Origin of the sequence: Mycobacterium palustre, from assembly GCF_002101785.1 — a bacterium.
Lineage (GTDB): Bacteria > Actinomycetota > Actinomycetes > Mycobacteriales > Mycobacteriaceae > Mycobacterium > Mycobacterium palustre.
Genome location: NZ_LQPJ01000147.1, coordinates 1 through 57,123 on the forward strand (window position 1 = coordinate 1; position 57,123 = coordinate 57,123).

Consider the following 57,123-nt stretch of genomic DNA (forward strand, 5'->3'; position numbering starts at 1 on the left):
GGCTGTGGGGCCAGCCGGGGCCTGCACGCCCATCATTTGCGGCACTGGGAAGACGGCGGCCCCACCGAGTTGGCCAACCTGGTGCTGCTGTGCCCCTATCACCACCGGTTACACCACCGCGGCGTCATCACCATCGGCGGGCACCCCGACGATCTGGTCGTCACCGACAACACCGGCGAGACGCTAAGCCCCGCATCGCTGGCGCGTCCCCCGAACTTCCCCCCGCCCGACGTGCCACCGTGCCGCGGGCCGCTCGGCGAGCGCGCCGACTGGTGGTGGTACCAGCCCTTCGAGCCAAAACCACCACCCACCAACTGACGGGCCAAACACGTTGGCGCACAACGGGTGGAGGATCGGGCGTCAGCCCGGTAATCCTCCACTACCGCTTCATCATTCGCGCCACGACGGGCAATACCAGCGGGGTGGGCAGGAACCGGGCCGACCCTAGTGCGAGCTTTACGTGCGGTCCCGGGACGACGGACCCGCGACCGTGGTCGGCCGCCTTGAGCGCGTCGGCGACAACCCGCTCGGCGGACACATGGGCGAACGACGGTATCCGGGTCACCACGCAGTCGGCATCGTTGGTGGCCTGGAACTCCGTCGGCGCCGGACCGGGGCAAACCGCGGTGACCGTCACGCCCGTGCCGGCGACCTCGGCGTTCACCGCCTCCGACAACCACGTACGCCTTGGCCGCGGCGTAGCCGGCGTTGTACGGCGCCGGCTGGAACCCCCGACACCGACGAGAGGTTGATGATCGCCCCGCGACCCCGCTCGACCATGCCGGGCAAGTAGCGCGGCATCAGGTCCGCCACCGCCTCGACATCGACGCGAAGCATTTGCAGTTCCTTGTCACGCCCCTCGGCGCCAAACTTCGTGTAGATGCCCAACCCGGCATTGTTCACCAGCAGATCGACCCGCGCGCCAAGCTCCTCGATGCGGGCCGCGAGCCGGGGCGGTCCTCAACGGGCTGTGCCGGGCGGCGCTTCCTGCAACCGCAGCCGCAGGCCGCTCGCCCGCACCGCGCGCCGCTCGATGGCGGCCCGCACCGACGCCTCGGTGCCCACCACGCGCACCTTGGCCTTCGCCCTGGTCACCGCCGTGTACAACAGCTCACGGGTCAGCAACCGCGAATCCTGCGGCGGGACAAGGACGGTGACCTCGTCGGCCTGGCTGCCCTGACTCTTGTGGATCGTCATGGCGTGCATGGTCTCGATGTCGGCCAGCCGGCTGGTCGCGAAGTCGAGCGGGCCGGCGGCGCCGGCGATGACCGCCCGCAAACCCTCGGGACCGGCGACCGCGACGCCGGTGTCCCCGTTGTAGACGCGCAGGCCGTAGTCGTTGGCGGTCACCAACAGCGGACGCCCGGGATACCACGGCGACCACGCCGGCTGACCCGTCTCCTCGGCCAGCCACCGCTGCGCCTGCCGGTTCCAGTACTGCACTCCGAACGGGCCGCGCCGGTGCGCGCACAGCAGCCGGTGCTCGTCGAGCGTCGCCAGCGCCGTCGGCACGTCGCCGGTGATCGCCGCCTCGCGCAGCCGCAAGGCGTGCGGCAGCAGGACCCCACGCAGCGGCGTCGAGGGGTCGGCGCATTCGACGAATTCGACATCGTCATCGCCCGAACGAAGCTGTGCCACTGCGCGATCCGCGTCCCCGGCCCGGATCGACTCGGCCAGGGCCCCGATGGTCTCGCCGAACCGGTGCGACGTGCGCAGCGCCGCCACCCGCACATCGCGGCGGGCGGACAGGCCGTCGACGAGATCGGCGAGCACCGCGCCGGCTTCCACCGAGGCCAACTGGTCGGCGTCACCGACCAGGATCAGCCGCGCGTCCGGGCGCACCGCCTCCAGCAGCCGGGCCATCATCGTCAACGACACCATGGACGTTTCGTCGACGACGATCACGTCGTGCGGCAGCCGATTGCCGCGGTGGTGCCGAAACCGCACCGAGGTGTCCGGGCGGCTGCCCAGCAGCCGATGCAGCGTCACCGCCTGCAGGCCGGAAAGCCGTTGGCGATCAACGTCTTCGAGCTTGCTTACCTCGGCCGCCACGGCTTCGGACAACCGGGCCGCGGCCTTGCCGGTGGGCGCGGCCATGGCGATCCGCAGGCGGGTGGCGCCCGAGGTCTCCGCCTGTTCGGCGAGCAGCGCCAACAGCCGTGCCACCGTGGTGGTCTTGCCGGTGCCGGGCCCGCCGGTCAGCACCGTGACCGCTTGGGTGACCGCGATTTCGGCCGCCGCCCGCTGTTCGGAGTACTTCGGCAGCGGGAACAGCCGATCCAGGCCGGACAGGTCGGGTTGCGCCGCGGGAACCGACAGCCTGAGCAGGTCGGCGCAGACCTGCTCCTCCTCGCGCCAATAGCGGTCGAGGTACAGCAGCCGGTCGTCGTACAGGCGCAGGACGGGCGGATCGCTCAGCAACCGGCTGGCCCGCAACGCCGCCAGCCAGCCAACCGGGTCCGGCCACGGCAGCCCGCCGACGCCGGCGTCGTCGGCCACCGTCGTCAGGTCGACGCACACCGAGCCGCCGCGCAGCGCCCTGGCGGCGAGCGCCACCGCCAGCGCCACGGCGTGATCGGTCTCCTCGGCCAGCGCCGTGATGCGTTGGGCCACATGCACGTCGGCGCACTCCAGCACCCCGGCCGCATTGAACGGCCGCAGGGCGGCGTCGGCGCCGAGCGCGATCCGCCAGTCCAGGGCATCGTCCAGGTCGCCGACGCTCATGCCCGGACCCCGTCCAGCAGATCCGACACCGCGGTCACCATCGCGGCCGGCGGTTGCCAGCCGAACACGCCGGTGGGGTGGCCGCCGACGGTCGGGGTGTGCGGCCCGCACATGCCCCGCACGAACAGGTACAAGACACCGCCCAGGTGCCGCTCGGGCCGGTAACCGGGTTGGCGCCAACGCAGAAAGCGATGCAACACAACGGTGTACAGCAACGCCTGCAACGGGTAGTCCGAATGCAGCATCGCCTCGGCCAGCCGGGGGTAGCCGTAGTCGGCCGCGGTGGCGCCCAGCATGTTCGTCTTGTAGTCGACCACCACGTAGCGCTGCCCGGGCAGGCGCAGCACCGCATCGATCGACCCGGACAGGTAGCCGCGCAGCGACTGGCCGCCGAGCGCGTCCGCCAGCAACCGGTCGCTGTAGCTCGCCAGCGGGTCGTCGAGCGCCAGGTGCTCACGAACCAGCGCGCCGAGGTCGGCGAGGCGAACCGGCGAAACCGCGTCGCGGCGGTCGCCGCCCGCCAACGGAATCTCGAAGTCCAACTCCCGCAACCGATCCCGCAGGCCGATCTGGCGCAGGGTCAGCCCCGCCGCCAGCGGGCCCAGCGGCGTGTCGTGCATGGGCAGCAGCGCCGCCGCCACGGCCGCGGGCTCGGCGTCCACGGGCCACCAGGCCGAGTGCTTGCGAACGTGGTCTTCGAGTTCGGCCGCGAGGTCGGCGGCGAAGGGATCCGCGGTTTCGAGCACCGCGTGCACGAGCGACCCGAACGTCGCGCCGGCGGGCAGCTCCGCCATGGGGGAGACGACGTCGGCGCCGGCGGCCGGCGCCTCGGGGGCGACGGCCAGGGCGGCGTCGTCGATCTCGTCGTCGCGCGGCGTCATTTCCGGTTCGCTGCCCACGCCGGGGTCGGGGGACTCCTCGGCGCCGCGCACCAGCGCCGAGTACGACGTCCGCCGCCACGTGGTGTCGATCGAGGCGTGAAAGTGCCGCACCGCAAGCTCGCCGGGCGGTGCCGGGCGATGCGCCGCCAGCGCGTCGAGGACCGACGACTCTTCGATCACCGGGCCGCCCGCGGCCTCCCACTCGCGAAGGCAGGCCAGGGCGTCCTCGTCCGAAATCGTCGGGGGCACACAGCTATCCGGGACCTCGGCCTCTCCCAGGCGTCGGCCCCGCAGCAGCCGCGACAGCCCGCCGTTCGGCTCGTCCTTGGCGGGCGCCCACCACGCCACCACCTGCGACTGCGCCCGCGTCAGCGCGACGTACGTGAGCCTGATGTCGTTGCGGGCCGCCTCGGCGCGGCTGAACGCCTCGATGCGTTTGCGGTCGGCACCGCCCGGGCCGCCGACGTACAGGCACCGGACGCCGTCGTCGTCGTGGTAGAGCGGAATGTCGTCGATGAAGACGTGCCGGTTGAACGCGAACGGCAGGTAGACGATGGGAAATTGTAATCCCTTGGCGCCCCACACCGTCAGGATCTGCACCGCCGCCGCGTCACTGTCGATCCGTCGGCTGCGTTCGGGCGCTCCCGCGCGCTCCTCGCACTGCCGGCGCAGCCAGTCGCGCAGAGCCGGCAGCGTCAGCCGGTCCCGGTGGGCCACGGCGTGCAGCAGCTCGGCGATGTGGGCCAAATCCGTCATGGTGCGCTCACCGCCCTGCTCGGCGAGCACCCTGCGGCCCATGCCGGCCAGCTGCGCGGCCTCGAACACCGCGGCGGGCCCGCGATTGCGCAACTCGTCGGACCAATCGCGCAGCGTGGCGGCGATCCGGTCGGTGAGGTCGTCCCCGCCGGCGGCCAGATCGCGGGCGGTCTTGCCGAAGAACACCGTCGCGGCCGCGGCCCGCACCAGCCCGGCGCGGTGGGTCTGGTCGAACGCGTCGAGCAGCAACAGCCAGTCCCTGGCCGCATCGGCGGCGAACACGTCGCCGTCGCCGGTGTAGACGGCGGGAATCCCGGCCTGCGTCAAGGCCGTTTGGCAGGCCCGGGCGTCCTTGCCCGATTCGACGATGACCGCGACGTCGCCGGCGCGGACCGGGTTGCCGTCGAAGGTGGCGCCGCTGGCCAGCAGGGCGGCGACGTCGGCGGCGAGATCGGCCGGGATGTGGCGACGCAGCCGGTCGATGGAAATGGTTCGGTCCTGCTCGCAACCGAAGGCCGCGCGTTTGACGACCCGCAGCCGAAACGGCGCGTTGTGCGGCGCGCCGCGCAACCGGTGCCCGCCGACGCGCGCCTCCACGTCATGAACCACGATGTTGGGGTCGCCCAGGGCGGCGCCGCGCAGCAGCGTCTGCAGGCTGTCGACGAGCGCCTTGTCGCTGCGCCAATTCACGCTGAGCGTGCGGCGCTCGCCAGCCGTTTCGGCGGCCCGCAAATAGGTGTAGATGTCGCCACCCCGGAAGCCGTAGATCGCCTGCTTGGGGTCGCCGATCAACACCAGCCGGGAATGGCCGTTGAAGGCGCGGTCGACGACCTCCCATTGAATCGGATCGGTGTCCTGGAACTCGTCGACCATGACGATCGACCAGCGGCGGCGCATCCGGTCGGCGGCGGCCGAATCGGCCGACCCGCCAGGGCTTTTCAGGGCGCCGGCCAGGCGACTGAGCAGGTCGTTGTAGCTGAAGATGCCGAGCCGGCGCTTGCGCAGTTCGAGCTGGTCCAGCACGTCGGTGGCGAAACGCAGCCGGACCGCGGCCACGGACTGCGGGTCGGGGTGCTGCGGTCGCAGCTGCGCGCAGGGGTCCTCGACGATCGTCCGGGCCAGCGCCAGCGCGTCGCGGCGACTCAGGGCCACCTCGTCGCGCTGCGATCCAAAGTGTGCGAGGTACAGGTCGTCGACGATCTGCGCGACCAGGTCGTCGAGGCTTTCCACCAGCGTCGCGTCGGTGTCCGTATCCCCGGCCACCCCAAGCGATTTGAGCACCAGATGACAGAACTGATGCGTCGTGCAAATCGTGGCGGCGTCGAAGTCCGAGAGCGCGTCACGCAGCCGCGCGCACCGCTCGCCGCGTTCGGCGTCGGTGCCCGCGGTCAGGTGGGCGAGCAGGTCGGTGAGCCGGCCGGGCATCGAACCCTCCAGTGCCGCGACGGCTTCGACGATCTGGCAACGGACACGTTCCCGCAGTTCCCGGCTGGCGGCCTTGCTGAAGGTGATGAGCAGCATTTCGTCGAGCTTGCCGACCCCTTCGGCGATGAAGCGGGTCACCAGCCCGGCGAGCGCGAAGGTCTTGCCGGTGCCCGCGCTGGCCTCCAGCACCGTCGTGGAGCCGCTGGCCGGCAGCGGGCCGAGCAGATCGAAGCGCTCCATCAGCCCAGCTCCCGCGCCGAGCGTTCCGAACGCAGCAGCGGCGCCCACAGCCGGGCGGCCAGGGCGCCGAGCCGCGTGGTCTCGCCGGGGACCTCCTCGCCGGGGCGCGGCGGCCCCAGCAGCGCGTCGAGCCGAGCCGTTGGGCCCCACACCCTAACGTGTGCGGGCTCGGCGTTCTCGCCGCGAAAGTTGTTCTGGGAGTTCCACCGGTATCCCGCGGCCCGCAGCGGGTCCCGGTCCGCATTGCGCGCCTCCGCCCAGGCGAACGACGTCCGCAACGGCAGGGGTAGCGGCTCGCAGCGGCCGGTGTCGTACAGCCGCACCAGCTCGCGCAGGGCAGCGAGGGAGTCCGGCGGCGGGCCCAGCAGCCGGCGCTCGATCCGATCGTCTCGCCGGCCGCGCCCGACGCACAGGGCGGTCCAGTCCCGCCGCGGGTCGCTCGCCTTCAAGGCCAGCAGCGGCACCCAGGATTCCAGCAGGTGCTTGCCGCCGAGCCTGGAGTAGGTGACCGACACCGTGCGGGTGCCGAACACCGTGCTCACCGTGCCGGTCAGCCGCCGCCCGCCGCCCAGCGGGAGGTCGACGTCGTGGGCGGCGGGCACCCCGACGCGATGCCGCAGCGCCTCGGCGGCCAGCTCGGCGGCCCGGCCGCGGATCTCTTTGGCTTTGCGCCACCCGAGCTGCCCGGGCGGCAGGGTGCCCCGGCGCCATTCGGCCTCGGCGGCCTTACCGGGATCCAAGCCGCGCAACATGTCTCGCAGCATGCGGTCGCCGACCGACCACTCCTCCAGGTTGTCGATCTCGACGGGCATCTCGTCTTTGATCTCGTCGACCTCCCAGGGCAACGCGTAATCCAGCGCGCGGAAGAAGCCCTTGACCGGATCGCGCAGAAAGGCGAGCAGGTCGGCCAGGACGACGTCGTCGGGCGCGGGCTGGGGGAGCGGATCGGTGAAGAAGCGCGGCCGTGGGTGTCGTTCGCCGGCGGCGGCCCGGGCCGCCACCAGGGCGGTCGGATCGAAGGTGAAGGGTTGGCCCGGCAGCAGCTCGCCGGGCGTGACGTTGCGAATGTCGAACGGCTGCAACGGATGTTCGGTCAGCACCCGGTCGCGCACCGGCGCCGGGGTGGTCCGGTCGAGCGCGTCGAGCAGCTCGGCCAGCGGCACCGACGGCGGCCGCGGGTGTCCGGTGTGCTCGTCGGCGCCGGTGTAGGTGATGACCAGCGTCTCGGTCGCCGCGCACACCGCGTCGAGCAGCAATTGCCGGTCCTCCGAACGGATGTCGCGCTCGCCGGTCATCGGCGCGCGGGCCAGCACGTCGTCGCCGTCGGGCAGCGCGGACCGCGGGAACACGCCGTCGTCGAGGCCCACCAGGCACACCACCCGGTGCGGCACCGAGCGCATCGGCACCATCGTGCAGACGGTCAGCGTCCCGGTCCGAAAGTTGGCGCGGGTGGGCCGCCCCGCGAGGCGCTCGGCCAGCAGGGCCCGAACGTCGGACAACCGCAGCCGGGCGTCGCCGCGGAAACCGGCTTGCGCCAATATCGTTGCGAACTCGCGGTGGAGCTGCCCCGACTGCCAGGCGTCGGCGGCGTTTACCCGGGTCAATTTCGCGACACCGTCGGCGAGCGCGTCGATCCACTCGGCCAGCGGGCGGGCGCCGTGCAGGGAGTCGACCGCCGACTGCAGCCGGTCGACGTATTCGGCGAGCCGCCCGGCGAGCTCGACCCGGTTGCTGCCGACGTCGTCGAGCGGAAGGGCGGTCGCCAGCCACGCCCGCGAGTCGTCGGACATCGCCACCCCGGTCAGGATCCGGTCGAGGCCGAAGCGCCAGGTGTTTCCCACGACGTGGTCGAGCCCGTACGGCTTGCGGTGCCGCGTGTCGAAGCTCCAGCGAACACCGGACTCGCGCACCCAGCCGGCGATCGTGTCGAGGTCGTCGTCGGTGAATTCGAATCGCGCCCGCACCGGCGCGGCCTGCGCCAGGTTGAGGACCTCGGTGGCGGTGGCGCGGCCGCCGGCGATGGTGAGCAGCTCGCCGGCCACCCCGAGGAGCGGGTTGGTCTGGGTGAGGGCGCGGTCGGCCAGCCGCACCCGCAGCCGGTGCGCGGGGTGGTTGGGGCCGGAAAGTTCGCCCAGGCCGAAGGCGGCGACGATCAGCGGCGCGCAGCTTTCGATGTCGGGGCACATCACGATGATGTCGCGCGGTTCCAGCGTGGGATCGTCCTGCAACAATCCGAGCAGCACCTCCCGCAACACGTCGATCTGCCGGGCGGTGCTGTGGCAGGCATGCACCTGGACCGAACGGTCGTCGGCGGCCAGCACCCGGCGCCCGGGCCGGACCGCGTTGGCCGCGATGTCGGACTGCAACCAGCCCAACAAGGTCTCGGGTTGCCTTGCGGGCCCGAGGTATTCGTCGGTCGCGCGCGCCGGCGGCAACACCGTTTGCAGCTCGCGAAGGTCGCGGCCCAGCGTCTGCAGCAGCGGGTGGTGGGCGCGGCGGCGGCTGGTGTCGCAGGTGCGGGGCATTGGGCCGGCGATGCCGGTGAGCGCGCGCCACAGCTCGTCGCTGGGGTGGGGCAGCCACAGGTGCAGGTCGTGGTGGGCCGACAGCGCGTCGAGCAGCTCGATGTCGGTGGCCGGCAGCCGCGTGTGACCGAACAGCGACAGCCGCGCCGGCAGGTCGCTCGGCCCGTCCCGCAGCCGCGCCACGGCCGCCCGGTGGCGGACGTGCGGGGGCTCGGCTGGGACGCGCTCGACCAGCGCGCGCCACAGTTCCGGCTGCCAGGCCAGGTCGGCGTCGAGCCCGGCGGTGTTGCCGTCCAACCAGTCGACGAGCAGTTGGGGACGCTGCCGGGCGTAGGAGGCGAACAGCCCGGCCAGCCGGCGCGCCACGGCGTAGCGGCGTCCCTTGCGCAGCTCGGCCTCCTCGCCGGTGTGGAAGTGCCCCAAATGCGTTGCAAGCGTTGCCAACCACGGCTCGTCGAGGTTGGCGTCGATGACCTCCAGCAACGGCCACGCCATCGCCTCGGGGGACCACGGGTCGACGTCGCCAGCGGTGCCGGTGATCGCCAAAATCTCCGCGATCAGCGAAGCCGGGCTGCGAAACGTCACCCCGGCGCACACGCCGTCGCCCTGCCCGGGCCGGCATCCCAGGACGTGCGAAAGCCGCTGGCTCAGCCAGCGTTCGACGCCGCGCGCCGGCACCAGCACCAGGTCCTCGGCGAAGGGGTCGGCCGGGGGACTGGCCAACAGGGCGCCGAGACCGTCGGCGAGCAGGTCGGTGCGTTCGGCACGGTGAAGATGAAGCGCCATCGAGCGCCACCCTAGAGCCTGGCACCGACGAAGCGGCGACCAATCGCGGACGACTAGCCTGAAAACCGGCAGGAAGGACTTAAGGGAACGACATGGAAGCTTGGGACGCGATCTGCGCGCGGCGCAACGTAAGGCAGTACAGGCAGGAGCCGGTCTCCGACGACGACCTGAACCGCATCGCCGAGGCGGGCTGGCGGGCCCCCTCGGCCAAGAACCGGCAGCCGTGGGACTTCGTCATCGTCACCGACCGGGCCCAGCTGCAGGAGCTGTCGACGGTCTGGCGCGGGGCGGGTCATATCGCCTCCGCCCCGGCCGCCATCGCGCTGGTGGTGCCCGTGCCGCCGGACGAGCGCCGGCTGGTCACCGACACCTACGACATCGGTCAGGCCACGATGGCGATGATGATCGCGGCCACCGACCTGGGGATCGGGACCGGGCATTCGTCGGTGGGGGATCAGGACAGGGCGCGGGCCATCCTGGGCGTTCCCGAAGACCACCAGGTCGCGTTCCTGCTCGGCATCGGCTATCCCGCCGACCGCCCGCTCACCCCGATTCGCAAGCCCGATCGGCGGCCCTTTGCCGAGGTCGTGCATCGCGGTCGTTGGTGATCGGCGCCGCGAAAAGCGTTCGGCGCCTGGGCGGGTCGTAAGGTGGTGATCGTGCCCGACCATCGGGGCGAGTACGGCATCGACGGGTCATTCAAGACCGTCTCGGCGCGCGGGCAGGCGATCGGTGTCGTCGCCCAAGCGGCCGCCCTGGCGGTGTGGGGCGGGATGAGCTTGGCGCGCGGCAGGCGGGTCGCGGGGGCGCTGGGCGGCGCGTTTGCCGCCGCGCTGATCTCGATGCTGACGTGGTACATCTACGCGACGCGCTCGGGCAAGTTCGTGGTGTGGGACCGGGTCCTTGACGACCTGCGGCTGCGCGGCGACGAAACGGTGCTCGACCTCGGGTGCGGACGGGGCGCGGTGTTGCTGGCGGCCGCCAAGCGGTTGCCGCGGGGCCACGCGATCGGCGTGGACCTGTGGCACGCCGACCAGACCGGCAACTCGCGGGACGCCACGCTGGCCAACGCCGCGTTGGAAGACGTCGCCGACCGGGTCGAGGTGCGCACCGCCGACATGACGGCCCTGCCGCTGCCCGACGAAAGCGTGGACGTCGTGGTCAGCAGCCTGGCCATCCACAACATCCCGGCCCGCGCCGGCCGCCGCCAGGCCTTGGACGAGGCGGTTCGCGTGCTGCGCCCGGGAGGCCGGCTGGCCATCGCCGACCTGTGGGAGACCCGTCAGCACGCCGATCATCTGCGCGCACTGGGTTGGCGAAATGTGAAGCGCCGCAACCTCGGATGGCGCATGTGGTATGGCGGTCCCTGGTTCTCCACGCGCCTGGTCACCGCCACCAAACCGGGCTAAGGCCTAGAGCCGGGCCAACGGTATAGAGGGGTCGTTTGTCGCAGACGTGGCTGCTCATCTGGTAACCCGAATCCACCACGGTGGGTAGCTGATATCGAGGACCGTGGTCTCGCGGTAGCCCGCCCAGGTGGGCACGCCGTGTGGCTGTCCCCGATACAACCCGCGGGCGGCAGCGACCACCCGGTCGCGTTGGGTCGGCCACTGGAGCTCCGCTGCGATGTCGTCGAGCACCTGACGATCGCGCGCGAGGACTCGGTCGACGATGTCGACGGCGGGCAGCAGGTTCCCTTTGTCGCCATTGCAGCGGCTACACGCAAGGACCAGATTGGCCGGGCCGTCGATGCCCACTAACGACCAAGGCAGAACGTGGTCGATCGGGTTGTTTGCGTGCAAATGCGAACCGCAATAGAAGCAGTGCGCGCCAAAGGCGTCTATAAATGGTCCGCGGACCGCAGCTAGCGCGATGCGTTCCCGTCCGAAGAGGTGGCCAGCGATATCCGGGACGTTCTCGTCGAGGAACTTGTTCATCCTTCGTACGTCCTCGACCCACATGATTTCCAGCGCCGGCTTCAACAGGCCCGCCAACCTTGCCAGCCCGTATGCGACGCCCGGTTTGAGCTCCACGGCGTCCCCGTGCGCGCGTAGCGTCCTACGTGAGATCTGGTCATGCAGGAATGAGTCGTCGTAGAGAAAGTCATCACTAGTTGTTTTGCCCGGCAATCGTTGTAGGCGGTGTAGCGGCTGCTGCGCCAAACAAAGGGTGATTTCGTCGATAGTTGCCTGGTAGACCGCAGGGTGTCGAAGCATTGCGACATCGATCGACGTGCCACCGCCCACAACGCCGCGGAATTCATTGACCGCAATAAGGATCCGCGCCCGGGGTTGCGTCGACTGCCTAAGCTCCCGCCCGTCGAACGGCCGGACCTGACGCCAATAAATTTCGAGGACTCGGCGCGCCAAATCTGGGATCGGCACACTTAACGTGTCGGCGGGGTCCTCGGGAAGGTGCTCGATGCAATGATCGAGCAAGGCCATCAATGTAGCGAGCTTGTACGTTGCGGTTCGCAGCCCGGTCTCCAGAATCGCCACCACGCGTTGACCTAACAGCAGCGGGTCGACCGGTTCAGCCATGTCGCCTCAGTTCGGGCGTGCTGGGTGGAATCGCATGAACCTTCAGTATGCCAAAGAAGATTCGCTGCGTCGGGCCAAATGCGGGTGCATGCTGATTCCCATGACGAGAAACGAACTTACCGAACAAATCGTGGTGTCGCGCCTGGCGAAGGGGCTCTCCTGGCAGGAGCTGGCCGACGCGATCGGCAGGCCGGTGGTGTGGACCACCTCGGCGCTGCTGGGCCAGCATCCGATACCCGCGGAGCTCGGCAAGGTCCTCGTGAAGATGCTCGACCTCGACGACTCGGCGGTGGCCGTGCTGGCCGCGCCCCCGATGCGCGGCGGCCTGCCCACCGCCGTGCCGACCGACCCGACCATCTACCGCTTCTACGAAGCCCTGCAGGTGTACGGCGGCGCCATCAAGGAAGTGATCCACGAGCAGTTCGGGGACGGCATCATGAGCGCGATCAACTTCAGCGTCGACCTGCAGAAGAAACCGCACCCGTCCGGCGACCGCGTCGTGGTCACGTTCGACGGGAAATGGCTTCCCTACCAATGGGTTTCGGCCAATGAATGAGCCATGCCGACGAAGCTCGGCGGCGGCCGAGGCGCCCCCCGGGCGGGGTGCGCCGCCCGGGGTGAAGTGACTGCGCGGCGCGCACGTGTCACACTTGCGTCGAGGAGGCGAGCAGCGCGGTGGTCAGGTCTTTTACCGGCCACCGCGTTCGCCATCTCTAGTTCATCAGCACCTGCGGTGAGAGCTCTTTGAGCATCGCGTTGGCCCAGCGCATTTGGCGCAGCGTCTCAGGGTGACAGCGCGACGCCAGGGTGAGCAGCTCGGAATCCTTGGCCGCCTGGGCGCCCTGGGCCAGCAGCTCCCAGTCCAGCGACACCCCCGCGGCCACGCGATGGAGCCGGCGCAGGTCGGCCAGCAGCAGCAGCCCCGGTTCGGGTCGGTGCCGCAGCACGCCGCTCACCCGCGACTGCAGAAAGCCCGTCAACGCGGTGGTGCGCGGCTCGGCGGACAGCCGCAGCCCGTAGTGGCGGCCGTGCCCGGCCAGCTCGCGCAGGTGCCGCCGCGACCAGCCGGCCAAGTCCTGCGCCAAATGACAGATGTCCTGGTCGCTGTGGTGGCGCGCGGCCATCACGTGGAGTTCGTGGGCCAGCTTGCGTTCGGAGCGGTGCAGCTCCCGGATCGCCAATGCGAGTTTCACCGCCCGGCTCCCGTCGGCAGCACCTCGGCCACGCCGGCCGCGGCCCCGCCCACGGTGGCGGGCACGGCGCCGTTGACCGGTGCGGACGCCGCGGTGGTCGGCGCCGCCGCGGCGCCGTTGGTCGCCGCGCGCCGATGCCGGCGCTTTGCCAACCGGGCGGCCGCCGTCTTGTAGATCGGCTGCTTGGACACCGGGTCCCAATCGGTCAGCGTGAGCTCGTTCCCGGCCCGCCGATGCCCCCGGTCGCCGACCCCGTCCCGCTCCAGATCCCAGTAGCCGTAGTGAAAGGGCACGAACAGCACGCCGTCCCGGATCCCGCAGATCCGCGCGGCGCACCTGACGGCGCCGCGCGGCGTGCTCACCTCGACGGCGTCGCCCTCCCCGATGCCGAGGCGGTCCGCGTCACGCTGCGAGACCTCGACCCACACGTCGGGCGCGGCCAGCTCGAGTTGCGGCGCCCGCGCCGTCTTCGTCCGGGTGTGAAAGTGGTACACGGTGCGGCCGGTGATCAGCACGAACGGGTAGTCGGGGCTCGGCCGCTCGTGTGGGGGCACGTATTCGGCCGCCTTGATGATGGCCTTGCCGAAGGGGTTCATCGAGCGGTACTCGTCCGGCTGCAGCGGCGCCCCGGTGATCAGATCCTTGCCGTAGGCCTCGCAGTAGTCCGGTGCCGCCCAGAATTTCGCGTCGCCGTACAGGCGCTCGGTCCCGTCGGGATGCTCTGCGTTGCAAGGCCATTGGATACCGCTGCCGCCCCTGAGCTTCTCGTAGCTGAGGCCGGTGTAGTCGCACGGCCCGCCCGCGCTGCACTTCTTCCACGCCTCGAATGCCGACTCCGGATCGGTCCAGGGTGGGAACGGCTGGCCGTCGGAATCGCGAAATTCCATCCGCCGCGCGTAGTTTAGGAAGATCTCGAGGTCCGAGCGCGCGGAACCCGGTGGCTCCACAGCCTTTTCGGACAGGTGCACGGTGCGGTCGGCGTTGGTGAACGTGCCGGTCTTTTCGCCCCAGGCCGCCGCGGGCAACACCACGTCGGCCAGCGCGGCGGTCTCGGTCATGAAGATGTCCTGCACCACCAAAAAGAGCCGCTCCTGCGACAGGATGTCGCGGATGCGGGGCAGCTCGGGCAGCGACACCGCCGGGTTGGTCGCGGTGACCCACAGCATCCGCAGGGTCCCCTCTTCGGCGAAGCGGAACATCTGCATCGCGTGCGTGGGCGGCGCGTAGTGCGGAATCTGTAGCGGCGCAAGGTTCCACAGCTTCGCCAGCTCTTGTATGTGCGCGTCGTTGGACCAGTTGCGGAAACCGGCCAGGTCCCCGTCCGCGCCGCACTCGCGGGTGTTCTCCGCGGTCGGCTGCCCGTTCATCTGCAACACGCCGCAGCCGGGCCTGCCGAGCATGCCGCGCACCAGGTGGATGTTGTTGACCTGCACAGCCGCAGCGGTTGCCTGGTGGGACTGGTAGAAGCCCTGCAGCACGGTCGACAGCAGCCGCTCCGCGGTGCCCAGCAGCCGCGCCGCGTCCCGGATGTCGTCGGCCGAAACGCCGCAGATCTCGGCGACCCGCCCGGGCGGAAACTCCTCGACCCGCCCGCGCAGCTCCTCGAAACCCACTGTGTGCGCGTCGATGTAGTCCCGGTCGATCCAGCCGTGGGCGATGATCTCGTGCAACAGGCCGTTCATCAACGCCACGTTGGTGCCGGGCAGCGGGGCCAGGTGCACGGTGGCGCGCCGGGCGACGGGCGTGAGCCGGGGGTCGACGCACACGATCGCCGGCGGTGCGTCGCCGGCCAACCGGTCCAGCATCCGCGCCCACAGCACCGTCTGCGTCTCGGCGACGTTGTGGCCGAACAGCGCGATGACGTCGGCATGATCGACGTCGGCATAGGACCCGGGCTGCCCGTCGCAGCCGAACGATTCCTTCAGCGCCTCGGCCGCGGTCGCGGTGCACAGTCGGGTGTTGCTGTCGACGTGGTTGGTGCCGATCGCGCCGTGCGCGATCGCCGCCTGGGTGTAATACGCCTCGAGGAACAACTGCCCCGAGGTGTAGAAGCCGATCGAGCTGGGGCCGAAGGTGTCCAAAAGCTCCCGGCTGCGCGCGACGATACGGCCCATCGCGGTGTCCCAGTCGCACGGCCGCAACTCGCCGCCGACGCGGATCAGCGGGGCCCGCAGCCGATCGTCGGACGCGTTGGCCTGCCAGCCGAACAAATCCTTGGGGTCGAGGCGGCCGTGGTTGACCCGGTCGACGGCGCGGCCTCGCACGCCCACGATCCGGCCGTCCTTCACGGCGATGTCCAGGCCGTCGCCGTTGGAGTGCAACACCGCCGCCGACTGCACCCACCGGTCCACCGCCTCGGGGGTGACCCCGTCGGCCAGGTAGGTGTCGACGCGATCCGGCCACCGGGTGCCGGGTTCGTACGGCGTACGTGTGCCCCAGGGTTCGGCGATCCGGTCTACAGCCACGCCCGAACGCGTACCCGGCCGGCGGCCCGCAAAACCTTGCTGACCAGGCAGCCCGCGGCCTCAGAGGCCGAACTCGGCTTCGATCCCGTCGATGCCGGCGCGGATGGCCGACAGCGCGTCGGCGCGGGCGCGCAGCTTGGTCGCGGCGTGGGCCTGCTGGTGCAGGCCGGCGAATTCGCGCGCGGCCTCCTCGGCGCGGCTGACCACCATCTCGGGTAGCACGATCTCGTCGACAAAGCCGGCGGCGAGGGCGGTTTCGCCGAAGAAGGTCTTGGCCAGGCCCGCGGCCTGCTGGTAGGCCGACCGGGTCAGCCGCAGCTTCATGATCTCCAGGGCGGCGTACGGGATGGTCATGCCGATCGCCACCTCGTTGGCCTGAATGTTGTACGCGTGGGCCGCGACCCGGTGATCGCCGGACGACAGCAGGAACGCGCCCATCGCGATGGCATGCCCGGTGCAGGCCATCACCACCGGCTTGGGGTAGGACAGCAGCCGATACGCCAGCTCGAAGCCGCCCCGCAGCATGTCGATCGCGGGCTGCACCTCACCGGAGGTCAGGATCTTCAGATCGAACCCGCCGCTGAACACGCGCTCGTTGCCGGTGATCACCAGCGCCCCGACGTCGTCGCCCTCGGCGCGGTCGATCGCCTCGCCCAGGGCCCGCTGCATCGTCGGGCCCAGCGCGTTGACCTTGCCGTCGTCCATCCTTATGACCGCGATGGAGTCCTGGTGGCTGTAGTAAACCGGGCCGCTCATGGGTGCTCCCTTTTTCGATGCTGGGTGCGTCAGACGTGCTGACCGCGGTGCTTGCCGAGGTCGGCTTCGGCGTTGCCCCAGCGCACGCTCACGTCGGTGGGCTCGTCGAGCAGCCGGGTGCGCCACCGCTCCTGCGTCTCCTGGACGGCGCCGTTGATGCGTTCGATCTCGCTGCGGAACACCTCGGGGCGCGTTTCCTTGCTGGCGTAGTGGAAGTAGGTGAGCAGGCCGCGCAGCAGCTCCAGCTTCTGCTTTTCCCGCTTGGCCAGGTCGTGCGTCGTCATCAGCTCGATGCGCTGCACCGGCGGGAGCGCGTCCCAGTCCAGCACGACGTCGGTCTGCAGCCGGGGCCGCTCGCGCCGCCAGAACCGCCAACCGCGCGGCGTCTCGGGGCGGTCGTAATAGATCACCGTGCCGGTGAAGCGAGACTCGATCCCGGTCCCGATTTCGGCTCGGTCGAGCGCCGAATCCCACACCATGCGCCATTCCTGTCCCGGAGCGAGCACCGGCAACTCGCGCGGCAACTGCAGTTCGACGACGTCGGCGTAACCGTCGGCGGCATTTTCGTATTCGGCCACCGTCGGCGGATTCGGAAATGAGAACCGGATGTCGTAGGCGGCGGTCTGCCCGAAATTCCGGACCACCAACTCGATCACGTGCCAGTCGGCGGGATGGGGCTCCATGAACATCGCGACGTGGGGCCGGACCTTCTCGGCGGCCAGCCGCCGATTCAGCTTGAGCTGCCGGTTGGCGAACAAAAGCGCCACGATAGCCAGCAGAATCGCCGCCCACGCCGCCCACGCAAGCCAGGTGCTGGACCCCACATTGGTGACCCCGTGCCAACCGTTCTGGACCCACCCCATGGAATCCACCCTTCCGCTTATATCACAGTGGCCGTGGCCGGATATTTCGCTGGACCGATAGTAGAGGCGTTCGCCGTGTATTGCCGACCGCGTAATCGCGGCGCACAAATTGGTTGCTGGTTGACCCGGTGCGCTAGCCGCCCATCAACATTCGCCACTGATCCAGATCGGTGGCCCGATACACGTAGTTGGAGCGCTTGACCTCCGATAGCGAGGCGCTCGGTTCCGCCGAATACCAGTGCCCGGGAAACACCGTAGGGTCCCCGGGCAGCGCGGCGAGCCGCTGCAGGCTGCGATACATCTCGTCGGAATCGCCGCCGGGAAAGTCGGTGCGCCCGCAGCCGTCCAGAAACAAAGTGTCGCCGGCGACCAGGCGGCCGTCGAGCAGAAAACACTGGCTGCCGGGCGTGTGGCCCGGGGTGTGCAGCAGCTCGATTTCGATGTCCCCGACGCTGACCTTGTCGTGGCTTTCGTGGGCGGTGAGGTCACCGAGCCCGATGCCGGTGACCCGCGAAACCCAAAGTGCCTCATGGGTATTGACGTGCACCGGCACGGGCGCCCGCTCCAGCAGCTCGGCCAGGCCCTTGAGCTCGAAGCCCATCATCGCCCCGCCCACGTGGTCGGGGTGGTGGTGTGTCACCAGCACGCCCGACAGGTGCATGCCGTCGGCCTCGAGCGCGTCGAGCAGGTCGCCGGCGGCGTACGCCGGGTCCACCATCACGCAGTCCCCGGTCGCACGGTCGCCGATCAGGTAGGCGAAGTTGCGCATCTGCGTGGCGAACACGTCGCCGGCCGCGAAATCGCGGCCCGAGAGCAGTTGGCGGAAGTACAGCCGATCGGTTGACACATGACCAGACTATTGACTCGTCGGGGCGACTTGGTATTCGGGCGGACTTTGCCGGAATTGGGCCGTCGGCCGTCGGTTGCCGTAATGGGCAATGGGTATTGTTGGCACATGAAGAAGAGGGTCGAGATCGAAATCGACAACGAGCTGGTCCAAGAGGCCATACGTCGGTTCCATCTGGCTGACGCGCGGGAGGCCGTGCACCTCGCGTTGCGGACCTTGCTCGGCGAAGCGGGCGCAGAGGATGCGCAAGAGGACGAGTACGACGAGTTCAGCGACCTCAGCGCGTGGCAACCCCGCCGCGGCGGCGATGGCGGGTGAACGTCAGCCGCCGCCGAATCTTTTTAAGACCCAATAACAGCCAACGGCTCTGGCCGCCGCCGGCCCAGAGGCGCTGGTTTGGTGCCGTTGCGCGCCAGGCTGTACCCTCTTTTAGGCCCGCGGCACGACTGTCGCTTGGGTGAACGGCCCCCTTAGCTCAGTCGGTAGAGCGTTTCCATGGTAAGGAAAAGGTCAACGGTTCGATTCCGTTAGGGGGCTCGGCGGACGCCGGGCAGGCTGGCGGCGCGTAGCAGAGGCGATGTAGCTCAGTCGGTTAGAGCGAACGACTCATAATCGTTAGGTCGCCGGTTCGAGTCCGGCCATCGCTACAACACAACAACGCAGCGCGGCCAGAGACCGCGAGCAGGATCCGGGAGAGAAACGTCATGGCTTCCAGTACCGACGTGCGGCCAAAGATCACGTTGGCGTGCGAGGTGTGCAAGCACCGCAACTACATCACCAAGAAGAACCGCCGCAACGACCCCGACCGGCTCGAGCTGAAGAAGTTCTGCCCGAACTGTGGCAAGCACCAGGCGCACCGCGAGACGCGCTAGCTTAGGTAGGTTCTAGACCCGTGCCGTTGACCACGAACATCGTCGGGATGCACTACCGCTATCCCGATCATTACGAGGTGGAGCGGGAAAAGATCCGCGAGTACGCGGTGGCCGTGCAAAACGACGATCCCGCGTATTTCGAGGAGGACGCTTCGGCCGAACTGGGGTACAAGGGACTGGTGGCGCCGCCGACGTTCATCAGCGTCTTCGGCTACAAGGCTCAGTCGGCGTTCTTCAAGTACGCGGGCATCACGGTCACCGACCAGCAGATCGTCCAGGTCGACCAGGTGCTCAGGTTCAAGCTGCCCATCGTCGACGGCGACAAGCTCTACTGCGACGTCTGGGTCGACTCGGTGCGTGAGGCGCACGGGACGCAGATCATCGTGACCAAGAACATCGTCACCAACGAGGCCGGTGACATCGTGCAGGAGACCTACACGACCCTGGCGGGCCGTGCCGGCGAGGATGGAGAAGAGGGATTTACTGATGGCGCTGCGTGAGTTCAGCTCGGTGAAAGTGGGTGACCAGCTTCCGGAGAAAACCTACCCCCTGACGCGCCAGGATCTGGTGAACTACGCCGGGGTCTCGGGCGACTTGAACCCGATCCACTGGGACGACGAGATCGCCAAGGTCGTCGGGCTGGACACCGCGATCGCCCACGGCATGCTCACCATGGGCATCGGCGGTGGCTACGTCACCTCGTGGGTCGGCGACCCGGGGGCGGTCACCGAGTACAACGTGCGGTTCACCGCCGTGGTCCCGGTGCCCAACGACGGCAAGGGCGCCGAGCTGGTCTTCAACGGCCGCGTGAAGTCGGTGGATCCGGAGAGCAAGTCGGTGACGATTGCGCTCACCGCCACCACCGGGGGCAAGAAGATCTTCGGCCGCGCCATCGCGTCGGCGAAACTGGCGTAACCCGATGGCCCTCAAGACCGATATCCGCGGAATGATCTGGCGGTACCCGGACTACTTCATCGTGGGCCGCGAACAACTCCGCCAGTTCGCGCAATCCATCAAAAACGACCACCCCGCGCACTATGAAGAGGCGGCGGCCGCCGAGCTCGGCTACGACGGCATCGTCGCCCCGATGACCTTCGTGACGATCTTCGCCAAGCTGGTGCAGCTGGACTTCTTCCGCCACGTGGACGTAGGCATGGAGACCATGCAGATCGTCCAGGTGGACCAGAGGTTTTTGTTCCACAAGCCGGTCCTGGCCGGCGACAAGCTGTGGGCGCGGATGGACATCCACTCGGTGGACGAGCGTTTCGGCGCTGACATCGTCGTCACCAAGAACATCTGCCATAACGACGAGGGCGAGCTGGTGCTGGAGGCCTACACCACGCTGATGGGGCAGCAGGGCGAAGAGTCCGCCAGGCTCAAGTGGGACAAGGAATCGGGACAGGTCGTCAGGACGGCGTAATCAGCAACGATTTCCTGCCCTAATGGGAATCGAGTACACTCGGACCTCGGGGTTTTCCCAGCGATCAGCGCGCTTTCCGTGAGTAGAACACTCGGGGGGCGCGCGTGTCATGTAAGCCCCGCTAGGTAAGCGCAGGTTGGCCTGCCAACCGCGAAGGGGCGTAGCTCAACTGGCAGAGCAGCGGTCTCCAAAACCGCAGGTTGCAGGTTCAAGTCCTGTCGCCCCTGCTGACGGCGGACCCCGCCATGGTGGACACTGGAAGAAGTGCCCACCAAGATGGGACGGTTCGCGGGACACTAGCAAACAAAGGAGCATGCGGTGAGCGACGAGGGCCCCGACATCGGTGCTGCCAACGACGCCGCACGCGACGGCGGCGACGCCGAGGACGGCGGCGCGCGCGGCGGCCGGACGGCGGTGGTGACCAAGCCTGTGGCGCGGCCACAGCGGCCTACCGGCAAACGGTCGCGGCAACGCCCCGCCAATGCCGACGTGCTCGGGACCGAGTCGACGGAGGAGGCCGAGGCCGGCGACGAAGCCAAGACCGGCAAGACCGACAAGACCAAGAAAGCCAAGGCGGCCAAGAAGCCGAAGAAAGCCGGGCAGCGCTCGGCCAACCCGTTCGTGTTCGTCTACAACTACCTCAAGCAGGTCGTTGCGGAGATGCGGAAGGTGATCTGGCCGAACCGCAAGCAGATGCTCACCTACACGTCGGTGGTGCTGGCGTTTCTGGCCTTCATGGTGGCGCTGGTCGGCCTCGCCGACTTCGGCCTGGCCAAGCTGGTGCTGCTGGTGTTCGGCTGAGCTTCGAAAGTGATAGAGAGGACTACAACCGTGACTACCTTCGACGGTGACACGTCCGCGGGTGAAGCGGTCGACCTGCAGGAGGCTGCCGAGCCCCAAGAGCCGGCCGAGGAGGTCGACCCGGCCGCCGCGCTGAAGGCGGAGCTGCGCAGCAAGCCCGGCGACTGGTACGTCATCCACTCCTACGCGGGCTACGAGAACAAGGTCAAAGCCAACCTGGAAACCCGCGTGCAAAACCTGGACGTCGGCGACTACATCTTCCAGGTGGAGGTGCCCACCGAAGAGGTCACCGAGATCAAGAATGGCCAGCGCAAGCAGGTCAACCGCAAGGTGCTGCCGGGCTACATCCTGGTGCGCATGGACCTGACCGACGACTCGTGGGCCGCCGTGCGCAACACCCCGGGAGTGACCGGGTTCGTCGGCGCGACGTCACGCCCGTCGGCCCTGGCGCTCGACGACGTGGTGAAGTTCCTGCTGCCGCGGGGCGCGACGAAGAAGGCCGCCAAGGGCGCGGCCAGCACCGCCGCGGTCGCCGAGGCGGGCGGGCTGGAACGTCCGGCCGTCGAAGTCGACTACGAAGTCGGCGAGTCGGTCACGGTCATGGACGGACCGTTCGCCACGCTGCCGGCCACCATCAGCGAGGTCAACGCCGAACAGCAGAAGCTCAAGGTGCTGGTGTCGATCTTCGGCCGTGAAACCCCAGTCGAATTGACGTTCGGCCAAGTCTCGAAGATTTAGACCCCACACAAGTCCGCAGGAAGGAAAACCGACATCTCATGGCCCCGAAGAAGAAAGTCGTTGGGCTGATCAAGCTGCAGATCCAGGCCGGGCAGGCCAACCCCGCCCCGCCGGTCGGGCCCGCGCTCGGCCAGCACGGCGTCAACATCATGGAGTTCTGCAAGGCCTACAACGCCGCGACGGAGAACCAGCGCGGTCAGGTCATCCCGGTGGAGATCACCGTCTACGAGGACCGCAGCTTCACCTTCGCGCTGAAGACCCCGCCGGCCGCCAAGCTGCTGCTCAAGGCCGCCGGCGTCGCCAAGGGCTCCGCCGAGCCGCACAAGGCCAAGGTGGCCAAGGTCAGCTGGGACCAGGTGCGCGAGATCGCCGAGACCAAGAAGGCCGACCTCAACGCCAACGACGTCGACGCCGCCGCCAAGATCATCGCCGGCACCGCCCGGTCGATGGGCATCACCGTCGAGTAGCAACCCGTCGGACGACGATGCGGGCCGGTGGCGGCCCGTGGAGAAGTCCGACAAAATCAACAGCGTGGGAGGGCCAGCTTCGGCCCGCCAACCACGACCCAACACCCGATTGGATGAATTAATGAGCAAGACCAGCAAGGCATATCGCGCCGCCGCCGAGAAGGTGGACCGCAACACCCTCTACACCCCGCTGCAGGCCGCCAAGCTCGCCAAGGAGACGTCGTCGGCCAAGCAGGACGCGACCGTCGAGGTGGCGGTCCGGCTCGGCGTGGACCCGCGCAAGGCCGACCAGATGGTCCGCGGCACGGTCAACCTGCCGCACGGCACCGGGAAGACGGCGCGGGTCGCGGTGTTCGCGGTCGGCGACAAGGCCGAGCAGGCGCAGGCCGCCGGCGCGGACATCGTCGGCAGCGACGACCTGATCGAAAAGATCCAGGGCGGGTTCTTGGACTTCGATGCCGCGATCGCCACCCCCGACCAGATGGCCAAGGTCGGTCGCATCGCGCGCATCCTGGGTCCGCGCGGCCTGATGCCGAACCCCAAGACCGGCACCGTCACCCCCGACGTCGCCAAGGCCGTCGCCGACATCAAGGGCGGAAAGATCAACTTCCGCGTCGACAAGCAGGCCAACCTGCACTTCGTCATCGGCAAGGCGTCCTTCGACGAGAAGGCCCTGGCCGAGAACTACGGCGCGGCGATCGACGAGGTGCTGCGGCTCAAGCCGTCGTCGTCGAAGGGCCGCTATCTGAAGAAGATCACCGTGTCGACGACAACGGGCCCCGGCATTCCGGTGGACCCGGCGATCACCCGCAACTTCGCCGAGGCGTAGCCCCACCGCCGACCGTCGATCCCGAGGCGTAACCCGTGAGGACCGGGCGCTAGCCCCCGCACTCGGCGATGCGCCGCCGCAGGAAGTCGCGGCCCGGCTCGGAACCGTTGGCGTCCAACGCAATTCGATACCACGTCAGGGCCTCCGCGGGCCGGCCCGCGCGCCGCAGCAGGTCGGCTCGCACGGTCGCGACCAGGTTGGAGCGGCTGAGCCGGGGATCGTGGGCCACCTCGTCCAGGGCGGCCAGCCCGGCGCCGGGGCCGTCGCGGAATCCGACGGCCAGCGCGCGGTTGGCGCGCACCACCGGGGAGTCGGTCAGCCCTACCAACCGGTCGTAGGCCGCGCAGATCGCGGGCCAATCCGTCTGCTCCCACGACGGCGCCGTCGCGTGCAGCGCGGCGATGACCGCCTGCGGCAGGTACGGGCCCGTCGACCCCTGGGCCCGCCGCAACCGGTCCAGGCCGCGGGCGATGCGGGCGCGGTCCCAACGCCGGCGGTCCTGCTCGTCGAGGGGCACCAGCGCCCCGGCGTCGTCGACCCGGGTGGCGCGCCGCGAATCGTGCAGCAGCATCAGGGCGGCCAGCGCGTGGGCCTCCGGCTCGTCGGGCATCAGCGCGCACAGCTCGCCGGCCAGCCGGACCCCCTCGTCGCACAGCTCGTCGCGAATCGCCGACGGGCCGGCCGTCGACCAATAGCCCTCGGTGAACACCGAGTAGATGCAGCCGAGCACGTGCGGTGTGCGCTCGCCCAGCAGCTCGGCGGGTGGCACCCGCAGCGGAATCTTGGCATGGCGAATCTTGTTCTTGGCGCGCGTGATTCGCTGGCCCACGGCCGCCTCGGTCTGCAGCAGCGCCCGGGCGATCTCGGCGACGGTCAACCCGGACACCAGCCGCAGGGTGAGCGCCAGCTGCGACTGCCGGTCGAGCGCCGGGTGCGCGCAGGTGAACATCATCCGCAGCTCGTCGTCGACGACCGGGTGCGGGTCGGCGCGATCGGTGCGGGCTCGGATCTGGTCAACCACGGCCGCCAATTCCTTTCCCGGGCGCGCCGATTCGCGGCGCAGCCGGTCCCGGGCGCGGTTGCGGGCCACGGTCAGCAGCCAGCCGCCTGGATGATCGGGGACCCCGTCGCCGGGCCAGGTGCGCAGCGCCTCGGCGCAGGCCTCCTGGACGGCGTCCTCGGCGACGGTAAGGTCACCGGACCACCGCGCGAGCGCGGCGACGGTCGGCCCCCACTCCCGCCGAAAGACGCCGTCCAGGTTGGTCATTGGCTCATCTAGAGCCCGGACACCCCGGCCAGCTGCCGCAGTTGCACGGTCGACGCGGGGATCATCGAAGCGAGCTTGACCGCCTCGTCGCGGTCCGCGGCGTCGAGGAGATAGATCCCGGTGGCGATCTCGGCGCCCTCCACGTAGGGGCCGTCGGTGATCAACACCTCGCCGTCGCGCACCCGCACGGTCGTCGCGGTGGACTTGTCGTGCAGCGCGGCGCCGCCGATGATGTGATCGCCCGCGGCGGCGTGCAGGTCGGCGTGCTTTGCCGCCACCGCCTCCCACTCCGGCGTGCCGGGCGTGTGTGCGGATGGCGCCGGTTCCAGCAGCAGCGCGAGCCAGTCATTCCCGGTGAGCTTGCGGGACAGGTCGACCGAGTGAACCGTGGGCCACACCTCCACGGCGCCGAACCGGGCGATCGGGACGTCGCGGGCCAGGGCCAGCGCCTCGTCGAGGTTTTCCGCCTCGAACATGTAGAAACCGCAGGCCACCTCCGCCGCCTCGGCGAAGGGCCCGTCGGTGACGACCGGGGAATCCGGGCCGCCGGTGATGACCGCCGCCGCGGCGGCGGGAGCCAGCGCATCTCCGGATTTGATCGCGGGGCCGGCCTGGGCGTGGAAGCTTTCCCATTCCGCCATCGCGGCGGCCGCATCGTCGGGCGTGCGCTCTTGTTCCCTGCTGATCAACAAGGCGAAGTACTGCATGTGTCGTCACCTTTCGGTAGTGAGCGAAACCCTGTGTTCCACTCTCTACCTACTCGACGAACGGCGCAGCCCCGATCCGACAGCTAGGCGGCGCCCGGCTTGAGGTAGGTCACCAGCCGGACGTCGAGCATCTCGTCGGTGAAGTAGTGCTCGCAGCCGCGCAGGTACTTCATGTAGCGGTTGTAGACCTCTTCGGAGGTGATCTCGATGGCCTTTTCCCGGTTGGCTTCCAGCGCGTCGCCCCAGATGTGCAGCGTCTTGATGTAGTGCGGACGCAGCGAAAGCGATTCCGGCACAACGAAACCGGCCTTCTCGCCGTGCTCGACCATCATCTCGGCCGACGGCAGCCGGCCACCCGGGAAGATCTCGGTGATGATGAACTTGATGAAGCGCGCCGTTTCGAAGCTCAGCTTCTTTCCGCGTGCCGCCATGTCGAACGGGTGATAGCCCACGCTGCTCTGGATCGTCATGCGGCCGTCGTCGGGCATGATGTCGTAGCAGCGCTTGAAGAAGTCGTCGTAGTTCTCGTGCCCGAAGTGCTCGAACGCCTCGATCGACACGATCCGGTCGACGGGGTCGTTGAAGTCCTCCCAGCCGTGCAGGCGCACCTCGCGGGAGCGGTCGGTGTCGAGCGCCCCCAGCACCTGCTCGCAGCGGGCGTGCTGGTTGTTCGACAGGGTCAACCCGATCACGTTGACGTCGAAACGCTCGACGGCGCGCTTCATCGTGGTGCCCCAGCCGCAGCCGACGTCCAGCAGCGTCATGCCCGGTTTGAGGTCGAGCCTGTCCAGGTTGAGGTCGATCTTGGCGTACTGCGCCTCCTCGAGCGTCAGGTCCGGCGGCTCGAAGTACGCGCAGCTGTAGGTCCGGGTCGGGTCCTGGAACAGGGCGAAGAAATCGTCGGAGACGTCGTAGTGCGCCTGAATGTCCTTGAATTGGCGCGTCCGCGTCTTCGTCGGGCTCGGTTGATCAGCCATTTTCCTTCTTGTTCTCCTGGATGAGGTCTAAGCCTAAGAACCTTACTTGAAGCTCACTTTTGCAAGGTGAACTGGTTGCAGTCGATGTAGCCCATCCGGAACGCCTTGGCCGACCCGATCAGGTACTTCATGTAGCGCTCGTAGACCTCTTCGGACTGGATCGCGATGGCCTCGTCCTTGCGCGCCTCGAGCGCCTCGGCCCAAAAGTCGAGGGTCTTGGCGAAGTCCAGCTGCAGCGACTGGCGGCGCGTCACGGTGAAACCGACCTTTTCCGAGTGTTCCTCGACGGTCTCGATCATCGGCAGCCGGCCGCCGGGGAAGATCTCGGTCACGATGAACCGGATGAACTTGGCCATCTCCATCGTCAGCGGGATGCCCCGCTCCATCACCTGCTTGACGTGCAGCCCCGTGATCGCGTGCAGCAGCATCACGCCGTCGGCCGGCAGGGCCTCGTAGGCGAACGTGAAGAAGTCGTCGTAGCGGTGAAACCCGAAGTGCTCCAACGCCTCGATGACGACTATGCGGTCCACCGGCTCGTCGAACTCGCCCCAGTCGCGCAGCAACACCCGCCGCGAGCGGTCGCTGTCCACCGAGTCGAGGACCTGCTGGCAGTAGGCGTGCTGGTTCTTCGACAGCGTCAGCCCCACGACGTTGACGTCGTAGCGCTCCACGGCGCGCTTCATCACCGAGCCCCAGCCGCAGCCCACGTCGAGCAACGTCATCCCCGGTTTCAGGCCCAGCTTGTCCAGCGTCAGGTCGATCTTGGCGACCTGCGCCTCGTGCAGGTTCATCCCCTCGCGCGGGAAGTACGCGCAGCTGTAGGTGCGGGTCGGGTCGACGAACAGGGCGAAGAACTCGTCCGACAGGTCGTAATGCGCCCTGACGTTGTCGGAGTTGGACCGCGTCCGCGTAGCGCCCACTCGATTTTCAGCCATAGGTCCTCCCGACTGCGGCCGTCCTCGGCACCCTACACGGGGTAGGGCGCAGCCCTTGCATTTAAAATCGCTTGCCCGTGACTTTCTCCAAGGTGAACTGGTTGACGTCGATGTAGCCGATGCGGAAGGCGTCGGCACATCCGGTCAGGTATTTGACGTAGCGCTCGTAGACCTCTTCGGACTGGATCGCGACGGCCTCGTCCCGGTGGGCCTGCAGCGCCTCGGCCCACAGGTCGAGGGTCCTGGCGTAGTGCGGCTGCAGCGACTGCCGGCGCGTCAGGGCGAAGCCCGCCTTCGCCGAGTGGTCGGCCACCATCTCGATCGACGGCAACCGTCCGCCCGGGAAGATCTCGGTGACGATGAACTTGATGAACCGGGCCATCTCGAAGGTCAGCGGGATGCCCCGCTCGACGCACTGCGGCCCCGTCAGCCCGGTGATCGTGTGCAGCAGCATCACGCCCGGATCGGGCGGGCCGGGCAGGACGTGGCGGGCCATCGCGAAGAAGTCGTCGTAGCGGTCGTGGCCGAAGTGCTCGAAGGCGCCGATCGAGACGATCCGGTCGACGGGCTCGTCGAACTGTTCCCAGCCGGCCAGCAGCACGCGGCGGGCGCGGGGGGTGTCCATCTGCTCGAAGACCTTCTGGACATGTTCGGCCTGGTTCTTCGACAGCGTCAGGCCCACGACGTTGACGTCGTACTTCTCGATGGCGCGCCGCATGGTGGCGCCCCAGCCGCAGCCGATGTCGAGCAGCGTCATCCCCGGCTGCAGCCCCAGCTTGCCCAGCGCCAGGTCGATCTTGGCGATCTGCGCCTCCTGCAGCGTCATGTCGTCGCGCTCGAAGTAGGCGCAGCTGTAGGTCTGGGTGGGGTCCAAAAACAGCCGGAAGAAGTCGTCGGAGAGGTCGTAGTGCGCCTGGACGTCGTCGAAATGCGGCGTCAGATCCTTGCCCATGGCGCCATGCCCCTCCCTGCGGCCGCGCCGGCCGCCGGTCACCTCACTTGACGAGGGTGAATTGCGCGACGTTGATCAGTCCGCGCCGGAACCGTTCCGCACAGCCGGTCAGGTAGTGCATAAAGTTGTCATACACCTCTTCGGACTGAATGGCGATGGCCCGCTCCCGATTGGCCTTCAAGTTGGCCGCCCAGGTGTCGAGGGTCTTCGCGTAGTGCGGCTGCAGCACCTGGGTTTCCTCGAGGGAGAACCCGGCGGCGGCGGCGTTGTCGACGATGTCGGGCTCCGAAGGCAGCTCGCCGCCCGGAAAGATCGACTCGCGCAAAAACTTTAGGAAGCGCAGGTCGCTCATCGTCAGCGCGATGCCCTGCTCGTGCAGCCACCGGCGGTCGTAGGTGAACAGGCTGTGCAGCAGCATCCGGCCGTCGCCGGGAAGGATGTCGTAGGAGCGTTCGAAGAACGCGCCGTAGCGCTCCTTGTGAAACGCGTCGAACGCCTCGAAGGACACGATCCGGTCGACCTTCTCGTCGAATTCTTCCCAGCCCTGCAGCCGAGCCTCCGCGTGCCGGTTGGTTTCAAGCTCGGCCAGCCGGGCCTTGCTGCGCTCGGCGTGGTTGTGGGACAAGGTAATTCCGATGACGTTGACGTCATACTTCTCCACCGCGCGCACCAGGGCGCCGCCCCACCCGCAACCGACGTCGAGCAGGGTCATCCCCGGCTCGAGGTTCAACTTGTCCAGCGCCAAATCCAATTTGGCGAGTTGGGCCTCCTGCAGCGTCATGTCGTCGCGCTCGAAATAGGCGCAGGTGTAGACCCACGTCGGGTCGAGGAACAGACCGAAAAACTCATCCGAAATGTCGTACGCCGCTTGCGAGTCTTCGTAATACGGTCTCAGCTCGGCCATTGTTAGACACCCTCCTAACGCCCAACCGTACAACCTGTGGGTGGATTTCTCCGACCGGCATGGCCCACGTCAGCCGGATCGCGCGAAGTTGCTAGTCAGCACTCCGATGACCTGATCCCACAGCTGCTGCGGCAGATCATGGCCCATGCCGTCGAATAACGCCAATCGGGCGTCGTCGATCGCCCGGGCCACCGCGCGGCCCCCGAAGGGCCGCATCAACTTGTCCGCCCTGCCGTGCAGAACGACGGTCGGCGCCGTGATCTTTCGGTCGTAGCGCACCAGGCTGCCGCTGCCCAGGACGGCATCGAAATGGCGGGCGATTCCCCACGGGTAGTAGCTGCGTTCGTAGCTTTCGATGGCCTCGGCCCGAAGTTGCTCCTCGGGCGGCAGGTAGCGCGGGCTTCCGATGATCTTGCTCACCCGGATGGCGTTGTCGACGATCACGTCGCGTGGCGAGTTCGGCGGCGGGCCCTTGATGAGGGCCAGCAGCTGGCGAGGACCGGGCGGCGGCAGGAACGCCGCGTTGTTGCTGGAGAAGATGACCGCAAGGGTCTTCGTCCGCTCGGCAAAGCGTGCGGCGAAGATCTGGGCGATCATGCCGCCCATCGACGCCCCGACGATGTGGGCGCGCTCGATGCCGAGGTGGTCCAGCACCGCGGCGGCGTCGTCGGCCATGTCCTCCAGCGCGTACGGCGCCTTGCTGCGCAGGCCGAGCCACGAGCGGACCAGCCGCGTCACCAACGGCTGCCCCGCGCCGCGGCGCTCGGTCTTGCTGGAGAGCCCCACGTCGCGGTTGTCGTAGCGGATGACGCGCAGGCCCTTGCCGACCAGCCTCTCGCAGAATTCGGTGCGCCACAGCAGCAGCTGGGCGCCCAGCCCCATGATCAGCAGGACGGGCGGGTCGTCGACGTCGCCCATGTCCTCGTAGTAGAGCTTCAGGTCACCCGAGGTGGCGGTCCCGGTGCGTATCTCCATCGGGCCGCCGCTACACCTCGACGTCGCTCTGGTGCTCGCGGCTGACCTCGACCATGAAGTTGGCGAAGTATCCGGTCAGCTGCGGATCGGACATCATCTGCCACTTCGGCGCCAAGAGCTTCATGTACCGCTCGACGTAAAGAAATTGCTTGCCGATCAGGACCAGCTCGCGGGGCAGCTTGACGTCGTAGGCGTCGGCCAGCGCCGAGAGCTGCCGCCCGATGTCGGCATACGACATGTCGCCCAGCGTCTGCATGGTCAGCGGGGTGGCGAACTTCTCGAGGTCCTTGGCGGCCTGGGCCTCCGGCTTCATGGTGCCCACGGCGCCCATCAGCACGACGATCTTGCCCGCCGCGGCGTGGTCCTTCTTGACCAGCAGCGCGTACACCAGCTCGCGCAGCAGCCAGCGGGTGCGCGGATCGATGCGGCCCATGATGCCGAAGTCGAAGAACACGATGCGGCCCGCATCGTCGACGTAGAGGTTGCCGGCGTGCAGGTCGCCGTGGAACAACCCGTGCCGCAGCCCGCCCTCGAAAAGCGAGAACAGCAACGCCTTGACCAGCTCGGTGCCGTCGAACCCGGCCTGGCGGATGGCCTTGACATCGTCGATGCGGATGCCGTGCACCCGCTCCATCGTCAGGACCCGGTCGCTGGTGAAGTCCCAGTACACCTGCGGCACCCGGATGTTGCGGCCCAGCGGCGAGGCGTGCAGGTGCGCCACCCACGCCTCCATCGACTGCGCCTCCAGCCGGAAGTTCAGCTCCTCGGCCAGGTTGTCGGAGAAGTCGGCGACCACGTCCTGCGCCGACAGCCGGCGGCCCAGCTTGGCCAGCTCGACGGCCTGGGCGAAGCGCTTGAGGATCTGCAGGTCGGCGGCGACCCTGCGGCGGATGCCCGGCCGCTGGATCTTGACGACGACCTCCTCGCCGCTGTGCAGCGTCGCGTAGTGCACCTGCGCGATGGACGCCGACGCGAACGGCGTCTCGTCCCACTTGGCGAACAGCTCGGCGGGGTCGCCGCCGAGCTCCTCGACGACCAGCTCGTGGACCTCGGCCGGGTCGGCGGGCGGGACCCGGTCCAGCAGGCCGCGGAACTCGCGGGACAGCGACTCGCCGAACGCGCCCGGGCTGGACGCGATGATCTGTCCGAACTTCACGTACGTCGGCCCGAGGTCGGCGAAGGTCTGCGGGAGCTGCTTGATCACCTTCTGCTGCCACGGCCCCCGGGCCGGCAGCTTGGTGAGGACGCGGGCGGCGCTGCGCGTGACTTGCCAACCGGTGGCCGCCATCCGGGCCGCTTCGACCGGTAGGGGCACCCGGTCGAGCTTGGCCACCTCGCGGTGCTTGGTAGAAGCCATTCCAGCAGTCTGCCAAATCGGCGGGGTCAAGTCCCAATCGCTGAGCGCGGTGCCGCTACGCGTCAGCGCGCTTCGGCCGCGCCTGCCGGGGTTGCCAGGGCGTCACCCATCCGTCGATCGTCCAGCCCTCCCGCGCGGCGATCAACTCATACATCGTGGCGCCGTCGATCGTTTCGCGGACGATGTCGGCGTGGCCGGCGTGCCGGGCCAGCTCGTTGATCACGTGCAGGATCACCCAGCGCACCGACCACGCCTTCTGGTTCCTGGGGAACCACGGGATGTCACGCGGGACGGGCACCGTGGCGTCCAGATCCGCGGTTTCGGCCAGGCGCAGCGACTGCGCGTTTTGCGCTTCGAACGCGCGCAGCAGCCCATCGAGGGTCTCGTCGGGCCGCATCACGTGCTGCTCGCCGAACTCCTTGGCGATCTCCTCGAAGGGCCGCGGGTCCTTCGGCGGCGCGTCGGGCGCGGCGGCCACGCGTGCCATCCAGGTGCGCTGCATGGCGGTGACGTGCTTGATCAAGCCGCCGACCGACAGGGCGCTGGCCGACGGGGTGGCGCGGGCCTGTTCGTCGGTGAGGCCGTAAGAGACGGCGAGATAGGCGCTTTGGTGGAAGGCCATGAATTCGCGCAGGGCGTTGCGCTCGTCGGTGACGGGAGGGGCGAGGGCGGGCATGACCAGATCCTAGGTCCAGATGCCTCCGCCGCGGCCCCTCGCGTCGTAAGGTGCGGGGGTGCAGGTCATTTCGGCGGACTCGACGGAGCTGTTCGTCGGTCCGCCGGACGCGCCGCTGCAGCTGGCGCGCATCGGCCTTGCGGGCTGCGTCGCCCCGACCCCGGTCCGCATCGACGGCGACGGGCTGAGCGGCGCGGCGACGGCCCAGCCCGGGTCCGGTGCCGTGGAGGTGCCGGTCACCGTCGCCGGCGCGGTCGTCGGTGAGCGGCGGGCGGCACGGGTGCACGCCGGCGGCGACATCACCGAGTTCGAGTTCACCATCGCCGAGCCCGGCTGGACCATGTTCATGGTCAGCCACTTTCACTACGACCCGGTCTGGTGGAACACCCAGGGCGCCTACACCAGCGAGTGGGTCGCGGACCCGCCGGGCCGGCAGGCCAACGGCTTCGCGCTGGTCCGCGCGCACCTGGAAATGGCCCGCCGCGAGCCCGAGTACAAGTTCGTGCTGGCCGAGGTGGACTACCTGAAGCCGTACTGGGACACCCACCCCGAGGACCGCGCCGACTTGCGCCGCTTCCTCGCCGAGGGCCGCCTGGAGGTGATGGGCGGCACCTACAACGAACCCAACACCAACCTCACCGGCCCGGAAACGACGATCCGAAACCTGGTGCACGGCATGGGTTTTCAGCGCGACGTGTTGGAAGCCGACCCGGCCACCGCGTGGCAGCTCGACGTGTTCGGCCACGACCCGCAGTTTCCGGGGATGGCCGCCGACGCCGGGTTGACGTCGAGCTCGTGGGCCCGCGGGCCGTTCCACCAGTGGGGCCCCGCCCACGGCGAAGGGGTGGACCGCATGCAGTTTCGCAGCGAGTTCGAGTGGATCGCGCCGTCGGGCCGCGGCCTGCTGACCCACTACATGCCCGCGCACTACGGGGCGGGCTGGGGGATGGACGAAGCCACCACGCTCGCCGACGCCGAGGAGGCGACCTACCGGCTGTTTTGTCAGCTCAAGGGCGTCGCTTTGACCCGCAACGTGCTGCTGCCCGTCGGCACCGACTACACGCCGCCCAACAAGTGGGTCACCGCGATCCACCGCGACTGGGCGGCGCGCTACACCTGGCCGCGCTTCGTGTGCGGGCTGCCGCGCGAGTTCTTCGCCGCGGTGCGCGCCGAACTCGCGCGGCGCGGGGGCGAGCCGTCGCCGCAGACCCGCGACATGAACCCGATCTACACCGGCAAGGACGTCTCCTACATCGACACCAAGCAGGCCAATCGGGCCGCCGAGGACACCGTGCTGGCCGCCGAGCGCTTCGCCGTGTTCGCCGCGCTGCTGGCCGGCGCCGAGTACCCGCAGGCCGCCCTCGCCAAGGCGTGGGTGCAGCTGGCCTACGGCGCGCACCACGACGCGATCACCGGGTCGGAATCCGACCAGGTCTACCTCGACCTGCTGACCGGGTGGCGCGACGCCTGGGAGCTCGGCCGGGCCGCCCGCGACAACTCCCTGTCGGTGCTGTCCGGCGCGATCGGGGGCGACGTGATCGTGTGGAACCCGTTGGCGCAGCGGCGCACCGACGTCGTCACCGTCCGCCTCGACGCGCCGCTGGGCCCCGGCGTGCGGGTGTTCGACCCCGGGGGCGCCGAGCAGCCCGCGCTTGTCGAGCACGACGGGCGGTCGGTGAGCTGGCTGGCGCGCGACGTGCCGTCGCTGGGCTGGCGGGCCTACCGGCTGGTTTCCGACGCCGAACCGCGCCGCTGGGAACCGATGCGCGGCACGGCGATCGGCAACGAGCACTACCGGCTGGCCGTCGATCCCGCCCGCGGCGGGGCGGTGGCGTCGCTGGAACGCGACGGCCGCCAGCTCATCGCCGGCGGCCGGCTGGGCAACGACCTCGCCGTCTACGAGGAGTACCCGGCGCACCCGACGCAGGGGGAGGGCCCGTGGCACCTGCTGCCCAAGGGTCCGGTGGTGTGCTCGTCGGAGTCGCCGGCGCGGGTGCGGGCGTATCGCGGGCCGCTGGGGGAGCGGCTCGTCGTGCAGGGCCGGGTCGGCGGCGTGCTGCGCTACACCCAGACCCTGACCCTGTGGCACGGCGTGGCGCGGGTGGACTGCCGCACCGTCATCGACGAGTTCACCGGCCAGGACCTGCTGGTGCGGCTGCGGTGGCCCTGCCCGGTGCCCGGCGCCATGCCGGTCAGCGAGGTGGGCGACGCCGTCGTCGGGCGGGGCTTTGCGTTGCTGCACGAGCCTCCCGGTGGCGGGCGCTCGGTGGACACGGCGCGGCACCCGTGGACGCTGGATAACCCGGCCTACGGCTGGTTCGGGCTGTCCTCGGCGGTCCGGGTGCGGATCGGCGACCGCGTGCGGGCGGTGTCGGTGGCCGAGGTGGTGTCGCCGGACGAGGCGGTGTCCGGGCCGCTTGCGCGCGGGTTGATGGTCGGGCTGGTCCGGGCCGGCGTCACGGCCACCTGCAGCGGCGCCGACCGGCCGCGCTACGGCCACCTCGGCGTCGACTCCAACCTGCCCGACGTGCGCATCGCGCTGGGCGGCCCGTCCCGCAACTCGTTCACCAAAGACGTTCTGACCCAGGCTGATTCGTGGTACACCGACGAACTCGAACGGCAGCTGGCGCAGACGGGCCGGGCCCGGGTGTGGGTGCCGGCCGCGACGGCGTTGGCGGCCGTGTGGGTGCCCGGCGCCGACCTGCGCGCGCCGCTGGCGCTGCCGGTCCTGATCGTCGACGGCCGCGACGACGACGGCCTGGCCGCCGCGATCGCGTCGCTGGTCGACGAGCTGGGTGGCGCCGAGATCGGCGTCACCCAGCGGGCGCCGTCGGGCTTAAGCTCCTTCGAAGACCGCTTCGAAGACCGCACCGTCGCGCTGCTCAACCGCGGGGTGCCCAGCTTCGCCGTCGACACCGACGGCACGCTGCACACCGCGCTGATGCGGTCCTGCACCGGCTGGCCGTCGGGCATCTGGATCGACGACCCGCGCCGCACCGCGCCCGACGGCTCCAGCTTCCAGCTGCAGCATTGGACCCACGCGTTCGACTATGCGCTCGTCACCGGCGACGGCGATTGGCGGCGCGCCCAGATCCCAAGCGCCAGCGCCCAATTCGCCCACCCGCTGCTGGCCGTGCGCCCCAGCCCGCCGGGCGGCGACCTGCCGCCGGAGGGATCGCTGCTGCGCGTCGAACCCGACGGCGCGGTGCAACTGGCGGCCCTCAAGGCCGCCGGCAACCCGCTGGCCGCCGGCCGCGCCCGGCGGGCCGACCCCGCCGAGGTGGCCCTGCGGCTGGTGGAGGCCACCGGCGCCGGCGCCCGCGTGACCGTCCGGTCCGACCACGCCGACGTCGCCGGGCTGCGGCTCGCCGACCTGCTGGAAAGCCCGCTGGGCCCACCCGCGGGATCGGTCGACCTGCACGGCTACCAGGTGGCCACCGTGCTGGCCCGACTCGAAACACCGGGCGCACCAAGGGGTTCCGGCGAGCTGGCCCCGAACGCCGAGGCGGCGCAACCGCTGTACGCCCGCTACTGGCTGCACAACCGCGGCCCCGCGCCGCTCGGCGGCCTGCCGGCCGTCGCCCACCTGCACCCCCATCGGGTGGCCGCCGACCCCGGCGAGCGGGTGGCGCTGCGCCTCACCGCGGCCAGCGACTGCACCGACGCCGCCCTGAGCGGCGCGGTGCGGGTGCTGTGCCCCGACGCCTGGTCCGCCGCCCCCGCCGAGCTGCCCTTCAGCCTGCGCAGCGGCGAGCACCGCGAGGCCGACGTGGTCGTGACGATCCCGGCCGGCGCGCCGCCGGGCCTGTATCCCGTGCGCGCCCAGCTCCGCGTCGCCGGGGACGGCGTGCCGGCGGCGTGGCGCCAGGCGGTCGAGGACGTGTGCGTCGTCGAGGTCGGGGCCCCCGACGAGGCGGACCTCGTCTACCTCGTCGACGGGCCGGCCGACGTCGAGGTCGCGGCCGGGGCCACGGCGCGGCTGGCCGTCACGGTCGGCACCCACGCCCGGGCCCCGCTGGCGCTCGAGGCCCACCTGATCAGCCCGTGGGACACCTGGGAGTGGATCGGCCCGGCGGCGCGCGGCGCCGCGCTGGCCGCCCACGGCACGGTCGAACTGGGCTTCGACGTGACGCCGCCGCCGTGGCAGGACCCCGGCCAGTGGTGGGCCCTGGTCCGGGTGGGCTGCGCCGGGCGGCTCCTGTACTCCGAGGCGGTGCGGGTGACGGTGACATGAGCCTCGACACGGTGGCAACCGTTGCGGGGGAACCGATTTCGGTGGCGGAGGTCGACGCGGCCGAGGCCCGGCTGCGCGCCGGCGCGGGCGCGGCCCGGCTGCCCGCCGCCGGCACCGGCGAGGGCCGGCAACTGCGCCGCTGGCTCACCCAGCTGATCGTGACCCGGCGGGTGGTCGCGGCCGAGGCGGTCGCGCGCGGCCTGACCGCCCGCGACGCGCCGGCCGAGGCCGACGTGCTGCCCGACGCGACGGCGCGGCTGGAGATCGGCAGCGTCGCCGCGGCCGCGCTGGCCGATCCGCTGTCGCGGGCGGTGTACGCCGACGTCACCGCGGCGGTCCGGGTCAGCGATGACGATGTGGCCGCCTATCACGCCCGCAACCCGCTGCGGTTCGCCGCGTCGAGCGCGGCCCCGGACGGCTGGCGCGCGCCCGCGCTCACCGCGCCGCCGCTGGACGAGGTGCGGCGGGTGATCGCCGAGCATCTGCGCGGCGCCGCGCGCCGCCGCGCCTTCCGGGTGTGGCTCGACGCGCGCCGGGCCGCGCTGGTCGAGCTCGCGCCCGGCTACGAGCATCCCGGCGACCCGCGCCAGCCCGACAACACCCACCGGCACTGACGGCCATGCTCACCCTCGCCCTGGACATCGGCGGCACCAAGATCGCCGCCGGCCTGGCCGACGCCGCCGGCGCCCTGGTGCACACCGACATCCGGCCCACCCCGCCCGGGGGCGGGGCCGAGGAGGTGTGGGCGGCGGTCGCCGCCACGATCGCCGACTGCCTGCGCGCAGCCGGTGGGCCCGTCGCCGCGGTGGGCATCGCGTCCGCCGGGCCCGTCGACCTGGCCCGCGGAACCGTCAGCCCGATCAACATCGAAGGCTGGCAGGGCTTCCCGCTGCGGGACCGGGTCGCGGCCCTGATTCCGGGGGCGCCCGGCGTGCCGGTGCGGCTGGCCGGCGACGGCGTGTGCATGGCGCTTGGCGAGCACTGGCTCGGCGCGGGCCGCGGGGCCCGCTTCCTGCTCGGGATGGTCGTGTCCACCGGCGTGGGCGGCGGACTGGTGCTCGGCGGCGCCCCGTACACCGGGCGGACCGGCAACGCCGGACACGTCGGTCACGTGGTGGTCGAAGAGGACGGGGCGCCGTGCACCTGCGGCGGCCACGGTTGCGTCGAAACGGTCGCGGCCGGCCCGTGGCTGGTGCGCTGGGCGCGGGCCAACGGCTGGGCCGCGCCGCCCGGCGCCGGCGCCCGAAACCTGGCCGCCGCGGCGGCGGCCGGCGACCCGGTGGCGCGGCGCGCCTTCGGCAGGGGCGCCCGCGCGCTCGCGGCGATGATCGCCTCGGTGGCGGCCGTCTGCGACCTGGACCTCGTCGTTTTGGGCGGCGGCGTCGCCAACGCCGGGCCGCTGCTGTTCGACCCGCTGCGCGCGGCCTTGGCCGGCTACGCCGGACTTGACTTCCTCGCCGGGCTGCGGGTGGTGCCCGCCGAACTCGGCGGCCAGGCCGGCCTGGTCGGGGCGGCCCGGCTGGCGGGGCTGCCGTAGCGGCTTGTTTTGGCTGATCGCGGGGCGCCACGCTATCCTGGTTGGCGATCCACCGAAGACCGTCGGTCACCGAGAAATCGGTTGAAGGTCCGGGAGCATCCCGGCGGCCCACGCAGGAGGACGAGGCAGCACGCCGGCGCGAGCCGGCGCGTATTTTCGCCCCGGCCGCTTCCTGCGCCGGGGCGTTCGTCGTTTTTGAGGTGGTCGCAGAGGACACGTCGCACGACTTCACACCAGGAGGTATGCATGGCCCGGGCTGACAAGGCCACCGCCGTTGCAGACATCGCCGAGCAGTTCAAGGAGGCGACGGCCACCCTCATCACCGAGTACCGCGGTCTGACGGTGGCCCACCTCGCCGAGCTGCGCCGGTCGCTGGCGGGCTCGGCCACCTACACGGTCGCCAAGAACACGCTGATCAAGCGCGCCGCGTCGGACGCCGGGATCGAGGGGCTCGACGAGCTGTTCGCCGGCCCGACGGCCATCGCGTTCGTCCGGGGCGAGCCGGTCGACGCCGCCAAGGCCATCAAGACCTTCGCCAAGGAGAACAAGGCGCTGGTCATCAAGGGCGGCTACATGGACGGCCACCCGCTGACGGTCGCCGAGGTGGAACGCATCGCGGACCTCGAGTCGCGCGAGGTGTTGCTGGCCAAGCTGGCCGGTGCGATGAAGGGCAACCTCGCCAAGGCGGCCGGCCTGTTCAACGCGCCCGCCTCGCAGGTCGCCCGCCTGGCGGCCGCGCTGCAGGAAAAGAAGGCCTCCCAGGCAGGCCCGGAGACCGCCGAGACCCCGGCCGACGCCGAATAAACCCCCACCCAAACCAGGAAGGACCCACACCATGGCAAAGATCTCCACCGACGACCTGCTCGACGCCTTCAAGGAGATGACGCTGCTCGAGCTTTCGGACTTCGTCAAGAAGTTCGAGGAGACCTTCGAGGTCACCGCGGCCGCCCCGGTCGCGGTCGCCGCCGCCGGCCCCGCCGCCGGGGGCGCCCCCGCCGAGGCCGCCGAGGAGCAGTCGGAGTTCGACGTCATCCTCGAGGCCGCCGGCGACAAGAAGATCGGCGTCATCAAGGTGGTCCGCGAGATCGTCTCCGGCCTGGGCCTCAAGGAGGCCAAGGACCTGGTCGACAGCGCGCCCAAGCCGCTGCTGGAGAAGGTCGCCAAGGAGGCCGCCGACGAGGCCAAGGCCAAGCTCGAGGCCGCCGGCGCCACCGTCACCGTCAAGTAAGTCGACGCGCGCAAACCCCCGGGACGCCAGGTCCCGGGGGTTTGGCGCGCTCAGCGCGGGCGGCTCGCGGCCTCCTGCGACCGCGCCACCCGCTCGGGTGAGTCACCGAGGGCCACGAAGAAGTTCGCCGTCATCGCGCGGAGCACCGGCGCGACCGCCGCTCCGTCGTCGCCGTAGAAGCCGGCCAGCTCGAGCATCACGAACCCGTGGATCAGCGCCCAGAACTGGGCCGCCGTCGCCACGACCGCCTCGTCGCCCGGCGCCCCCGCGCCGATCCGCCCGGCCAGCATGGACCGCCGCACGGCCCGCACCACGTGCGCGAAGCTGGGAATGTGCTGCTCGATCTCGGCGACCGTCAGGGCCAAGACGTTGCCGGCCGGCGCGTTGATGCCGTGGGCGCTGGTGCTGCCGAACATCAACCGATACATGTGCGGGCGCTCGATGGCATAACGCCGGTAGGCCACGCCCAGGGCGAACAGGTCGGCGACCGGGTCCTCGGTCTCGGGCAGCGTGAGTGCGGCGTCGAACTGCCGCAGGCCCTCGTCGGCGACCGCGGCGATCAGGCCGCGCATCCCGCCGAAATGGGTGTACAGCGCCATCGTCGAGGTCCCCGCGGCCCCGGCCACCCGCCGGGTCTGTAGCGCGTCCGGGCCCTGCTCGTTCAGCAGGCCGACGGCGGCGCGCAGCATCTCGTCGCGAACGCTGCGCGCGCCCTGCTGGGTCTCCGAAGTCATCCTTGCCACCTTCTCACCGTCGGCGTACCGTTCTTATAACGCTGAAATAACGATGTTATAGGAGCTCGGCCATGACGTCCACGCAGACCGTCCAGACCCGCAATCCGTACCTCGAGGGCTTTTTGGCGCCGGTAGGCGCCGAGGTGACCGCCACCGAGCTCGAGGTCACCGGGCACATCCCCGAGCACCTCGACGGGCGCTACCTGCGCAACGGACCCAACCCGGCCGAAGAGGTCGACCCGGCCACCTACCACTGGTTCAGCGGCGACGGCATGGTGCACGGCGTCGCGCTGCGCGACGGCAAGGCCCGCTGGTACCGCAACCGCTGGGTGCGCAGCCTGTCGGTGTCCGCCACCCTCGGCGAGCCCGCCCCGCGCCGGCTCGACCCCCGGGCCGGGATGCTGTCGCTGGGCGCAAACACCAACGTCGTGACCCACGCCGGCCGCACCCTGGCGCTGGTCGAGGGTGGGGTCGCCAACTACGAGCTGACCGAGGAGCTCGACACCCTCGGGACCTGCGACTTCGACGGCACGCTGGCCGGCGGCTACACCGCCCACCCGCACCGCGACCCGCGCACCGGCGAGCTGCACGCCGTGTCCTACTCGTTCGCGCGCGGGCGCACCGTGCAGTACTCGGTGATCGACACCCACGGGCGGGCCCGCCGGACCGTCGACATCGAGGTGTCGGGGTCGCCGATGATGCACGACTTTTCCCTGACCGACAAATACGTGGTGCTCTACGACCTGCCCGTCACCTTCGACCCGGTGCAGGTCGTGCCGTCGAGCGTGCCGGGCTGGCTGGGCGCCCCGGCCCGGCTGGTGCTGCAGTCGCTGATCGGGCGCGTGCGGGTGCCCGGCCCGATCAGCGCGATGATGAACCGCAACCCCAAGCATTCCGACCGGATGCCGTACGCGTGGAACCCCGACTACCCGGCGCGCATCGGGGTGATGCCGCGCGAGGGCGGTGACGACGCCGGAAAAGCCGACGTCCGCTGGTTCGACATCGAACCCTGCTACGTCTACCACCCCCTCAACGCGTACTCCGAAATGCGCGGCGCCGCAGAGGTTTTGGTGCTCGACGTGGTCCGCTATTCGCGGATGTTCGACCGCGATCGGCGCGGTCCCGGCGACACGCCGCCCACGCTGGAGCGCTGGACCGTCGACCTGGCCACCGGCGCGGTGAGCACCGAGTGCCGCGACGACCGGCCGCAGGAGTTCCCCCGGATCGACGAAACCGTGCTCGGCCGGCGCCACCGCTACGGCTACACCGTCGGCTTCGGATACCTCGGCGACAAAGCGACCGAGTCGCCCACCGCGGTGTACAAGCACGACTACGCGACCGGCTCGCGCGACGTCGCCCGCCTCGATCCCGACATTTTGGTCGGCGAGATGTGCTTCGTTCCCAACCCCGGGCGCGGCCCGCTGGAAACGGCCGAAGACGACGGCGTCCTGATGGGCTACGGCTATCACCGCGGACGGGACGAGGGCCAGCTGCTGCTGATCGACGCCCGCACCCTCGAGCCCATGGCCACCGTGCACCTGCCGCAGCGGGTCCCGATGGGCTTCCACGGCAACTGGGCGCCCGCTAGCTAACACGCGCGTCAAATAATTCCGCCGCGACGCGGCCTCCCTGGGTCTCAGGTCGGCCAATTTTTACCGGCGGCGCTGCCCAACCGTGATGCACCTCAGGGCCGTGCGCTACAGTGACTCATGCCACACAAAAGGGCAGGTGGCGGGCACGAGCGTCGACGGAAGGATTGCCCATGGGCGTCGCTATCGAGGTGAAGGGGCTCACCAAGTCGTTCGGTCCCTCCAGGATTTGGGAAGACGTGACGCTGGACATCCCTCCAGGGGAGGTCAGCGTGTTGCTGGGGCCGTCGGGTACCGGCAAATCGGTGTTTTTGAAGTCTCTGATCGGGTTGCTGCGCCCGGAGCGCGGGTCGATTTTGATCGACGGCACCGACATCCTGCAGTGTTCGGCCAAGGAGCTTTACGAGATCCGCACGCTGTTCGGCGTGATGTTCCAGGATGGCGCCCTGTTCGGTTCGATGAACCTGTTCGACAACGCGGCGTTTCCGTTGCGCGAGCACACCAAGAAGAAGGAAAGCGAGATCCGTGACATCGTCATGGAGAAGCTGTCTTTGGTGGGTTTGGGTGGGGACGAAAAGAAGTTTCCCGGCGAGATTTCCGGCGGTATGCGCAAGCGCGCCAGCCTGGCCCGCGCGCTGGTGATGGATCCGCAGATCATCTTGTGCGACGAGCCGGACTCGGGTCTGGACCCGGTGCGTACCGCCTATTTGAGCCAGCTGATCCTTGACATCAACGCCCAGATCGATGCCACGGTGCTGATCGTGACGCACAACATCAACATCGCGCGCACCGTGCCTGACAACATCGGCATGCTGTTTCGGCGCAAGCTGGTCATGTTCGGCCCGCGCGAGGTGCTGCTGACCAGCGACGAGCCGGTGGTGCGCCAGTTCCTCAACGGCCGGCGCATCGGGCCGATCGGCATGTCGGAGGAAAAGGACGAGGCGACCATGGCCGAGGAGCAGGCCGCGCTCGAGGCGGGCCAGCACGCCGGCGGTGTCGAGGAGATCGAGGGGGTGCCTCCGCAGATCGTGGCGTCGCCCGGGATGCCCGAGCGCAAGGCCGTCGCCCGCCGCCAGGCCCGGGTCCGCGAGATCCTGCACACCCTGCCCAAGAAGGCGCAGGCGGCGATCCTCGACGACCTCGAGGGCACCCACAAATACAAGTCCCACGAGTTCGGTGGCGAGTGACCCGAGAATTTTGCGCTAACTTGGCGCAACTTGCCGCCCCGCCCCCTTGACGACGGGGCGCAAACGGGTCAGTCTGTTGGGCAGCATGTACCCACGGGAAGGCCGAGATGCCAGCCAGCGCCGATCTCCCTGGGCCTGTTGGTGTGGGTAGTTGAGGAATGCGCGGTCCTGCGCTATTGTTGGACGTTGCGCTGGCTACCTCCTGCCCACCTCACCCGCCACTTGACACCGTGGTCTTAGCCTGAGCCCCCTTTGTTTGGCTCAGCTGCTAGTTGCGCTCGTGAGATCCGGACAGATCGTTCGCCGGCCTAAACCACAAAATGTTGCGGCGAACTGGCCGGTGTTACCGGTTCCCGTGAGTCGCACGAGGTGCTGGAAGGATGCATCTTGGCAGATTCCCGCCAGAGCAAGACGGATCGCCCGCAAAGTCCCAACAACTCCGTGCCAGGAGCACCTAACCGAGTTTCATTCGCCAAGCTCCGTGAACCGCTCGAGGTTCCGGGGCTTCTTGACGTGCAGACCGACTCGTTTGAGTGGCTGATCGGCTCGCCGCGCTGGCGCGAGGCGGCCGTCGCACGCGGAGACGTCAACCCGGTGGGCGGCCTGGAAGAGGTGCTCTACGAGCTCTCGCCGATCGAGGACTTCTCGGGCTCGATGTCGCTGTCTTTCTCCGACCCCCGCTTCGACGAGGTCAAGGCGCCGGTCGACGAGTGCAAAGACAAGGACATGACCTACGCGGCCCCGCTGTTCGTCACGGCCGAGTTCATCAACAACAACACCGGCGAGATCAAGAGCCAGACGGTGTTCATGGGCGACTTCCCGATGATGACCGAAAAGGGCACCTTCATCATCAACGGGACCGAGCGCGTCGTCGTCAGCCAGCTGGTGCGCTCGCCCGGGGTGTACTTCGACGAGACCATCGACAAGTCCACCGAGAAGACGCTGCACAGCGTCAAGGTGATCCCCAGCCGCGGCGCGTGGCTGGAATTCGACGTCGACAAGCGCGACACCGTCGGCGTGCGCATCGACCGCAAGCGCCGCCAGCCGGTGACCGTGCTGCTCAAGGCCCTGGGCTGGACCAACGAGCAGATCACCGAGCGGTTCGGCTTCTCCGAGATCATGATGTCGACCCTGGAGAAGGACAACACCGCCGGCACCGACGAGGCGCTGCTGGACATCTACCGCAAGCTGCGCCCGGGCGAGCCGCCCACCAAGGAGTCCGCGCAGACCCTGCTGGAGAACCTGTTCTTCAAGGAGAAGCGCTACGACCTGGCCCGGGTGGGCCGCTACAAGGTCAACAAGAAGCTGGGCCTGCACGCCGGCGAGCCGATCACGAGCTCGACGCTGACCGAAGAGGACGTCGTCGCCACCATCGAGTACCTGGTGCGCCTGCACGAGGGCCAGCCCACGATGACCGTCCCGGGCGGCGTCGAGGTCCCGGTGGAGACCGACGACATCGACCACTTCGGCAACCGCCGGCTGCGCACGGTGGGCGAGCTGATCCAGAACCAGATCCGGGTCGGCATGTCGCGCATGGAGCGCGTGGTCCGCGAGCGGATGACCACCCAGGACGTCGAGGCCATCACGCCGCAGACGCTGATCAACATCCGGCCCGTGGTCGCCGCGATCAAGGAGTTCTTCGGCACCAGCCAGCTCTCGCAGTTCATGGACCAGAACAACCCGCTGTCGGGCCTGACCCACAAGCGCCGGCTGTCGGCGCTGGGCCCGGGCGGTCTGTCGCGTGAGCGCGCCGGGCTGGAGGTCCGCGACGTGCACCCGAGCCACTACGGCCGGATGTGCCCGATCGAGACGCCGGAGGGTCCGAACATCGGCCTGATCGGTTCGCTGTCGGTGTACGCACGGGTCAACCCGTTCGGGTTCATCGAGACGCCGTACCGCAAGGTCGTCGACGGGGTGGTCACCGACGAGATCGTCTACCTGACCGCCGACGAGGAGGACCGCCACGTCGTGGCGCAGGCCAACTCGCCGATCGACGAGAACGGCCGATTCGTCGAGCCGCGCGTCCTGGTGCGCCGCAAGGCCGGCGAGGTCGAGTACGTGCCCTCCTCCGAGGTGGACTACATGGACGTCTCGCCGCGCCAGATGGTGTCGGTGGCCACGGCCATGATCCCGTTCCTCGAGCACGACGACGCCAACCGTGCCCTGATGGGCGCCAACATGCAGCGCCAGGCGGTCCCGCTGGTGCGCAGCGAGGCGCCGCTGGTGGGCACCGGCATGGAGCTGCGCGCCGCGATCGACGCCGGCGACGTCGTCGTCGCGGACAAGTCCGGGGTGATCGAGGAGGTCTCGGCCGACTACATCACCGTGATGGCCGACGACGGCACCCGGCACACCTACCGGATGCGCAAGTTCGCCCGGTCCAACCACGGCACCTGCGCCAACCAGTCGCCGATCGTCGACGCGGGCGACCGGGTCGAGGCCGGCCAGGTGATCGCCGACGGTCCCTGCACCCAGAACGGCGAGATGGCGCTGGGCAAGAACCTGCTCGTGGCGATCATGCCGTGGGAGGGCCACAACTACGAGGACGCGATCATCCTCTCCAACCGCCTGGTCGAGGAGGACGTGCTCACCTCGATCCACATCGAGGAGCACGAGATCGACGCCCGCGACACCAAGCTGGGCGCCGAGGAGATCACCCGGGACATCCCGAACGTCTCCGACGAGGTGCTGGCCGACCTGGACGAGCGGGGCATCGTGCGCATCGGCGCCGAGGTGCGCGACGGCGACATCCTGGTCGGCAAGGTCACCCCGAAGGGTGAGACCGAGCTGACCCCGGAGGAGCGGCTGCTGCGCGCGATCTTCGGCGAGAAGGCCCGCGAGGTCCGCGACACCTCGCTGAAGGTGCCACACGGCGAGTCCGGCAAGGTCATCGGCATCCGGGTGTTCTCCCGCGAGGACGACGACGAGCTGCCGGCGGGCGTCAACGAGCTGGTCCGCGTGTACGTGGCCCAGAAGCGCAAGATCTCCGACGGTGACAAGCTGGCCGGCCGGCACGGCAACAAGGGCGTCATCGGCAAGATCCTGCCGGTCGAGGACATGCCGTTCCTGCCGGACGGCACCCCGGTGGACATCATCCTGAACACGCACGGCGTGCCGCGACGGATGAACATCGGCCAGATCCTGGAGACCCACCTCGGGTGGGTGGCCAAGTCCGGGTGGAAGGTCGACACGGAGGGCGGGGTGCCCGACTGGGCGTCCAAGCTGCCCGAGGAACTGCTGCACGCGGAGCCCAACGCCATCGTCTCGACGCCGGTGTTCGACGGCGCCCAGGAGGCCGAGCTGCAGGGCCTGCTGTCGGCCACGCTGCCCAACCGCGACGGCGACGTGCTCGTCGACGGCGACGGCAAGGCGGTGCTGTTCGACGGGCGCAGCGGTGAGCCGTTCCCGTACCCGGTGACCGTCGGCTACATGTACATCATGAAGCTGCACCACCTGGTGGACGACAAGATCCACGCCCGCTCCACCGGCCCGTACTCGATGATCACCCAGCAGCCGCTGGGTGGTAAGGCGCAGTTCGGTGGCCAGCGGTTCGGTGAGATGGAGTGCTGGGCCATGCAGGCCTACGGCGCGGCGTACACGCTGCAGGAGCTGTTGACCATCAAGTCCGACGACACCGTCGGCCGGGTCAAGGTGTACGAGGCGATCGTCAAGGGCGAGAACATCCCCGAGCCGGGCATCCCCGAGTCGTTCAAGGTGCTGCTCAAGGAGCTGCAGTCGCTGTGCCTCAACGTCGAGGTGCTGTCCAGTGACGGTGCGGCGATCGAGCTGCGCGAGGGCGAGGACGAGGACCTGGAGCGCGCCGCGGCGAACTTGGGAATCAACCTGTCCCGCAACGAATCCGCCTCGGTCGAGGACCTGGCTTAGTCAACGTTTTTTAGTTATCTAAACCCGCAAGGGGAAAGGGAGTTACGTGCTCGACGTCAACTTCTTCGATGAACTCCGCATCGGCCTGGCCACCGCGGAGGACATCAGGCAATGGTCTTACGGCGAGGTCAAGAAGCCGGAGACGATCAACTACCGCACACTCAAGCCCGAGAAGGACGGCCTGTTCTGCGAGAAGATCTTCGGACCGACTCGCGACTGGGAGTGCTACTGCGGCAAGTACAAGCGCGTCCGCTTCAAGGGCATCATCTGTGAGCGATGCGGCGTCGAGGTGACCCGCGCCAAGGTGCGCCGCGAGCGGATGGGCCACATCGAGCTGGCCGCGCCCGTCACGCACATCTGGTACTTCAAGGGCGTGCCGTCGCGGCTGGGATACCTGCTCGACCTGGCGCCCAAGGACCTCGAGAAGATCATCTACTTCGCCGCCTACGTGATCACCTCGGTCGACGAGGAGATGCGGCACAACGAGCTGTCGACGCTCGAGGCCGAGATGATGGTGGAGCGCAAGAGCGTCGAGGACCAGCGCGACGCCGAGCTGGAGGCCCGCGCCCAGAAGCTGGAGGCCGACCTGGCCGAGCTGGAGGCCGAGGGTGCGAAAGCCGATGCGCGGCGCAAGGTTCGGGACGGCGGCGAGCGCGAGATGCGTCAGATCCGCGACCGGGCGCAGCGCGAGCTGGACCGGCTCGAGGACATCTGGAACACCTTCACCAAGCTGGCCCCCAAGCAGCTGATCGTCGATGAGAACCTTTACCGTGAGCTCGTCGACCGCTACGGCGAGTACTTCACCGGCGCGATGGGCGCGGAGTCGATCCAGAAGCTGATCGAAAACTTCGACATCGACGCCGAGGCCGAGTCGCTGCGCGAGGTTATCCGAAACGGTAAGGGCCAGAAGAAGCTTCGCGCGCTGAAGCGGCTCAAGGTGGTCGCCGCCTTCCAGCAGTCGGGCAACTCGCCGATGGGCATGGTGCTCGACGCGGTGCCGGTTATCCCGCCGGAGCTGCGCCCGATGGTGCAGCTCGACGGCGGCCGGTTCGCCACCAGCGACCTCAACGACCTGTACCGCCGGGTGATCAACCGCAACAACCGGCTCAAGAGGCTGATCGATCTGGGCGCGCCCGAGATCATCGTCAACAACGAGAAGCGCATGCTGCAGGAGTCGGTGGACGCGCTGTTCGACAACGGCCGCCGCGGCCGCCCGGTCACCGGGCCGGGCAACCGCCCGCTGAAGTCGCTGTCGGATCTGCTGAAGGGCAAGCAGGGCCGGTTCCGCCAGAACCTGCTCGGTAAGCGCGTCGACTACTCGGGCCGTTCGGTCATCGTGGTCGGCCCGCAGCTCAAGCTGCACCAGTGCGGCCTGCCCAAGCTGATGGCGCTGGAGCTGTTCAAGCCGTTCGTGATGAAGCGGCTGGTCGACCTGAACCACGCGCAGAACATCAAGAGCGCCAAGCGCATGGTGGAGCGGCAGCGTCCGCAGGTGTGGGACGTCCTCGAAGAGGTCATCGCCGAGCACCCGGTGCTGCTCAACCGCGCACCCACCCTGCACCGGCTGGGCATCCAGGCGTTCGAGCCGATGCTGGTGGAGGGCAAGGCGATTCAGCTACACCCGTTGGTGTGTGAGGCGTTTAACGCCGACTTCGACGGTGACCAGATGGCCGTGCACCTGCCGCTGAGCGCCGAGGCGCAGGCCGAGGCCCGCATCCTGATGCTGTCTTCCAACAACATCCTGTCGCCGGCCTCCGGCCGCCCGCTGGCCATGCCGCGACTGGACATGGTGACCGGGTTGTACTACCTGACCACCGAGGTCGAAGGCGACAAGGGCGAATTCCGGCCCGCGACAAAGGATCGGCCGGAGGTCGGGGTGTACTCCTCACCGGCCGAGGCGATCATGGCCGCCGATCGCGGTGTGCTGTCGGTGCGCGCCAAGATCAAGGTCCGGTTGTCGCAGCTGCGTCCGCCGGCCGAGATCGAGGCCGAGCTGTTCGGCGCCAACGGCTGGCAGCCGGGGGATGCCTGGATGGCCGAGACGACGCTGGGCCGGGTGTTGTTCAACGAGCTGCTGCCGCTTGGGTATCCGTTCGTGAACAAGCAGATGCACAAGAAGGTGCAGGCCGCGATCATCAACGACCTGGCCGAGCGCTACCCGATGATCGTGGTCGCGCAGACCGTCGACAAGCTCAAGGACGCCGGCTTCTACTGGGCGACCCGCAGCGGCGTCACGGTCTCCATGGCCGACGTGCTGGTGCCGCCGCGCAAGAAGGAAATCCTCGACCATTACGAGGAGCGCGCCGAGAAGGTCGAAAAGCAGTTTCAGCGTGGTGCTTTGAACCACGACGAGCGCAACGAGGCGTTGGTCGAGATCTGGAAGGAAGCCACCGACGAGGTCGGCCAGGCGCTGCGGGAGCACTACCCGGCCGACAACCCGATCATCACGATCGTCGACTCGGGTGCCACGGGTAACTTCACCCAGACCCGGACGCTGGCCGGCATGAAGGGCCTGGTGACCAACCCCAAGGGCGAGTTCATCCCGCGTCCGGTGAAGTCGTCGTTCCGCGAGGGCCTGACGGTGCTGGAGTACTTCATCAACACCCACGGCGCGCGAAAGGGCTTGGCGGACACCGCGTTGCGCACCGCCGACTCGGGTTATTTGACCCGTCGTCTGGTGGACGTGAGCCAGGACGTCATCGTCCGCGAGGCGGACTGCGGCACCGAGCGCGGCATCGTCGTGGAGCTGGCCGAGCGCCAGCCCGACGGCAGCCTGATCCGCGACCCGTACATCGAAACCTCGGCGTACGCGCGGACTTTGGGCACCGACGCGGTCGACGAGGCCGGCAACGTCGTCGTCGCGCGCGGCCAGGACCTGGGCGACCCGGAGATCGACGCCCTGCTGGCGGCGGGCATCACGACGGTCAAGGTGCGCTCGGTGCTGACGTGCGCCACCGGCACCGGCGTGTGCGCCACGTGCTACGGGCGTTCGATGGCCACCGGCAAGCTGGTCGACATCGGGGAGGCGGTCGGCATCGTCGCGGCGCAGTCCATCGGTGAGCCGGGCACGCAGCTGACGATGCGTACCTTCCACCAGGGTGGTGTCGGTGAGGACATCACCGGCGGTCTGCCGCGCGTGCAGGAGCTGTTCGAGGCCCGCGTCCCGCGCGGCAAGGCCCCGATCGCCGACGTCACCGGGCGCGTGCGCCTCGAGGACGGGGAGCGCTTCTACAAGATCACCATCGTTCCCGACGACGGGGGCGAGGAGGTCGTGTACGACAAGCTCTCCAAGCGCCAGCGCCTACGGGTCTTCAAGCACGAGGACGGCTCCGAGCGGGTGCTGTCCGACGGCGACCACGTCGAGGTGGGCCAGCAGCTGATGGAAGGCTCGGCCGACCCGCACGAGGTGCTGCGCGTGCAGGGCCCCCGCGAGGTGCAGATCCACCTGGTCCGCGAGGTGCAGGAGGTGTACCGCGCCCAGGGTGTGTCGATCCACGACAAGCACATCGAGGTAATCGTTCGCCAGATGCTGCGCCGCGTCACCATCATCGACTCGGGCTCGACGGAGTTCCTGCCCGGCTCGCTGATCGACCGCGCGGAGTTCGAGGCGGAGAACCGTCGCGTGGTGGCCGAGGGCGGCGAGCCCGCCGCCGGCCGCCCGGTGCTGATGGGCATCACGAAGGCGAGCCTCGCCACCGACTCGTGGCTGAGTGCGGCGTCGTTCCAGGAGACCACGCGGGTGCTGACCGATGCGGCGATCAACTGCCGCAGCGACAAGCTCAACGGTCTGAAGGAGAACGTGATCATCGGAAAGCTGATCCCAGCCGGCACCGGCATCAACCGGTACCGCAACATCCAGGTGCAGCCCACCGAGGAGGCCCGGGCCGCGGCGTACACGATCCCGTCCTACGAGGATCACTACTACAGCCCGGACTTCGGCCAGGCCACCGGAGCCGCGGTTCCGCTGGACGACTACGGCTACAGCGACTATCGGTAGTCCGACGCTGTGAAAAGCCCCGGGCCTCAACGAAAGAGGCCCGGGGCTTTTTCGTGGGTGGCTTGCTTCTCGGCGTGATTTTGCGTGTGGACCGTACTGGCTGTACGCGATTGCGCCGGAAGTGTTTTCGCCGTGTCTGGGCCCGATGCCGAAGCGCTGATCCGTACCTGGGCCGAGTATGCGGCGCCGCTGCCCGACGACGCCCGCGAAGACATGGAGCGGAACTTGTACCCGCGAATCCGCAGCACTACCGGCCGCTATCAATTGCCGGACTTACGTTCCGTCGCCCAGCACGAGTGGGGTAGCTCTGTGGGCTCACTGACGGGGTTCTTCGAGTACGTCTTGGTCGACCGCCGCGCCGGCAGCGTGGCGCTGGCCGTTGCCAGCGATGACTAGGCGATGCCTCGGCCTTCGATGAGCGCGGCGATAAAGCCCTGTTGCACAGTCTCGCTGAGCTGGGGGATGTCGCCGGTTAGTCGAGCCCGACAAGCGGTCTCGACGAATAGGCTGTGCACGATCAAGCGGCTCGCGTGCGGCTGTTCCGACCGGTCATATAGTGGCTCTGCTGGACCCACACGCTTCGGTTATTGACGAGCGCGGCGCCGCTACTGCGGATCGCGGCCGCCCATCGTATCCGAGGAACGGGGAGCACCTTCATGACGGTGCCGACGGAGTTGAGGCCGCGCAGCATGCGATCGGCATTGTGAACACGTCGGAGAAGACCGGCCAGCCGGTGTAGCCGAACACGCCAACGGTTTCGGCGGCATCCCACTCCCCGTTACCCAGTGATCCAGACACCGCAATCCGCGCGACCCGCGGTTCCGGGCGGTCGGGGAGCTCGAGCCGTTGCCAGCCCGCCGGGATGCTCAACCGCTCCAGCCATGCCGGCAAGTCGGTGGCGGATAAGGCAACCACATCCTCGATGTCTTCGTCCTCCATCAGCACATCGACGAGTGAGGACGCTGGCGGGGGCTGCCAGCGCTGTGACGGATATAAAGCGCTCATGGCACGGCCGCCTCACCACCCCGTGCCCCTCCGGAGAGGATCGTCCACACCAAAACTCCGCCAACGACGACCCAACCGAACACCGCCTTACCTCCCTCACTGAGATCGTGGCCGATCTCCGGCAGCCACGATTGGCCGCCCGAGGCTGGCGGCCCAGCCGCGAGCGCATATCGCGAGGGGTAGCTTCCTAAGATCGCACGGTCATAAACGACGGGCTTCACGGTTTTCGATCTGCTGTTCCCGAGCGTATTCGATGAGTTCAGTGAGTAACGTTGCAAAACCTTCTTGTGATTGCGGGTCTTGTAATACCGGTATATTTCGGGGCAAATCGTCGGCGAGGATATCAACCAGCTGCGCATTCTCGGGATCGCGCAGGTCCAGCATTGGAATATTGTTTTCGATGAGTTCGGATAGTTTCTTCTTCGTCGATGCGTCGGGGGCATGGTTGGCAAGATAGTCGAACACATAAAAAGTTGCCCACGAACTGGCGGCCCAGTTGTGCTTTGAAAAGAAAATGTCGCCGGCCATGTCAGTTGTCTCCTACGATAAATACGTTTGGGTTTCGCAATCCTTCAACGAAGCTACGGACAATTGAACGCTGCGCCGCGGTGAATTGTGAAACATCGACGGGAACGTAAATCGCTTTGGTCAGGTGATCACGTATCTTTTCTTGCAAGTGTGGCCATTGCGCATCGAAAAATTGCGCCGGGGTTGACCCAGTCGAATCCGGGGTGGACGCTTCGCACCAGATCGACTCCTCTTTCGGCCTCAACCCGTAACCCGGTCTCGGCTTCGCTCATTCGGAATCCTCCGTTTGCGGGATCCCTGCCAAGGTCATGAGCATGAGGAGTCGTCAGGTCGAACGGAGAGGGCTGCGGTGCAGCGGGATTCGGGTGTCCTGGTTGTTGCTCTGGTGCAGGTTGTGCCCAATCGGGCACGAGGCGTGTTCCTTGCGCGGGGAGCGTCTCGGCTTTGCCTAGCTTCGCCTCCAGTCCGGCCTTTCTCGCATTGAGTTCCTCGGCTTCTCTGTTATAGGCAGCCACCGCACCGGCGTCGTTTGTCGGAGGCAGCCAAGAATTGTGATCCCGGATTTCCGTCTTCAACCGCTCGTAAGCTGAGCGCGCCTGATCAGGTGTCATCCCCGTCGGGTCGCTCGGGGGTTTAGGGCTTGCCGGGTCTTGCTTGAACGTGTGGTTGTCGACCGCTCGAATTTTCGATTGCGGGGGCTGACTAATCGTGCTCGGGGTGCTCGGGGTGTTCCGGAACGCCTCGCCAATGCCGGCGACGGCTGCGGTGACTTTCCCGGCGACTTGCTGGTCCAACGCGACCAGTTGTGCGGCGCGCTGGCGGATATCGGCGGCGAGGGCTTGTGCCTGGGCTTGGCGAGCGGCGCGTTCGGCCGCTGATCCCCCGGTAGAGCGGTCGATCACCGACATCTCTTCATCGACGTCGAAGCCCGCCGCGTTGGCATCCTGCACCGCGTATCGCACCCGCGATCGTGCCGCATAAAGGTCGGAGGCTCCGCTGCGGGCGACTTTCGCCGCGGCCTGCAGTTTGTCGACGACGGCGCTGGTGGTGAGCATGTCGGCGTGCGTCGCGGTGCGCAACGCCTCGGCGCTCTCGCCGTGCCAATCCGCTGACAGCGCGTCGCGCCAAACTCGGTGAGCCACGTCGTAGCTGCGCGCGCCGACAGATTCCCAGTGGTCGGCCGCCTCGGTGAGATGTCCGGTCGGCCAGACGACCAGCTGCGAAAGGCTCGGAATGCCAGCAACCGCCGACATCGCTACGCGCCGGTCACCCGAGGCGTCAGCGCCGCCATCGCGTTCGCCGCATCGGCTTCGTTGGCTCGGTAACCGACGTCGGCCTCACCGACGTGGGTCGCGTGGGTTTCAACCCGGGTGGCCAGCGCCGCCGTGAACCCGGATACCTCGGTATGCGCGGCGGTCACCGCGGCGGCGCTGGCCTGGCACGAGAAGCCGGGCCCCGTGGAGACCTCCGTCCGGGTCAGTTCGTTGACGGAAACCGCCCACCGGCCGGCCATGCCCTGCAAGCCAGCGGCATCGACACGCAGCAGCTGCATGGAAAAAGTCTATTCGGGCGTGCCCGCGGTAAAAGTCACCCACGCAGTTGGCGTCACATCGGCCTCAGCCGTATCGCCGCGAGCCGGCGGTGCACCTGCGAAGCCGCTAGCGCATTCGGAGTCGGCAACCCTCACTAGACTGGCTTGCGTGCTCATCGGTTCGCACGTCCATTCGGACGACCCCCTGGCCGCCGCCCAGGCAGACGGCGCCGACGCGGTGCAGTTCTTCCTGGGCAACCCGCAGAGCTGGAAAAAGCCCAAGCCCCGCGACGACGCCGAGACGCTGAAGGCGTCCGCGATCCCGCTGTACGTGCACGCCCCGTACCTGATCAACGTGGCGTCGGCCAACAACCGCATCCGCATCCCGTCGCGCAAGATCCTGCAGGATACCTGCGACGCGGCCGCGGCGATCAACGCGACGGCGGTGATCGTGCACGGCGGCCACGCCGACGACAACGACATGGAGGCCGGCTTCGAGCGGTGGGCCAAGGCGCTGGATTACCTGGAAACCGACGTGCAGGTGTACCTGGAGAACACCGCGGGCGGCGACCATGCGATGGCCCGCCACTTCGACACCATCGGCAGGCTGTGGGATCGCATCGGCGACAAGGGAATAGGCTTTTGCCTCGACACCTGCCACGCGTGGGCGGCGGGCGAGGAGCTGGTCGACGCGGTGGACCGGATCAAGGCGCTGACCGGGCGCATCGACCTGGTGCACTGCAACGACTCGCGGGACGCCGCGGGCTCGGGCGCCGACCGGCACGCCAACTTCGGCACCGGCCAGATCGACCCCGACCTACTCGTCACGGTGGTCAAGGCCGCCGACGCGCCGGTCATCTGCGAGACGGCCGACGCGGGCCGCAAGGACGACATCGCATTCCTGCGGGAAAACGCCGGCTGAGCCGCGGCCCGTGCCCGGTCGGCTTGCAACGCTTTTGGGGTTGGCCCTCCTGATCGCCGGTTGCGCGCCGACCCCGCCGTCGGGGTTTGTGACCGGCACCAGCGTGCACCACATCAAAGTCGGCGCCCTCGACCGCAGCTATCGGCTGTACAAGCCCGCGGGCGTACCGGCCGCGGCCCCGCTGGTCGTGATGATGCACGGAGTGTCGGGCAGCGCGAAAGAGGCCGAAAAGGATTACAAATGGGACGAATTGGCCGACTCCGGCAAGTTCGTCGTCGCCTACCCCGACGGCCTGGACAAGGCCTGGAACGTCGACGGCGAAACCTGCTGCGGGCGGTCCGGCCGGGACGGCGTCGACGACGTGGGCTTCATCCGCGCGGCGGTGGCCGACATCGCCGAAAACGTCGGCATCGACCCCGCCAAGGTCTACGCCACCGGGATGAGCAACGGCGGCATCATGTCCTACACGCTCGCGTGCACCACCGAGATCTTCGCCGCGATCGGCCCGGTCGCGGGCACCCAGCTGAACCGGTGCGCGGCCCCGCACCCGATGTCGGTCATGCACATACACGGCACCGCCGATCCGCTCGTGCCCTACGGCGGCGGGCCGGGCTACAGCGTCATCAACGGCCCGCCCGTTCCGGACGTGAACGCGTTCTGGCGCAACGTCGATCGCTGCCTTCCCCCGTCCGCCACCACCGACGGCCCGGTCACCACCTCGAGCGCGGGCTGTGCCGACAACCGCGGGGTCGTGCTCGTCACGATCGACCAGGGCGGCCACGAGTGGCCGGACTTCGCGACCCGATTGTTGTGGGACTTCTTCGCCGCGCACCCGCGCTGACGCCGCCCGTTACACCTATTGTGCGATTGTCGGAAAAGTGTAACATGGTGGCATGCCAGACACCCATGTCGTGACCAATCAGGTCCCGCCGCTCGAGAACTTCAACCCCGCCAGCTCCGCCGTGCTCGTCGAGGCCCTGATCCGCGAGGGCGGCCAGTGGGGCCTGGAAGAGGTCAACGACGTTGGGGCGCTTGCCGGCGGCGCCGAGGCGCAGCGGTGGGGCGAGCTCGCCGACCGCAACCGGCCCGTCCTGCACACCCACGACCGCTACGGCCACCGCGTCGACGAGGTGGAGTACGACCCGGCCTACCACCAGCTGATGCGCGCGGCGATCGGCCACGGCCTGCACGCGGCGCCGTGGGCCGACGAGCGGCCCGGCGCTCACGTGGTGCGGGCGGCCAAGATGTCGGTCTGGAACGTCGAGCCGGGGCACACCTGCCCGGTTTCGATGACCTACGCCGTCGTTCCGGCGCTGCGCTACAACCCCGAACTGGCGGCGGTCTACGAGCCCCTGCTCACCAGCCGCGAATACGATCCCGAAGTCAAGCCGGCCACCGCCAAGCGCGGCATCACCGCCGGCATGTCGATGACCGAGAAGCAGGGCGGCTCCGACGTGCGCGCCGGCACCACCCAGGCCACCCCCAACGCCGACGGCACTTACAGCCTGACCGGGCACAAGTGGTTCACCTCGGCCCCGATGGGCGACATCTTCCTGGTGCTGGCGCAGGCGCCCGGCGGGCTGTCGTGCTTCCTGCTGCCGCGCGTGCTGCCCGACGGCACCCGCAACCGAATGTTGTTGCAGCGCCTCAAGGACAAGCTCGGCAACCATGCCAACGCCTCCAGCGAGGTGGAGTACGACGGCGCCACCGCCTGGCTGGTGGGCGAGGAGGGCCGCGGCGTGCGGACCATCATCGAGATGGTCAACCTCACCCGGCTGGACTGCACGCTGGGCAGCGCCACCAGCATGCGCACCGGCCTGACGATGGCCATCCACCACGCCCAACACCGAAAGGCCTTTGGCGCCTACCTGATTGACCAGCCGCTGATGCGCAACGTGCTGGCCGACCTGGCCGTGGAGGCCGAGGCCGCCACGATCGTGGCGATGCGGATGGCCGGCGCCACCGACAGGGCGGTGCGCGGCGACGAGACCGAGGCACTGCTGCGCCGTATCGGCCTGGCCGCCAGCAAGTACTGGGTGTGCAAGCGCGCCACCCCGCACGCCGCCGAGGCGCTGGAATGCCTGGGCGGCAACGGATATGTCGAGGATTCCGGGATGCCCAGGCTGTTCCGGGAGGCGCCGCTGATGGGCATCTGGGAGGGCTCGGGCAATGTCAGCGCGCTGGACACGTTGCGCGCCATGGCGACTCGGCCCGAATGCGTCGAGGTGCTGTTCGCCGAACTGGCCGAGAGCGCCGGTCAGGACCCGCGGCTCGGCGGCCACGTCGAGCGGCTGCGGCGCGACCTCGCCGACACCGAAACCATTCAGTATCGGGCCCGCAAGGTCGCCGAGGACATCTGCCTGGCGCTGCAGGGCTCGCTGCTGGTGCGCCACGGGCACCCCGCGGTCGCCGAGGCGTTCCTGACGACCCGGCTCGACGGCCGGTGGGGCGGTGCGTTCGGCACCATGCCGACCGGGCTGGACCTGACCCCCATCTTGGAGCGCTCGCTGGTAAAGGGCTGAGCCGCAACATGACTCACGCGATCAGGCCCGTGGACTTCGACAACCTGAAAACGATGACCTACGAGGTCACCGACCGGGTCGCGCGGATCACGTTCAACCGCCCGGAAAAGGGCAACGCGATCGTCGCCGACACCCCGCTGGAGCTGTCGGCGCTGGTCGAGCGCGCCGACCTGGACCCGGCGGTGCACGTCATCCTGGTGTCGGGCCGCGGCGCGGGCTTCTGCGCGGGCTTCGATTTGAGCGCCTATGCCGACGGCACCGGCTCGGCCGGCGGCACCGGGGCTTACGCAGGCACCGTGCTCGACGGCAAGACGCAGGCGGTCAACCACCTGCCGAACCAGCCGTG

Annotated in this window: 53 protein-coding genes and 3 tRNA genes (1 of these 56 only partly in view); 30 read left to right on the plus strand and 26 right to left on the minus strand. The window is 68.9% G+C overall.

Annotated features, from left to right (window positions below; all coding sequences use genetic code 11):
• Window positions 1-318: HNH endonuclease signature motif containing protein (locus tag AWC19_RS26475; RefSeq protein WP_142281432.1), on the plus strand; the 318-nt coding region annotated here is incomplete at its 5' end.
• 61 nt (window positions 319-379) lie between these two features.
• Here AWC19_RS26475 and AWC19_RS26480 read toward each other — a convergent pair.
• From AWC19_RS26480 to recC, 5 genes are read right to left on the minus strand one after another with little or no spacing between them, the layout of a single operon-like run.
• Complete coding sequence (locus tag AWC19_RS26480) at window positions 380-676, minus strand: SDR family oxidoreductase (RefSeq protein ID WP_142281433.1); 297 nt, start codon at window positions 674-676, stop codon at window positions 380-382.
• Window positions 661-936: an SDR family NAD(P)-dependent oxidoreductase gene (locus AWC19_RS26485; protein ID WP_085081052.1), complete on the minus strand. Its 276-nt coding sequence runs from the start codon at window positions 934-936 to the stop codon at window positions 661-663. Before AWC19_RS26485 ends, AWC19_RS26480 begins: the two co-directional genes overlap by 16 nt.
• 24 nt (window positions 937-960) lie before the next feature.
• Window positions 961-2,724, minus strand: coding sequence for an exodeoxyribonuclease V subunit alpha (gene recD / locus AWC19_RS26490; protein WP_085081053.1), 1,764 nt, complete (start codon window positions 2,722-2,724; stop codon window positions 961-963).
• Complete coding sequence (recB, locus tag AWC19_RS26495) at window positions 2,721-6,026, minus strand: exodeoxyribonuclease V subunit beta (protein ID WP_085081054.1); 3,306 nt, start codon at window positions 6,024-6,026, stop codon at window positions 2,721-2,723. The genes recD and recB overlap by 4 nt, the downstream gene beginning before the upstream one ends.
• Complete coding sequence (gene recC / locus AWC19_RS26500) at window positions 6,026-9,337, minus strand: exodeoxyribonuclease V subunit gamma (RefSeq protein WP_085081055.1); 3,312 nt, start codon at window positions 9,335-9,337, stop codon at window positions 6,026-6,028. Before recC ends, recB begins: the two co-directional genes overlap by 1 nt.
• A gap of 92 nt (window positions 9,338-9,429) precedes the next feature.
• Here recC and AWC19_RS26505 point away from each other — a divergent pair, with 92 nt between their 5' ends.
• Both AWC19_RS26505 and AWC19_RS26510 read left to right on the plus strand, forming a co-directional pair.
• Window positions 9,430-9,945: a nitroreductase family protein gene (locus AWC19_RS26505; protein WP_085081056.1), complete on the plus strand. Its 516-nt coding sequence runs from the start codon at window positions 9,430-9,432 to the stop codon at window positions 9,943-9,945.
• A 51-nt stretch (window positions 9,946-9,996) separates the two neighbouring features.
• Window positions 9,997-10,746 (plus strand): class I SAM-dependent methyltransferase, encoded by a 750-nt coding sequence (locus AWC19_RS26510; RefSeq protein ID WP_085081096.1) that lies wholly within the window; start codon window positions 9,997-9,999, stop codon window positions 10,744-10,746.
• Window positions 10,747-10,800: 54 nt separating this feature from the next.
• On the opposite strand, the gene AWC19_RS26515 is transcribed toward AWC19_RS26510, so the two are convergent.
• Window positions 10,801-11,877 (minus strand): HNH endonuclease, encoded by a 1,077-nt coding sequence (locus AWC19_RS26515; RefSeq protein WP_085081057.1) that lies wholly within the window; start codon window positions 11,875-11,877, stop codon window positions 10,801-10,803.
• Between the two features lie 100 nt (window positions 11,878-11,977).
• On the opposite strand from AWC19_RS26515, the gene cynS reads away from it, so the two are divergent.
• Window positions 11,978-12,433 (plus strand): cyanase, encoded by a 456-nt coding sequence (cynS, locus tag AWC19_RS26520; protein ID WP_443677525.1) that lies wholly within the window; start codon window positions 11,978-11,980, stop codon window positions 12,431-12,433.
• Between the two features lie 157 nt (window positions 12,434-12,590).
• Here cynS and AWC19_RS26525 read toward each other — a convergent pair whose 3' ends face one another.
• The 5 genes from AWC19_RS26525 to AWC19_RS26545 form a co-directional block, all read right to left on the minus strand.
• A complete protein-coding gene (locus AWC19_RS26525) occupies window positions 12,591-13,070 on the minus strand; it encodes a hypothetical protein (RefSeq protein WP_085081058.1) in 480 nt (159 codons plus the stop codon).
• Entirely contained in the window at window positions 13,067-15,535 is a 2,469-nt protein-coding gene (locus tag AWC19_RS26530; RefSeq protein ID WP_085081059.1) for a molybdopterin oxidoreductase family protein, read from the minus strand. The genes AWC19_RS26525 and AWC19_RS26530 overlap by 4 nt, the downstream gene beginning before the upstream one ends.
• A 60-nt stretch (window positions 15,536-15,595) precedes the next feature.
• Window positions 15,596-16,291, minus strand: coding sequence for a crotonase/enoyl-CoA hydratase family protein (locus tag AWC19_RS26535; protein WP_085081060.1), 696 nt, complete (start codon window positions 16,289-16,291; stop codon window positions 15,596-15,598).
• A 29-nt stretch (window positions 16,292-16,320) separates the two neighbouring features.
• The gene (locus AWC19_RS26540) at window positions 16,321-17,154 is read right to left on the minus strand and encodes a hypothetical protein (RefSeq protein ID WP_085081061.1); all 834 of its coding nucleotides are present in this window, start codon (window positions 17,152-17,154) and stop codon (window positions 16,321-16,323) included.
• Between the two features lie 133 nt (window positions 17,155-17,287).
• Entirely contained in the window at window positions 17,288-18,001 is a 714-nt protein-coding gene (locus AWC19_RS26545) for an MBL fold metallo-hydrolase (RefSeq protein WP_085081062.1), read from the minus strand.
• Between the two features lie 108 nt (window positions 18,002-18,109).
• Between AWC19_RS26545 and AWC19_RS26550 the strand changes: the two genes are divergently transcribed.
• The 12 genes from AWC19_RS26550 to rplA all read left to right on the plus strand — a co-directional run bounded on the left by AWC19_RS26550 (window position 18,110) and on the right by rplA (window position 23,128).
• The gene (locus AWC19_RS26550) at window positions 18,110-18,319 is read left to right on the plus strand and encodes a type II toxin-antitoxin system VapB family antitoxin (protein WP_085081063.1); all 210 of its coding nucleotides are present in this window, start codon (window positions 18,110-18,112) and stop codon (window positions 18,317-18,319) included.
• A gap of 146 nt (window positions 18,320-18,465) precedes the next feature.
• Window positions 18,466-18,538, plus strand: a tRNA-Thr gene (locus tag AWC19_RS26555).
• A 36-nt stretch (window positions 18,539-18,574) separates the two neighbouring features.
• Window positions 18,575-18,648, plus strand: a tRNA-Met gene (locus AWC19_RS26560).
• 57 nt (window positions 18,649-18,705) lie between these two features.
• A complete protein-coding gene (gene rpmG, locus AWC19_RS26565; protein ID WP_003898538.1) occupies window positions 18,706-18,873 on the plus strand; it encodes a 50S ribosomal protein L33 in 168 nt (55 codons plus the stop codon).
• Between the two features lie 47 nt (window positions 18,874-18,920).
• The gene (gene hadA, locus AWC19_RS26570) at window positions 18,921-19,373 is read left to right on the plus strand and encodes a (3R)-hydroxyacyl-ACP dehydratase subunit HadA (protein ID WP_276043402.1); all 453 of its coding nucleotides are present in this window, start codon (window positions 18,921-18,923) and stop codon (window positions 19,371-19,373) included.
• Window positions 19,360-19,788, plus strand: coding sequence for a (3R)-hydroxyacyl-ACP dehydratase subunit HadB (hadB, locus tag AWC19_RS26575; protein WP_003903106.1), 429 nt, complete (start codon window positions 19,360-19,362; stop codon window positions 19,786-19,788). The genes hadA and hadB overlap by 14 nt, the downstream gene beginning before the upstream one ends.
• A gap of 4 nt (window positions 19,789-19,792) precedes the next feature.
• Entirely contained in the window at window positions 19,793-20,293 is a 501-nt protein-coding gene (gene hadC, locus AWC19_RS26580; protein WP_085081065.1) for a (3R)-hydroxyacyl-ACP dehydratase subunit HadC, read from the plus strand.
• 154 nt (window positions 20,294-20,447) lie between these two features.
• Window positions 20,448-20,520 (plus strand) — tRNA-Trp (locus tag AWC19_RS26585).
• 91 nt (window positions 20,521-20,611) lie between these two features.
• Window positions 20,612-21,094 (plus strand): preprotein translocase subunit SecE, encoded by a 483-nt coding sequence (gene secE / locus AWC19_RS26590; protein ID WP_085081066.1) that lies wholly within the window; start codon window positions 20,612-20,614, stop codon window positions 21,092-21,094.
• 30 nt (window positions 21,095-21,124) lie between these two features.
• Window positions 21,125-21,832: a transcription termination/antitermination protein NusG gene (gene nusG / locus AWC19_RS26595; RefSeq protein ID WP_085081067.1), complete on the plus strand. Its 708-nt coding sequence runs from the start codon at window positions 21,125-21,127 to the stop codon at window positions 21,830-21,832.
• A 38-nt stretch (window positions 21,833-21,870) separates the two neighbouring features.
• Window positions 21,871-22,299: a 50S ribosomal protein L11 gene (rplK, locus tag AWC19_RS26600; protein ID WP_085081068.1), complete on the plus strand. Its 429-nt coding sequence runs from the start codon at window positions 21,871-21,873 to the stop codon at window positions 22,297-22,299.
• Window positions 22,300-22,420: 121 nt separating this feature from the next.
• The gene (gene rplA / locus AWC19_RS26605; RefSeq protein WP_085081069.1) at window positions 22,421-23,128 is read left to right on the plus strand and encodes a 50S ribosomal protein L1; all 708 of its coding nucleotides are present in this window, start codon (window positions 22,421-22,423) and stop codon (window positions 23,126-23,128) included.
• A gap of 49 nt (window positions 23,129-23,177) precedes the next feature.
• On the opposite strand, the gene AWC19_RS26610 is transcribed toward rplA, so the two are convergent.
• The 9 genes from AWC19_RS26610 to AWC19_RS26650 form a co-directional block, all read right to left on the minus strand.
• The gene (locus AWC19_RS26610; protein ID WP_085081070.1) at window positions 23,178-24,395 is read right to left on the minus strand and encodes an RNA polymerase sigma factor; all 1,218 of its coding nucleotides are present in this window, start codon (window positions 24,393-24,395) and stop codon (window positions 23,178-23,180) included.
• 8 nt (window positions 24,396-24,403) lie between these two features.
• Window positions 24,404-25,102: a YciI family protein gene (locus AWC19_RS26615; protein WP_085081071.1), complete on the minus strand. Its 699-nt coding sequence runs from the start codon at window positions 25,100-25,102 to the stop codon at window positions 24,404-24,406.
• Window positions 25,103-25,185: 83 nt separating this feature from the next.
• Complete coding sequence (mmaA4, locus tag AWC19_RS26620) at window positions 25,186-26,079, minus strand: hydroxymycolate synthase MmaA4 (RefSeq protein ID WP_085081072.1); 894 nt, start codon at window positions 26,077-26,079, stop codon at window positions 25,186-25,188.
• 53 nt (window positions 26,080-26,132) lie between these two features.
• Complete coding sequence (gene mmaA3, locus AWC19_RS26625; RefSeq protein ID WP_085081073.1) at window positions 26,133-27,014, minus strand: methoxy mycolic acid synthase MmaA3; 882 nt, start codon at window positions 27,012-27,014, stop codon at window positions 26,133-26,135.
• Between the two features lie 61 nt (window positions 27,015-27,075).
• Window positions 27,076-27,966, minus strand: coding sequence for a cyclopropane mycolic acid synthase MmaA2 (gene mmaA2, locus AWC19_RS26630; protein ID WP_085081098.1), 891 nt, complete (start codon window positions 27,964-27,966; stop codon window positions 27,076-27,078).
• A 43-nt stretch (window positions 27,967-28,009) separates the two neighbouring features.
• Window positions 28,010-28,870: a mycolic acid methyltransferase MmaA1 gene (gene mmaA1 / locus AWC19_RS26635; protein WP_085081074.1), complete on the minus strand. Its 861-nt coding sequence runs from the start codon at window positions 28,868-28,870 to the stop codon at window positions 28,010-28,012.
• Window positions 28,871-28,939: 69 nt separating this feature from the next.
• Window positions 28,940-29,845, minus strand: a complete 906-nt coding sequence (locus AWC19_RS26640) for an alpha/beta fold hydrolase (RefSeq protein WP_085081075.1) — start codon at window positions 29,843-29,845, stop codon at window positions 28,940-28,942.
• 10 nt (window positions 29,846-29,855) lie between these two features.
• Window positions 29,856-31,202, minus strand: a complete 1,347-nt coding sequence (locus tag AWC19_RS26645; RefSeq protein WP_211285007.1) for an ABC1 kinase family protein — start codon at window positions 31,200-31,202, stop codon at window positions 29,856-29,858.
• 55 nt (window positions 31,203-31,257) lie between these two features.
• Window positions 31,258-31,878 (minus strand): DinB family protein, encoded by a 621-nt coding sequence (locus AWC19_RS26650; protein WP_085081076.1) that lies wholly within the window; start codon window positions 31,876-31,878, stop codon window positions 31,258-31,260.
• Window positions 31,879-31,936: 58 nt separating this feature from the next.
• Between AWC19_RS26650 and AWC19_RS26655 the strand changes: the two genes are divergently transcribed.
• The 5 genes from AWC19_RS26655 to rplL all read left to right on the plus strand — a co-directional run bounded on the left by AWC19_RS26655 (window position 31,937) and on the right by rplL (window position 38,877).
• Window positions 31,937-36,112 (plus strand): glycoside hydrolase family 38 N-terminal domain-containing protein, encoded by a 4,176-nt coding sequence (locus AWC19_RS26655; RefSeq protein WP_085081077.1) that lies wholly within the window; start codon window positions 31,937-31,939, stop codon window positions 36,110-36,112.
• The gene (locus tag AWC19_RS26660; protein WP_085081078.1) at window positions 36,109-36,726 is read left to right on the plus strand and encodes a DUF7158 domain-containing protein; all 618 of its coding nucleotides are present in this window, start codon (window positions 36,109-36,111) and stop codon (window positions 36,724-36,726) included. The genes AWC19_RS26655 and AWC19_RS26660 overlap by 4 nt, the downstream gene beginning before the upstream one ends.
• A 5-nt stretch (window positions 36,727-36,731) precedes the next feature.
• Window positions 36,732-37,649, plus strand: coding sequence for an ROK family protein (locus AWC19_RS26665; RefSeq protein WP_085081079.1), 918 nt, complete (start codon window positions 36,732-36,734; stop codon window positions 37,647-37,649).
• Window positions 37,650-37,895: 246 nt separating this feature from the next.
• On the plus strand, window positions 37,896-38,453 hold the full coding sequence (gene rplJ, locus AWC19_RS26670; protein WP_085081080.1) for a 50S ribosomal protein L10: 558 nt from the start codon (window positions 37,896-37,898) through the stop codon (window positions 38,451-38,453).
• A gap of 31 nt (window positions 38,454-38,484) precedes the next feature.
• The gene (gene rplL / locus AWC19_RS26675) at window positions 38,485-38,877 is read left to right on the plus strand and encodes a 50S ribosomal protein L7/L12 (protein ID WP_085081081.1); all 393 of its coding nucleotides are present in this window, start codon (window positions 38,485-38,487) and stop codon (window positions 38,875-38,877) included.
• A 50-nt stretch (window positions 38,878-38,927) separates the two neighbouring features.
• Here rplL and AWC19_RS26680 read toward each other — a convergent pair whose 3' ends face one another.
• Window positions 38,928-39,611, minus strand: a complete 684-nt coding sequence (locus AWC19_RS26680; protein ID WP_085081082.1) for a TetR/AcrR family transcriptional regulator — start codon at window positions 39,609-39,611, stop codon at window positions 38,928-38,930.
• 71 nt (window positions 39,612-39,682) lie between these two features.
• On the opposite strand from AWC19_RS26680, the gene AWC19_RS26685 reads away from it, so the two are divergent.
• The 5 genes from AWC19_RS26685 to AWC19_RS26710 all read left to right on the plus strand — a co-directional run bounded on the left by AWC19_RS26685 (window position 39,683) and on the right by AWC19_RS26710 (window position 50,665).
• Complete coding sequence (locus tag AWC19_RS26685) at window positions 39,683-41,203, plus strand: carotenoid oxygenase family protein (RefSeq protein ID WP_085081083.1); 1,521 nt, start codon at window positions 39,683-39,685, stop codon at window positions 41,201-41,203.
• A 170-nt stretch (window positions 41,204-41,373) separates the two neighbouring features.
• On the plus strand, window positions 41,374-42,387 hold the full coding sequence (locus tag AWC19_RS26690; protein ID WP_085081084.1) for an ABC transporter ATP-binding protein: 1,014 nt from the start codon (window positions 41,374-41,376) through the stop codon (window positions 42,385-42,387).
• 387 nt (window positions 42,388-42,774) lie between these two features.
• On the plus strand, window positions 42,775-46,272 hold the full coding sequence (gene rpoB, locus AWC19_RS26700; protein WP_142281434.1) for a DNA-directed RNA polymerase subunit beta: 3,498 nt from the start codon (window positions 42,775-42,777) through the stop codon (window positions 46,270-46,272).
• Window positions 46,273-46,318: 46 nt separating this feature from the next.
• Window positions 46,319-50,269, plus strand: coding sequence for a DNA-directed RNA polymerase subunit beta' (locus AWC19_RS26705; protein ID WP_085081086.1), 3,951 nt, complete (start codon window positions 46,319-46,321; stop codon window positions 50,267-50,269).
• A 132-nt stretch (window positions 50,270-50,401) separates the two neighbouring features.
• Window positions 50,402-50,665 carry a hypothetical protein gene (locus AWC19_RS26710; protein WP_085081087.1) on the plus strand — a complete coding sequence of 88 codons (264 nt, stop codon included), beginning with the start codon at window positions 50,402-50,404 and terminating at the stop codon, window positions 50,663-50,665.
• 258 nt (window positions 50,666-50,923) lie between these two features.
• On the opposite strand, the gene AWC19_RS26715 is transcribed toward AWC19_RS26710, so the two are convergent.
• The 5 genes from AWC19_RS26715 to AWC19_RS26730 all read right to left on the minus strand — a co-directional run bounded on the left by AWC19_RS26715 (window position 50,924) and on the right by AWC19_RS26730 (window position 53,354).
• Entirely contained in the window at window positions 50,924-51,214 is a 291-nt protein-coding gene (locus AWC19_RS26715; RefSeq protein WP_085081088.1) for a hypothetical protein, read from the minus strand.
• A 261-nt stretch (window positions 51,215-51,475) separates the two neighbouring features.
• Entirely contained in the window at window positions 51,476-51,802 is a 327-nt protein-coding gene (locus AWC19_RS26720) for a hypothetical protein (protein ID WP_085081089.1), read from the minus strand.
• A gap of 1 nt (window position 51,803) precedes the next feature.
• Complete coding sequence (locus AWC19_RS31700) at window positions 51,804-52,046, minus strand: hypothetical protein (protein WP_158090942.1); 243 nt, start codon at window positions 52,044-52,046, stop codon at window positions 51,804-51,806.
• The gene (locus AWC19_RS26725) at window positions 51,931-53,055 is read right to left on the minus strand and encodes a hypothetical protein (protein WP_245849365.1); all 1,125 of its coding nucleotides are present in this window, start codon (window positions 53,053-53,055) and stop codon (window positions 51,931-51,933) included. The genes AWC19_RS31700 and AWC19_RS26725 overlap by 116 nt, the downstream gene beginning before the upstream one ends.
• 2 nt (window positions 53,056-53,057) lie before the next feature.
• On the minus strand, window positions 53,058-53,354 hold the full coding sequence (locus AWC19_RS26730; protein WP_085081090.1) for a hypothetical protein: 297 nt from the start codon (window positions 53,352-53,354) through the stop codon (window positions 53,058-53,060).
• Window positions 53,355-53,502: 148 nt separating this feature from the next.
• Between AWC19_RS26730 and AWC19_RS26735 the strand changes: the two genes are divergently transcribed.
• The 4 genes in view from AWC19_RS26735 to AWC19_RS26750 are tightly spaced (at most 52 nt apart) and all read left to right on the plus strand, a layout consistent with a single transcriptional unit that may run on beyond the window.
• Window positions 53,503-54,255, plus strand: coding sequence for a deoxyribonuclease IV (locus AWC19_RS26735; protein ID WP_085081091.1), 753 nt, complete (start codon window positions 53,503-53,505; stop codon window positions 54,253-54,255).
• A 10-nt stretch (window positions 54,256-54,265) separates the two neighbouring features.
• Window positions 54,266-55,096: an extracellular catalytic domain type 1 short-chain-length polyhydroxyalkanoate depolymerase gene (locus AWC19_RS26740; RefSeq protein WP_085081092.1), complete on the plus strand. Its 831-nt coding sequence runs from the start codon at window positions 54,266-54,268 to the stop codon at window positions 55,094-55,096.
• Between the two features lie 52 nt (window positions 55,097-55,148).
• A complete protein-coding gene (locus AWC19_RS26745; protein ID WP_085081093.1) occupies window positions 55,149-56,777 on the plus strand; it encodes an acyl-CoA dehydrogenase family protein in 1,629 nt (542 codons plus the stop codon).
• An 8-nt stretch (window positions 56,778-56,785) separates the two neighbouring features.
• Window positions 56,786-57,123: the start of a crotonase/enoyl-CoA hydratase family protein gene (locus AWC19_RS26750; RefSeq protein WP_085081094.1), read on the plus strand. 601 nt of this gene lie beyond the right edge of the window; the window shows 338 of its 939 coding nt (coding positions 1-338); the start codon lies at window positions 56,786-56,788; its stop codon lies off the right edge, out of view.

Bases quoted from the DNA above. Each gene is read 5' to 3' on its own strand.
- rplL (WP_085081081.1), top strand. From the start codon at position 38,485: ATGGCAAAGATCTCCACCGACGACCTGCTCGACGCCTTCAAGGAGATG.
- rplA (WP_085081069.1), top strand. From the start codon at position 22,421: ATGAGCAAGACCAGCAAGGCATATCGCGCCGCCGCCGAGAAGGTGGAC.
- AWC19_RS26745 (WP_085081093.1), top strand. From the start codon at position 55,149: ATGCCAGACACCCATGTCGTGACCAATCAGGTCCCGCCGCTCGAGAAC.
- cynS (WP_443677525.1), top strand. From the start codon at position 11,978: ATGACGAGAAACGAACTTACCGAACAAATCGTGGTGTCGCGCCTGGCG.
- recB (WP_085081054.1), bottom strand. From the start codon at position 6,026: ATGGAGCGCTTCGATCTGCTCGGCCCGCTGCCGGCCAGCGGCTCCACG.
- mmaA4 (WP_085081072.1), bottom strand. From the start codon at position 26,079: ATGGCTGATCAACCGAGCCCGACGAAGACGCGGACGCGCCAATTCAAG.
- AWC19_RS26640 (WP_085081075.1), bottom strand. From the start codon at position 29,845: ATGGAGATACGCACCGGGACCGCCACCTCGGGTGACCTGAAGCTCTAC.
- mmaA2 (WP_085081098.1), bottom strand. From the start codon at position 27,966: ATGGGCAAGGATCTGACGCCGCATTTCGACGACGTCCAGGCGCACTAC.
- AWC19_RS26680 (WP_085081082.1), bottom strand. From the start codon at position 39,611: ATGACTTCGGAGACCCAGCAGGGCGCGCGCAGCGTTCGCGACGAGATG.
- AWC19_RS26720 (WP_085081089.1), bottom strand. From the start codon at position 51,802: ATGGCCGGCGACATTTTCTTTTCAAAGCACAACTGGGCCGCCAGTTCG.
- AWC19_RS26650 (WP_085081076.1), bottom strand. From the start codon at position 31,878: ATGCCCGCCCTCGCCCCTCCCGTCACCGACGAGCGCAACGCCCTGCGC.
- AWC19_RS26665 (WP_085081079.1), top strand. From the start codon at position 36,732: ATGCTCACCCTCGCCCTGGACATCGGCGGCACCAAGATCGCCGCCGGC.
- AWC19_RS26505 (WP_085081056.1), top strand. From the start codon at position 9,430: ATGGAAGCTTGGGACGCGATCTGCGCGCGGCGCAACGTAAGGCAGTAC.
- AWC19_RS26690 (WP_085081084.1), top strand. From the start codon at position 41,374: ATGGGCGTCGCTATCGAGGTGAAGGGGCTCACCAAGTCGTTCGGTCCC.
- rplK (WP_085081068.1), top strand. From the start codon at position 21,871: ATGGCCCCGAAGAAGAAAGTCGTTGGGCTGATCAAGCTGCAGATCCAG.
- AWC19_RS26660 (WP_085081078.1), top strand. From the start codon at position 36,109: ATGAGCCTCGACACGGTGGCAACCGTTGCGGGGGAACCGATTTCGGTG.
- AWC19_RS26515 (WP_085081057.1), bottom strand. From the start codon at position 11,877: ATGGCTGAACCGGTCGACCCGCTGCTGTTAGGTCAACGCGTGGTGGCG.
- AWC19_RS26685 (WP_085081083.1), top strand. From the start codon at position 39,683: ATGACGTCCACGCAGACCGTCCAGACCCGCAATCCGTACCTCGAGGGC.
- mmaA1 (WP_085081074.1), bottom strand. From the start codon at position 28,870: ATGGCCGAGCTGAGACCGTATTACGAAGACTCGCAAGCGGCGTACGAC.
- hadC (WP_085081065.1), top strand. From the start codon at position 19,793: ATGGCCCTCAAGACCGATATCCGCGGAATGATCTGGCGGTACCCGGAC.
- hadA (WP_276043402.1), top strand. From the start codon at position 18,921: ATGCACTACCGCTATCCCGATCATTACGAGGTGGAGCGGGAAAAGATC.
- AWC19_RS26610 (WP_085081070.1), bottom strand. From the start codon at position 24,395: ATGACCAACCTGGACGGCGTCTTTCGGCGGGAGTGGGGGCCGACCGTC.
- recC (WP_085081055.1), bottom strand. From the start codon at position 9,337: ATGGCGCTTCATCTTCACCGTGCCGAACGCACCGACCTGCTCGCCGAC.
- recD (WP_085081053.1), bottom strand. From the start codon at position 2,724: ATGAGCGTCGGCGACCTGGACGATGCCCTGGACTGGCGGATCGCGCTC.
- AWC19_RS26535 (WP_085081060.1), bottom strand. From the start codon at position 16,291: ATGAGCGGCCCGGTTTACTACAGCCACCAGGACTCCATCGCGGTCATA.
- rpmG (WP_003898538.1), top strand. From the start codon at position 18,706: ATGGCTTCCAGTACCGACGTGCGGCCAAAGATCACGTTGGCGTGCGAG.
- hadB (WP_003903106.1), top strand. From the start codon at position 19,360: ATGGCGCTGCGTGAGTTCAGCTCGGTGAAAGTGGGTGACCAGCTTCCG.
- AWC19_RS26730 (WP_085081090.1), bottom strand. From the start codon at position 53,354: ATGCAGCTGCTGCGTGTCGATGCCGCTGGCTTGCAGGGCATGGCCGGC.
- AWC19_RS26645 (WP_211285007.1), bottom strand. From the start codon at position 31,202: ATGGCTTCTACCAAGCACCGCGAGGTGGCCAAGCTCGACCGGGTGCCC.
- rplJ (WP_085081080.1), top strand. From the start codon at position 37,896: ATGGCCCGGGCTGACAAGGCCACCGCCGTTGCAGACATCGCCGAGCAG.
- AWC19_RS26615 (WP_085081071.1), bottom strand. From the start codon at position 25,102: ATGCAGTACTTCGCCTTGTTGATCAGCAGGGAACAAGAGCGCACGCCC.
- AWC19_RS26550 (WP_085081063.1), top strand. From the start codon at position 18,110: ATGAAGAAGAGGGTCGAGATCGAAATCGACAACGAGCTGGTCCAAGAG.
- mmaA3 (WP_085081073.1), bottom strand. From the start codon at position 27,014: ATGGCTGAAAATCGAGTGGGCGCTACGCGGACGCGGTCCAACTCCGAC.
- AWC19_RS26540 (WP_085081061.1), bottom strand. From the start codon at position 17,154: ATGGGGTGGGTCCAGAACGGTTGGCACGGGGTCACCAATGTGGGGTCC.
- AWC19_RS26725 (WP_245849365.1), bottom strand. From the start codon at position 53,055: ATGTCGGCGGTTGCTGGCATTCCGAGCCTTTCGCAGCTGGTCGTCTGG.